This is a genomic window from Streptomyces sp. NPDC001415 (assembly GCF_053597395.1).
Genome location: NZ_JBSFIE010000014.1, coordinates 1 through 56983 on the forward strand (window position 1 = coordinate 1; position 56983 = coordinate 56983).

Sequence of the window (56983 nt, forward strand, 5' to 3'; positions counted from 1 at the left end):
CAGGGGGTACCCCCATCGAGGACCTTCCGGCGCCTTGCGATCGCACGCACCAGACGCCCCGGCCTGATCCGGACGGGGTTCAGACACAGGCTCTCACCGGTTCGTCAAGGAGGTGCTGCGCATGTGGAGCCTGCCGTTGCTGCTGGTACGGCGGTCCAAGTACGCCTTCGATCTCGGCAAGACCCGACTGGAGCCGGGCCAGTGGTATCTGCTGAGCCCGCACATGATCCACCGTGACGAGCGGATCTGGAAACAGCCCGACGTCTTCGACCCCGACCGCTTCCTGCCCGGCGCCCCGCACGGCCCGGCGGACCGCACCTGCTACGTCCCGTTCGGCTGGGCACCCAAGAGGTGCGTCGGCGCCGACTTCGCGACGGTTCAACTCATGGCGCTGTGCCACCTGTTGTGCACGCGCTACCGCCTGACGGTCGCCGACCCGGCTGCCGTCACGATGGCCCTCCGCTTCGCCCCGGTCCCGGAGAACTTCCATGGCCGCCTCACCCTGCGTTAGGCAGGGATTGGCAGGGACCGGATCCGTGGCGTCAGGCGCGGCCGTCGAACGTCGGGCCCAGCAGGATCTGGGCCCAGCGGGCCGGGGCCTCGCCGGAATCGTGGACGCAGAACCACAGGGTGCAGGTGCCGGACGGGTCCTGGAGCGTGGTGAGTTCGCCGGCCCGGCCGTTCCTGGGAAGCTCGGGACCGGGGTTGCGGCCGTCGATGAGGACCGCGCTGGGCGTTGTCGGGCCCGAGGGCCCCGGTGGCCTCGACTCACGTGGGACGAGACGTAGTTGGGCTCCCGCCTCGGATGTGAACAGGCCGCCGTTGGCGGCTCCCGGACCGAGGCCCCAGACGCCCGGGGAGCCCTGCCCCTGGACACCGGCGTCCTGAGCGCTCTCCCCGCGGACGCCGGAGGCCAGGGAACTCTTCCCCTCGACCCCGAAGTTGTTCTCGCTCTCTCCGCGCACGCCGCCGTCGTCGCCCTTGCCACGTACCCCGATGCCGGTGGCCCGCCCGAGCACCGCCGAGGGATCCGCGGCCTCCCAGGCGGTGTCCCGCGCCGCCCCGGACGAATAGCCGACCACCCCCGCCGCTCCGCGTCCGAAGACACCGGGCAGGGCGGCGGTGCCCGAGCCCAGGACGCCCGCCTGAACCTGCTGCTCGTGCGGTTTGTCGCGAGGCGCGGCGTGGACATAGCCGACGACGCCGTTCGCCCCGGTGGCGACCAGGCCGTTGCCGGGCGGCACGGTGCCCGGGGATCCGCCGAGCGGCAAGGCGATGGTGCCCTTCGTGTGGACGGCATCCACGCCCTCGTGCACGAACCGCAGGACCTGATCGTCCTCGATCGCCACCCGCAGTACGTAGTCCTCGCCGTAGCCGCCCTCGGCCCCGCCCTTGGCGACCAGAACCGTCCGCTCCTCGCTCTCGTTGGTCCGGCCCACGACCATGTCGTCACCGGCGTTGTCGGCTCCTGATCCCATGGGCACCTCCGGTACGTCGTCAGGCCGACCGGGGGAGTAGTCCTCAACGGCCGGCACGTTCTGGCCAGGATCCTCCAGCCGGAAGGGAAAGACATCGACCAGGCATACGCAAGGATGCCGGACCGCGTTCCTGCGGTGCCCTTGATGCACCTGTCCGGTTCCTGGAGACACGCCGTGATGGGGCGGAGTCCGGCAAACGGCGTACATCGCCCACCATCTGTGCGGCACCGCACAGTTGGGGTTCATGACCCATGACTCGGGCGTGAACGCGGGATGCGTCATGCCGGACCCGTTCCGACCGAAGAACCAGAGGCGAGCCGGCTTCGCTTCCCGGGTGGACGCGTCATCCTCGTGGCCCACTCCCAACGCACCACGACCGCCCGTTTCACGGACACCCGCCTCGCAGTGATCAACCCTTTTATGGAACCTGAACGTTGAGCCTCAAGCCCGTTGTCGGCCGCAGGCCCGGGTGGGAGACTCTCGCTGCCTGACCGGAGCATTTCGCCGGCGTCTCCAGCGGGCAACCTCAAGACTCGCGGCGCTCGGACTCTTTGCTCGGCACACGCCGGATGTCGTTCGGGCCCTTCGCGTGTCACCTGTGAGAAACCGGGAGAGGACGCATGTCCCTACGACGCAGACTGTTCACGCTCGCCACCGCGGTGTTGGCCATGTTGGCCCTCAGCCTGGCCGCTACGCCTGCGCATGCCTCAGGCTTCAGCCCGATCAACGTCTGGAACTCCAGCCACTGTCTCGACAACGCCACCGAGAACGCCTCGAAGCTCCAGATGTGGTCGTGCAGCGGTGGTTCCGAGCAGAAGTGGCTTGAAGGGTTCAACACCCAGACCGGCCTGTTCACCTTCACCAACCAGCGCACCGGATGGTGCATCACCGCGCCGGCCGCAGGGACGGGCACGGTCACCATGGCGTTCTGCAACGCTGCCAACCCCGCCCAGCAGTGGCGCGTCTACTTCGCCGACAACCCCAACGGACCGCCCTCGGGCTGGTACGACGTGTGGCAGAACGCGTCCAGCGGGTTCTGCCTGTCCACACCCAGCGTGCGCAACGGCACCCTCGTGCAGACCACGCCCTGCGATCCCTCCGACCAGTACGACAGGTGGCACCAACAGTAGGAGCCCACAAGCCAGGATGCGGAACGCGGTGCGGCTTCCGTTCCAGGCAGGTGAAGGCCGTTCCGCTCCCCGTGCTTCTGACCGGCCGTCGCCGCCTTTCCGTGCGGCTATGCAGGGCAGGTCTCGCCTTCGCCCTGCCCGTGACCGCTGTCGTCACCGGCGCCGGCGTCCGCGTACTCGGCGTCGGCATCCATGGCCTGAGGAAGATCAGGGCCGCCGGCTCCGCCCGCTGACTGCCTGCCATTGCCCGGGGCCCGTCGCCCGTGGCGGCACCTCCGTCCTTCATGGTGCCGCCAGGGCTGTCCGGGGTGTGCCGGGGGAGAGCCGGTTCGGGATGACACCCCGCGGGAGCGAAGGTCCGGGCCGGCTGGTCGGCACGGGAGAGAAGATACTCGCCCGCACTTCGTTCCTTCACTCACTGTCTCGTGGACTTGGTGGCGAGGGGAAGGGCCGACATTCCCTGCCCGATGGGGCCCAACAGCCCTATTGTGAGGGCTAGTTGGCCACCCTCTCACCTCAGGGGGAGCGGGTCGGCGAGATCGGCGGGCTGGTTGAGGCCGGACATGCGGATGGGGCGCGAGGTTGTCCGTCGGCTCGGCGTAGGGCAGGTAGCCCCTGGCGTCCGCACCGGCCGCATGCAGACGACCTGTGCCGGGAAGAGCACAGACAGCGCCGTCCGGCGCAGCCAGGATGGCTCGGGGTGCTCGGCCAGTACCGGCCGTACTGCCGCGACCGCTGAGCAGGGCCGGTCTCCCCTCGCTACGGTGGAAGGGGGGCCGCTGCCCTTCCGGCGGATGCGTGCGGAGGCGCTGATGACTGGGGACAGGGAACGGGAGCCCGGGCGGCTGCCGCGGCTGCGGCTGGACGAACTGCTCGAAGAGCTGCAGACCAGGGTCGCCGCCGTGAAGGGGACCCGGGACCGCCTGCACACCCTGCTGGAGGCGGTGCTCTCCGTCGGGCGAGAACTGGATCTGCCGCAGGTGCTGCGACGCGTCGTCGAGACGGCCGTGGTGCTGGTGGATGCCGAGTACGGGGCACTCGGGGTCATCGGACAGGGGAAGAAACTCGCCCAGTTCCTGCCGGTGGGGATCGCCGACGAGCTGCGTGCCAAGGTTGGTGAACTCCCGTCGGGACACGGCCTGTTGGGCGAGCTGATCCGGCATCCGGAAGCGCTGCGCCTGGCCGAGCTGTCGGAGCACCCGGCATCCTCCGGCTTCCCGCCCCACCACCCGCCGATGCACTCCTTCCTCGGGGTTCCCATCCGGGTGCGGGGCGAGGTCTTCGGAAACCTGTATCTGACCGAGAAGCGCGGAGGCGTCCAGTTCGACGAGGAGGACGAATCCGTCCTCACCACGCTCGCGGCCGCGGCCGGCGTAGCCATCGAGAACGCCCGGCTGTACGAGGAGACGCGGCTGCGCGAGGTGTGGCTGGAAGCGAGCGCGGAATTCACCGGCGGCCTGCTCTCCGGGATGCCGGAGGCCCGGGTCCTGGAGGCCATGGTGGAGCGGGCCCGGCAGATCACCTCGGCGGACCTCGGCGTCGTTGACCTGGTGGTGGAGGGCGCGGCAGAGCTGCGCGGCGTGCTGGCGCTGGGGGTCGGCGCCGAGGACCATCGCGGGCGCACCGTGCCTACGGAGGGCACGCTCGCGGGCACGGCGCTGCGCCGGTCCGGTCTGGTGGTGTCCTCCGACGTGGCGAACGATCCGCAGATCACCTTCGAGCCCGAGCGGTGGAAGGGGCTGGGGCCGGCGGTCGCCGTGCCGATGGGTGTGAGGGGTGTGCTGGTGCTGGCCCGGAAGGCGGGGCGGGCGCCGTTCAGCGACGCGGAGACGACACCGCTGCCCGGATTCGCCGGGCAGGCGGCGCTCGCTCTGGAGCTCGCCGACCGGCGGCGGGACGCCGAGCAGGTGAGCCTCCTGGAGGACCGCGACCGCATCGCGCGGGACCTGCACGACCTGGCCATCCAGCGGCTCTTCGCGACGGGGATGACGCTGCAGAGCGCCCAGCGTTTTGTCGAGCATCCGCAGGCTGTCGAGCGCCTGCGGAGGGCCGTGGACGATCTGGACGAGACCATCAAGATCATTCGGTCGAGCATCTTCGGACTCCGCGCCCACGAGGCGGGCGAGCCCGGTTCCGGGCTGCGGGTGCGGGCGGCACGGGCCGTGGAGGAGGCTGTGTCGGGGCTCGGGTTCACCCCGTCGCTGCGTATGGAAGGCCTGCTCGACACGGACGTACCCCGTGCCGTGGTGGACGAGGCGCTGGCCGTGCTGGTGGAGGCGCTCTCGAACGTGGCCCGCCACGCTCAGGCAACGCGCGCCGATGTCGCCCTGACCGTCCGGCGGGGCACGCTCACCGTGGCGGTGGGCGACAACGGGGTGGGTTGCGAAGGGGGCGGACGCCGCAGCGGCCTCGGCAATCTGGAGGAGCGGGCCCTGCGGCTCAAGGGAGAGCTGACCGTCGAGAAGGGCGCCGAGGGCGGCACCCTGCTGGAGTGGCGGGTTCCGCTGAGGAGCCTGTCCTGACCGTGCGGTCAGTCCCCTTCCCGCGGCTCCGGATGAACTTGGACCGCCAGCACCGCCGCCTGGATCCGGCGCTCCACGCCGAGTTTCGCGAGCAGCCGGGAGATGTGGTTCTTCACCGTCTTCTCGGAGAGGTACAGCTCCTTGCCGATCTGCCGGTTGGTCCTGCCCTCGCCGATCAGCGCGAGGATCCCGACCTCGCGCGGGGTCAGGTGGGCCAGCGCGCTCTCTTCCGGCGACATCTCCGGCGTGTCGTCGTGGCGCAGGCTGCTCATCAGCCGACCGGTCGTCGCCGGGTCGAGCATCGACTGGCCCGAGGCCACGGTCCGTACCGCCGTGAGGAGATCGGTTCCCTTGATCTGCTTGAGGACGTAACCCGCTGCCCCAGCCATGATCGCGTCGAGGAGTGCATCGTCGTCGTCGAACGAGGTCAGCATCAGGCACGCCAGGCCGGGCAGGCGCGAGCGCAGTTCACGGCACACGCTGATGCCGTCGCCGTCCGGGAGCCGGACGTCCAGGATCGCAACGTCGGGCCGCAGCGCCGGGACCCTGGCCAAGGCGTGGTCCGCAGTCGCCGCCTCGCCGATCACCACGATGTCGGGCTCGGCGTCCAGCAGGTCGTGCAGACCTCGCCGTACGACCTCGTGGTCGTCCAGCAGGAACACCTTGATCGGTGATTCCTCCGAGAAGGACGGTGTCTCGGTCATGGCTGCCTCTCCAGGCACTGCGATCGGCCCTAACGGTGGCCTCTTGTCAGTGCCGCTTCGTCTCAATCGTCCGCCCCTGGGCAGATGCCTGCCGAAGCATCGCGCGGACCGGTCAGCGTCGACTCGATCCGCACCACGCCCGGTACGGCCTGGATCAGGCGTATCGCCACCGGTACCAGCCTGGGGTCGTTCAGCGTCCCGCCAAGCGTCACGACCCCCTGGCGGACCCGGACGTGCACATCGCCGCCGGACACCGCGGCCAGCCGTTGCACCACGCCCGTGCGGATCTCGGCGGCGAGGTCCTCGTCGGTCCGCAGGAACACCTTCAGCAGATCCGAGCGGCTGACCACGCCGCACACCCGCCCCTCGGCGTCCACGACCGGCAGGCGCTTCACCTTCTCGACCGCCATGATCCGGGCCGCCTGAGGCAGCGTCGCGTCCTCGTGGACCGTGATCGCGGGGCTGGTCATGAGGTCCTCGGCGGCCGAGGCTCCAGCCTTGGCGAGCTCCACCGGACGGCGCACCCGCCCGGAACCCTTCGAGGCCAGGCCGCGGAACTCCTCCTTCAGGAGCAGATCCGCCTCGGACACGACGCCTATGACCCGGCGCTCGGAGTCGAGCACCGGCATGGCGCTGACCCGCCACCGCGCCAGCGCTTCGGCGATCTCTTTGAACGGCGCGTCGCGCACCACCGCGACCACCGGGCGGGACATCACATCACTCACGAAGTACGGCGACTCGTTCACGGCGCATCCCCTCAGGGCAGAGGCAGCGTATTGCCGCTGCCGTACGGACCGTAGAGATCGAGGAGGCGGATCCTGGCGGCGCGCAGGCGGTGTCCCACGACTTCCGCGACGCCGCGTGCGAGGGCCTGGCCCAGCACCGGGTCCTCGTCGCACAGGGCGCGTACCGCGACGGCGTCGAACTCAAGGGCGTGGACGTCGGTGGCCGCTGTGGCACCCAGCTGCCAGGTGTACGGCGGGAAGAGCCATGACCATCCGACCAGGTTGCCGGGGACGAGGGATTCGACCACGGGTGACTTGCGGCCCGGCACGTGGACGTCCAGCTCGACGCGCCCGTTCTGCACCACCCAGAACCGGTCGGCGTGGCTGCCCTCCGAGAAGATGCGGGTGCCGGCCGCGAAGGTGACTTCGCGGGAGAGGGCGAGCAGCCGTTCCCGGGCCTCGGGTGGCAAGGCGTCCAGGAGTTGTCTGGTCCCCTTCATCACTGTCTCCGTTCCCCAGGCCGCGCGTTGTCGCGGGCGGCCTCGTGGTCGCGATTTCAGCTTGCGCTCCCACCTTGTGGCATGGCAGGGCCGAGTGGCCCCGGCTGTGGGCCGAACGGCCGTCGGCAGTCCGCGTCGGCAGTGCTCAGCCGTAGGGGACGACCGCGACCGGCGCCGAAGCGTGGTGGAGGACGGCGTGGGTCACCGGGCCGATGTGCGGTCCGAGGGGCGCGCGGCGGTGCCTGCGGCCGACGACCACCAGGGACGCGTCGCGCGAGGCGTCGAGCAGGCAGGGGCCCGCCCCGCCCATCGGCGTCTGTTCGATCACCTCGACCCCCGGGAACTTCTCGCGCCAGGGACGCAGGGTGTCGCTGAGCGTGTGGCGCACCTGCCCGCCCAGTTCGGTGGCGAGAGTGGGGTCGAGTGCCCCGCCGTAGCCGTAGTAGTAGGGCGGCAGTGTCCAGGTGTGAACCACGCGCAGGGCTGCTCCGCGGCGGGCAGCGGCCTCGAAGGCGAAGTCGGTCACGGTGTCGACCGGATGTTCCAGATCCACTCCGACCACCACGTCACGGAACGGTGAGCCGGTGGAAGGGAGCCCGGCGGCGTCCGTCGGGCGGTGCTCGTCCTCGGCGCGTTCCCCGGCCCGCACCATCACCACCGGGCACTCGGTGCTCGCCACGACCGCGAGTCCCACCGAGCCGACGAGGAAGCCGGTCAGGCCGCTCAGCCCCCGCGATCCAAGGACCAGCAGGTCGGTCTCCGCGGAGGCGGCGAGCAGGGCGGGGACGGGGAGATCCGGGATCCGGTCGGTGGTGATCCGCAGCGTGGGGTGGCGGGCCGACAGGTCGGCTTCGGCCTTGCGCGGGACGGACTCCGCCCACAGGCGCTGCTCCTCGACCACGGGCTCGGGGGCGGAGACTCCCGCCATCGGCGTGTAGCTGTAGGGCGGCTGCCACACCCAGGCGTGCACGAGTCGCAGCGGCACGTCACGCAGCAGCGCTTCACGAGCTGCCCAGTCGGCGGCCGCGAGGCTCTCCGTGGAGCCGTCCAGACCAACGGTCACGGTGTGTGTCATGAGCAGGCCTCCTTCGCGGGGTGTCACTCCAGTCTCGCGCGACCAAGACCCCGGAGGCAGGGGCCGCCCGGCCACGCCCGGGGCCGTTCGGCCCTGGCCCCACACCGCCAGACCATGGCGGCAGCCGCACCCGCCTTCGCCATCGCACCCGGATGCGCGAACACGGCACATACCTTCCCGAGGGCCCGGCAGGGGTGGTGCCTCGCGCGGACCGGCACCACCCCTGTCAGACATCGGACATCAGGTGTCAGACACCGGGGCTCAGACCCAGATGCGTACGGCCTCCAGACGCCGTGACTGACCCGTGGTTCCCACATAGACCGGGTTTCCGCTGACCGAGCTCAGCCAGCCGTAGCCCTCCACATGTGCCTGGGCCCCCACGCTGCCCGTGCCGACCTGGACGCCCAGCGCCTCCATCCGCCGCGACTGGCCGGTGGTGCCCACTGTTACGACATCGCCGTCCCGGCCGCACGCCCAGCCCTGCCAGCCGATGTCGGCCAGGTGGGCGTTGGCGCAGACACCGCCGACGCCACCAGTCGAGATCGCCAGCGCCTCCATGCGGCGGCTCTGGCCGGTCGTTCCCGCCACGCTTCCGTTGCTTGAGGCGGGTGGCCACCGATGGGCCGACCGTGTCCCGGGGAGGCCCGCCCCGGGACACGGCCGGCCCGGTCAGCCGGGGGTCAGACTCGGTCGGCCGCGATCAGGACGTACTGGAACGAGCCGTCCCTGTACGAGTTGATGAACGCCTCCTCGATGCCCGTGACCAGCGACGACGTGGCCCGCAACTCCCAGTACGGCAGGGTGTCGGGGGTGAGGTCGATTACGGTCTGCGGGACGAGGCGGTTGTCGGCCATCGCGCGCAGGTACTCGCGGCGCGAGTGGATGTTGCACTCGAAGTGCGCGTTGATCTGCGAGACCCACTTCGAGGGCTGGCCGTACCGCGGGTTCCAGCAGCCGGTGATGGTCACGTAGCGACCGCCGACCTTGAGGATGCGGGAGTGTTCCGCGAAGAGGTCGTGCAGGTCGACGTACATGCTCGACTCGTTGTTCCAGGAGGCCGCGGCCTGCCCGGTCTCGAACGGTGTGGAGAGCATGTTGCAGACGCGGGCGCGGACATGGTCCTGGATGCGGAGTTCGCCCGCGCGCCGGTTGGCGAACTCGGCCTGCTTGGCCGACAGGGTGACCCCTTCGACCTTGCATCCGAAGCGCTGGTGCGCCATCACCATCGAGCCGCCCCTGCCGCAGCCGGCATCCACCAGGGTGTCCTCGCGCCCGATGTCACCGAGGTGCTCCAGGAGGAGGTCGGCCTGCGCCGACTCCAGCCGGTGGAGCTCGGTGATCAGCTTCTTCTCGCTCTCGCTGTCGTCGGCGTCACCGAGCGCGGCGTGGTCGACCTCGCCGATGCCGTAGTGGTGGTGGTAGAGGCCGTCGACATCGCCGAGCCGCAGGTTCACGGGCCTGGCCTCGCCGTCCCAGTACCGGGCGATGTCCCCCTGATAGGGCGTCGTCGGGCCGGGGATGTAGACGGAGGCTTCGGCGGCGGTGAGTTCGGTGCTGGTCACAGATGAGTCCATTCTTCCTACCAGAAGTCCGGCAGGCTGTAGCGATAGGTGTTCGTTTGGTGCCAGTGGTGATTGCCGTCGACCCATGCGGCCACGCCTCGCAGGAAGCGCTGCACACTGGGTACGGGGCAGTCGGCGGCCAGGGCCGCGGCTTCGGTCTCGAAGTCGTGCATGAGGTCGTTGTGGACCTCGACCGACTTCAGATAGGCGTCCCGGTCGGAGAGGCCCTCACGTTCGGCGATCACGACCGGCAGGTTCAAGTGCCGCCCGGGAGCGTCGAGTTCCTTGGTGTACGAGTACAGGTCGTTCACGATGGTCGTCGCGTTGCCCGCGAGCGCGATGACCTTCTGCATGGCGGGTTGCGCGTGCAGGTCCGCCGGCAGTTCGTAGCCGCCGACGGTGTCGGTGATGGTGGGGCAGGGGCGGAAGTTGTTGAACTGGCGCATCGCCAGGTACTCCCACACCTCGGGTACGTGGTCCTGCTGGGCCCAGGCGGCCTCGGCGAGGTAGCCCATGTGCAGCCGGGCCATGTCGTGCCGGAACCGGTCGGTCTGCGAGGCGGTCGCCGTCTGCGCGAAGTACTCCATGGCCGAGCGGTACGCCCGCCGGGGCGCGTCCGAGTGGAGCGACTTGGCCCATTCCGGCTGGTACTCCCGCGTCGTGTGCAGGGGATCGAGGGCGGTGTGCGCCAGCAGGAGGCGCTCACCGAGGCCGATGGGCGAGCCGCCGTGGTCCTCGCAGTAGCAGTCGTCGACCGCGTTCTCGGCGACCATCAGGCGGGTGGCGACCATCAGGTGGTCGACGGTGGGTGCGTCCGGATGGCAGCCGACCATGTAGCGGCCCACGGAGAAGCCGTCGAACTCCTCCTCCCAGTCGTCGGGGTAGAGGGAAACCTCGTCCAGCGCCCAGGACTTGATCCTGCGGCTGACCTCCTCGACCCGCACCGGGTCGGGCTCGGGCACCGGGTGGTGGTAGAGGCCCGGGATCGGGGTGCCCCGCACCGCCGCCGGCTCCGACGGCCTCGGCGGCTCTTCCGGCAGGGTCAGGCGCAGGCCCGCCGTCCCCAGGCCGGTGGGGCCGCGCAGGATCCGTTCCAGTCCGGCGCTGGGTGCCGGTACGTCGGGTGACGGGGCGGGCGCGGGAGGTGCCCCGGGTGGGCCGCCGGTGGCGGCCGTGATGTCGCGGGCGCGGGCCGCGGCGTCGGCGAGGACGTACGCCCCGAAGTTGGCGGCGGCCTCGGGCAGGCTCGACTGCGGCGGTGTCGGCTCAGGCGCGGGCATCCATGGCTCCTTGGTGGGATGGGCTGCTGTCCCAGGGTGTTCCGGGCATGCGCGACCGACCCGAAAGGGGTGGCGGCATGCCGAGCGGGAGGGTCTGTTACCTGGACCAGCGGGCGATCTGCACGTTTTCGAGGACGCCGACCGCGTCCGGCACGAGGATGGCGGCGGAGTAGTACGTGCTGACGAGGTAGGAGGTGATCGCCTTCTCGTCGAGGCCCATGAAGCGGACCGACAGACCCGGTTCGTACTCGTCCGGCAGACCCGTCTGATGCAGGCCGATGACGCCCTGGTTGTCCTCACCGGTACGCATGATGAGGATCGAGCTGGTCCCCTCCTTCGTGATGGGGATCTTGTTGCAGGGCAGGATCGGGACCCCGCGCCAGGCCTGCACCCGCTGACCGCCGAGGTCGACCTGGTCCGGACAGAGCCCGCGTGCGTTGAACTCCCGCCCGATCGCGGCGATCGCCCTCGGGTGCGCCAGGTAGAACTTGGAGCCGCGGCGGCGGCAGAGCAGCTCGTCCAAGTCGTCCGGGGTCGGCGGTCCCGAGCGCGGCTGGATGCGCTGCTTGAAATCGGCGTTGTGGAGCAGCCCGAACTCCCGGCTGTTGACCAGCTCGTGCTCCTGGCGCTCGCGCAACGCCTCGACGGTGAGCCTGAGTTGCTCCTTGGTCTGGTTCATCGGCCCGTTGAAGAGGTCGGCGACCCTGGTGTGGACCTTCAGAACGGTCTGCGCGGCCGAGAGTTCGTATTCGCGGGGCTTGAGCTCGTAGTCGGCGAACGCGCCGGGCAGGCCGTGTTCGCCGTGGTGGCCGGCGGACATCGCGATCTCCGCCTCGCCGCGATGGTTCTGCCGTTGGCGGGGCAGCGACTTGAACCGTTCGACGTGGTCCCGGAGGCTCGGCGCGCCGGACAGTACGGCCGCGAAGTCGGCGCGGGACAGCGTGAGCAGGGTGCCCGAGGTCTCGGTGGTGGCGGTGTGCTCCCACCGGGCGTCCTCGTCGAGCAGGGCGTTCTCCCCGAACCGGTCGCCGTCGCCGAGCACGTCCAGGGCGAGCTCGTCGCCGTACCCGCCGACGGAGGTCTGGCTGATGCGGCCGTGCGCGACCAGGTGCAGCCGGTCCGCGGGCGCACCGCGCTCGACCAGCGTCTCGCCGACCCCGAAGTCGCGCTGGACGCACCGGTCGGCAATGGCGGTAAGCACCTCCAGGTCGTCGAAGCCGCGCAGCAGGGCCAGTTCACCGAGCTCACGGGGAATCACCCGGACCGTGGCACCGTCCTGGACAAACTCCACGCGCCCGTCGCCGACGGTGTAGGTGAGGCGGCGGTTCACCCGGTAGACCCCGCCCTTGGTCTCCACCCAGGGGAGCATCCGCAGCAGCCAGCGATCGGAGATCTCCTGCATCTGCGGGGCGGACTTGGTCGTGGTGGCGAGGTTGCGGGCGGCCGCCGTGCCCAGGCTGGACTGCCGTGGCGGCTCCAGTTGAGTGTCGGGGCTCGAATCAACAGTCATCGGGCGAGCTCTCCTTGGTCAGGGCGGTGACGGGCGTACGGGGACGCCGCCGGGCAGGAGGAGGGAAAACGGGGTGCACGAACGGAAATCCGTCCGGAGCCAGAAGGACAGTAATGGCCGGTTCGCCCCCTGGACCAAGAGAAGCCGGGCGCATTCGCTCGAAACGATGATCGCGCCCGCGGGATGTTTGCCCGACTACCGGCGAAATCCGGACACGCTCGACGGGGCGACCCGGCGGCTCCCGTTCTGCTTCGAACGCCTGACAGGTCCCCCGGACGTCGTGTCCGGGGGACCTGTCTCATCGCCGGGGCGAGGGGCCTCGCCGGGGAGCCTTGGGGCGTCCCCTCCGAGCTGCGGGTGTCAGGCCGGGTGGGGTATGTAGGCCAGGCCGTGGGCGCCCGACTCACCCAGCGCGGCGTGGTCGAGGCGGGCCAGGGTCTTGAGCGTCTCCAGGTCGATGACCTCGACGGTGGACGAGGTGTGGCAGGCCACATAGGCGAGCCGGCCGTCGGGGGACGAGGTGATGGTCAGCGGGCAGGGCCCCACCTCGATGTCACCCAGCCGCTCGTGGGTGTCGGCCGAGAACACCGTGAGGCGGCCGGGCGCCATGCGACTGCCGCCGGACGTCGGATCGTCCTCCACGCGTACCTCGCCCACGAGCAGCCGTCCCGTCGAGGTGAGGTGCACCGGCATCGCGGTGTCCTCCAGCGGCAGGGTGTCGACGACTGATGCCGTACTGATGTCAATGACCTTGATTCCAGGGGGAGTTGTCCCTCCGGAGGCGAGCGAGCCCAGGAACGGCGCTGCGACGAAGGCTCGCGTTCCGTCGGCGGAGACGGCGAGCCCCTCGCTGCCCGGCACCTCGACCTTCGCGGTGAGTACGCCCCGTTCGAGATCGAGGACCGACACGAAAGGCGCCTCCTTGCTGGTGACGTACCCCGTCTTCCCGGCCGCGTCGATGGCGACCCAGTGCGGGCCCGGTGCGCCGGTGTCGATCCGGCCCAGGGGCCGCCGCGTCTGTGTGTCGATGACCAGGACGCCGCCGGTCCGGTCGTCGGCGCCCTCCACGGTGACATACAGACGACCGCGCGCCCCATCCAACGCGAGCCCGTGCGGGGCCTGTTCGGGCGCGATGTCGACGACCTCGACGATGCGCCGGGTGTCCGGGTCGATGACGGTGAGCTGGGTGCGCCGGCCGCTGTTCGCGCCGTAGAAGCCCGAGTCGTACGTGATCGAGCACCACAGCAGTCGCTGTGCCGGATCGAAGCACAACTCGTGGGGCTGGGCGATGGTTTCGAGCGAGCCGAGGTAGTGGTCGGAGGCGGCGTCGAAGAACGAGACCGAGGGTCCGGTCTGGCTGACCACGGCCAGCACATCGCCTTCTCGACCGGAACGGGGGGACTGTCGCATGGCTGAGCTCCTTCACGCGGTGGGTGGTTGGTCCGCCGTTCTCGCGGACACCTCCACTCTTCGCCCGACAAGGCCCGGCAACAATGCAAGAATTGCTGCCCAATCATTGACTCCAGCGCAAAAACACAGCTCAGGAGCATCTTGTGGATCTCAACCTGCTACGTGTCCTGGACGCCCTGCTCCAGGAGAACAGCGTGAGCCGCGCCGCCGAGCGCCTCGGTACGTCACCCGCGGCGGTCAGCCGCAGCCTGGCCCGGCTCCGTCGCGCGGTGGGCGACCCGCTCCTGGTCCGCGCGGGTCAAGGGATGGTGCCGACGCCCAGGGCCCTCGAACTCCGCGAGGAAGTGAGCGGGTTGCTGCGCGGCTGCGACAACGTCCTGCGGCCCGGGGCCGGTTTCGAGGCCGTGCATCTCCAGCGCACCTTCACCGTGCAGGCGACCGACCTGATCCTGGCGGGCGTCGCCGGGCCGTTGACCGACCGGGTCCGGGCGGCGGCCCCGCACGTGGACGTGGTGTTCCTGCCCGAGGCACTGGAGGGCGGGCCCGCGCTGCGGCAGGGCGCGGTGGACGTCGAACTCGGCGTCCTCGGGCAGCTGGATCCGGAAATCCGCACCCGGCACATCACCCAGAAGACGCTGGTGGGAGTCGCTCGCACCGGTCATCCCCTGTTCGGGAAGCGCATCGACGCCCGCCGGTTCGCCGCCGCCGACCACATAGGCATCTCCCGGCTCGGCAAACGCCTTGGCCCCATCGACCAGGCCCTCGCCGAACACGGGCTGCGGCGCCGCGTAGCGGTCGTCGTCCCCAGTCACACCAGCGCGATGATCCTCGCGCGGGACACCGACCTCGTCGCCCTCACCCTGGCCGACTGGCTCCCCGGCACCACCACCGCGCTCGGGCTGCGCACCTTCCCCATCCCCCTCGACGTGGCGCCCATCGACCTGGGCATCGCCTGGCACCCCCGCAACTCCGCCGACCCCGGCCACAGTTGGTTCCGCGACCACGTGGCGGCCGCAGTCCTCACCCCGCCGGGGCCGGAGGACCAGAACATGCGCGGCTGACCGTTGGAGACCGCGATGTTCGGTGCCCGCCCTGGCAGGGAACGTGCCGGCCGGGCCCGTCCGATGGTTTAAGTGCTGCGCGCGCTGCGCCTGGGGAAGGCCCCGGGTACGCGGCCGTGCACACCCCGGTACCGGCCCCGCTCGACCCCCTCGGAACGACCGCCACCCTTCACGCCGGCTGTGAAGCTCAGCGGCGTACGGCCCAAACAGCGTCGTGAAGTCATGGACATGGCGCTGATTACATCGGGAGGGCCACATAGCATACTGGTCGGGCCCCGATCGCCTACAGAACGACTCCATGGCCAAGAACAGCACCTCCTCGACCACCGTCCCCGACACCGCGTGGCTGGGGCGCGGGCGCCACCTCGGGCCCGAGCCCGAGCGGGACGTCCGACGCAACCTGATCGCCCTCAAGGCGGCCGGGGTGCTCGACGACTTCCTGGACCTCGACCCTGTCGAGGCGGCCCGCTCCACCGTCCTGCACCCGCGGGACGAGGCCGCCGACCCCGGACCCTCGGCCCGCCGTCTCTTCGAAGCCCGCTGGCGCGTGGCCGACGACGTCACGGTGCGCGCCCAGCTGACCACGTACGAACCCGAGACCCGCCGCAAGGGGGACGAGGGCGTCGGCTGGGTCATCGCCGCCGAGGCGGAACGGGCCTGGGACGTGCAATGGCCTTCGCCCGCCACCATGTTCTGGCCCGACAGCGACCAGATCGCCTGGGACCACGACACCCTGCCGAGCCTGCGCCTGCGGAGCACCAACCACCTGCCGAAGGACGACGACGAGCTGCGCCACCTGTTGCGGGACTGCACCCGGCAGAGCTGGTTCATCCACGTCGTGGTGCACGAGGCGATGACGCCGGACGCGATGGGGCAGCGGCCGATCTCGACGTTCCTGCCGCCGAGCCTGCGACACCGGGTGATCGAGCACCGGGGCACCCCCGAGCAGGCGCAGATCGCCGACTTCGCGATGAAGCGGGAGCTGAGCGTGCGGATGCCGCGCGGCGGAGCCGTCGTCCTGCCCACAGTGCCCCGGAGCCCGTGGTACGACGCGGATCGATACACCGTCCGCACCGTCTTCCTGGACGGCACGGAACCGACCGAACTCCTCGACAGGATCAGGGAGTTCGCCGCACTGCCGCAGCCCATGCCGACCGACGCGGAGCCCGCCCTCAGGCGGCTGCGCCTCGGCTGGCACCTGCTCACCCCGGACGAGGAGCTGGTGCACGCCCAGGGCATGGTCGCCAAGTACGCCGAGGCGCTCGATGTCATGACCAACTCCCGCGACCTGTACCGGGAGGCCGCCGAGACGGCGCATGCCGCGCTCGCCGAGGCGACCGGCGGCGACGGTGTACCCCGGCTGCCGGGACCGAGGCCGGTCAAGACGGACGCCTCCCCGCTCGGCGCCATCACGAAGGCGTTCGGCCGCTTCCGGGGGCCCAACAAGTAGGGCACGCCCCCTTCGCCCCCACCCACTCCGCATGTTTCCGGCCAATGACCGCACCGGACGGAACCCTTCCGGGGGATCGCCGTCGGAGAGCGCCCCCGGGGCGCCGAGCGGGCTGGGGAGGCAGGCGGTGGCGCTCTTTCGGATGCGGGGTGTTCGGGGCCCCGGGGTGGTCACCGGTTCGCCGGCGGGAAGGTGCATATGCCGGACGGGGTGCATCAACTGGCCCGTTCGGCCTGGATGTTCGCCTGCGCGAAGTGACCGCGCAGGAGCACGGTCGTGTCCCCGTGCCCGGGACGGGTTTGTTCTTTTTCCCTTTCGCCCGGCCCGAGGCGAACCTTCGGACGGACGCGCGCTCCCGATCAAGCAATCGGTTTCTTTGCCCGGTCCTTACGGAGTTCGATTCCGGCCTCGGTGGCGGAACCCTTGTGAGTCCGGCGGGCGCCTGGTTAGGCTCCCGCTCGTTTCGATTCCTGCACATATTCTTCGCAACTTGACCAACTGTGGGGTGGCTGTGCGTGAACCGGAGTCCCCGGACGCATCGGGGACATCTGCAGCGTTAGTCGGGCGCCGATGAGCCCGGGCTCCACAGCCACCGGCAAGCGGGCGGCCCGGCGCTCCCTGTCCCGTGACGTCCGGCTGTTCTGGTGCGCGAGCGCCTCCGACGCGCTCGGCACGCAGGCATCCGGGGTCGTTCTGCCGCTGCTGCTCCTCGGACTCGGCCACTCGGCGGCCGTGGTCGGACTCGTCGCGGGGGTGTCCACGGCGGCCGGCCTGCTGCTCGCTCCGCTCGCGGCGGTCCCGGCCGACCGGGGCGCACGCAAACCCGTGATGTTCTGGTCCGCGACGGTCTCGGCGCTCGCCATGGCCGGCGTGACGGTGGCCGTGGCCGCGGGCAGCCCGCCGCTCGCCCTGTTGCTCGGCGCGGTCCTGCTGGAGCGGTTCTCCACCGCCGTGTACGAGGCCGCCGCCGCGGGCACCGTGGCCATGATCGTCCCGCCTGCCGACTGCCCCCGCGTGGTGGCCGGGCTGGCGGCGGGCGACCAGGGCGCGCTGATCCTGGGACCGGCGTTGGGCGGTGCGCTCTACCAGGCCGCCCGCGCCCTGCCCTTCCTCGCGGACGCCGTGTCCTACGCCGTCGCCGCCGGATGCGTACGGGCGCTGAGTTCGGATCTGCGACCTCAGGGGCCTAGGGGTGCGGGATCCGGGGTGGATGGCGAGGCGGACCGGGACCACGGCCGCGCGGCAGCTCCGGACCCCCGGTCACACCCCGCCCGCCGCATCCGGGACGAGCTCGGCGCCGGGCTCGCTCTCGTCCGCACCTCACCCTTACTCCGGCTGGTCCTGACGTGGAGCGCCACCGTCAACGGCGTGATCGTCGCGCTCTATTACGGCGCCGTCTTCACCCTCCAGAAGGGCGGCCACGGCGGCGGGCCGATGGGGCTCGTCCTCGCGCTGTCCGGGGCCGCGGGGCTCGTCGGCTCGCTGGCCGCGCCGCGCATCGCGGGCCGGATAGGCGCCGCGCGGCTGCTTGTGACGGTGACCTGGCTGCTCGTTCCGCTCGCGGCCGCGCTCGCCACCGCCGACGGGCCCTGGATGTACGGGGCGCTGTTCGGGGTGTTCTGCCTGCTGATGCCGCTGGTCGGCGTCGTGCTCCAGTCCCGGGCCCTGCAGGAGACCCCGCCCGGGCTGCAGGCCCGTACCGCGGCGGTCCTTACGAGCGCGGTCGGCGGGTCCGCCGCGCTGGCGCCGGTCCTGGCCGGGGTGTGCGCGACCAGGGTCGGGACGGCCGCGCCCGCCGTGGTCTGCGCGGCGGTCCTCGCGGCGCTGGCATGGCGGACGACCGTCGTGCGGTCCCGGCTGGCGGCGGTGACGGCATGACCAGCCGCTACCAGGTCTACCGGGCCGCGCTGCCCGAGGTGTGTGCCGCGGAGCCCACCAGGATGGTGTTCACCGGCGACGCCAACGGCCGCTGCGAGGTGTTCACTTGGGACGCCCGCACGCGCCGGACCCGCCAGGTCACCGACCGCCCGCACGGCACGCTGCACGGCGCGATCGACCGCGACGCCAACGTGTGGTGGTTCGACGAGGACCAGCACGGCACCGGACGCTGGCGGTTCCAGCCGTTCGAGGGCGGCCCCGACCTGCCGGGCCTGACGGGTGTGCCCGAGGGCGAGCCGCGCGGTCTCGCCGTCGGCGACGAGGCGCGCGTCGCCATGGGCGTCGGGGACGGCCGGTCGACCGCCGTCCACGTCGGCCCGCGCGGAGGCGCCGCCCGCGAGGTGACACGCGTCGACGGGCACGCCACCCTGTCCGGCATCACCCCCGACGGCCGCCTCCTCGCGCTCAGCGGCGCGGCCGGCTCGGCGCGGGCCGTGACCGTCCTCGCCGACGACGGCACCACACGCGCGGTACTGGCCGGGGACGGGAACGGGGCCGGACCCGGCGGCCGACTCTGGTCACTGGGCTTCGCCCCAGCCGCCGGACGTGCCGAGTTGCTCCTCGTCCAAGAGGTCAACGACCAGTATCTGCTGGCCAGTTGGAGCCCCGGGACAGGACTCGCCATCCACTCCTGGTGCGCCTTCGACAGCGAGATCACCGCCCGCTGGCACCCCGACGGCCGTTCTCTCCTGGTCCGCCAGGACCGGCACGGCCGCAGCACCCTGCACCGCGTAGGCCTGACGGAGCGCACCGTCGAACCCGTACCCACACCGCGCGGGACCCTGCTCGATGCCGCGCCCCGTACCGGATCCGATGTGCACTACCTCTGGACGGACACGGCGACACCGCCCCGCATGGCCTCCACCGCGGGCACCCCGCTGCCTCCCACGCACGGCATCCCCGGCCAAGTGCCCGGCGAACACCGGGAGTTGTGGACGGCGGGACCGGACGGACCGGTGCACTCGCTGCTCAGCCTGCCTGAAGGACGTAAGGGCGCGGTACCCGCGGTGTTCCTGGTGCACGGCGGGCCCGGCGACCACGACCGGGACGCCTACGACGGGGTGGTGCACTCGCTGGTCGCCTCCGGCTTCGCCGTCGTACGCGTCAACTACCGGGGCTCCACCGGGTACGGGCCGCGCTGGCGGCGCTCGTTCGGCCAGGGCGTCGGGCTCACTCAGGTCGAGGATCTGGTCGCGGTCCGCGCCGACCTCGTCGCACGCGGTGTCCTGCGCGCCGACGCGGTCGGACTCTGGGGCACCTCGTGGGGCGGCTACCTGGTGCTGCTCGCCCTCGGCGTGCACCCCGGGTTGTGGCAGGCGGGCGTCGCCGTCAAGCCCGTCGCGGACTGCGCGGCCGCCTACCGCACCACCACCGAGGCCCTGCGCGCCCTGGACGAGCGGCTGTTCGGCGGCACACCCGACGAGGTGCCCGAACGGTACGAGCGGAGCTCACCCCTCCACTACGCGGACGCCGTCCAGGCACCCCTCCTCGTCGCCGCCGCGACCCGGGACGCCAAGTGCCCGCCCGGCCAGGTGCGCGACTACCTCGCCGCCCTCCGACTCGCGGGCGTACGCCACGAGTCGATGTGGCTCGACACGGGCCACGACGGCTACGAGGCAGACGACCACGTCGCCGTCCTGCGCCGGGCCGTGGTCTTCCTCGACCGCGAACTGCGCGGACGGCCCCGCACCACCCCCAAGACGCCCCGCTCCGACCGGAGCGGGGATTCCGGACGGGCGCGCTCTACGGCGCCCGCCGGAACAGGCACAGGCACCACCCACACAGAGAGGAGTTCCGGCCATGCAGAAGGACATCATCCACAATGACCCGCTCGCGGGTGACGAGGAGAACCGCAAGCCGAGCGTCGGCGTGACCATCAAGGTCCCGTTCCGCAACGCCGAGGACGGCGAAGAGGACTGACCCTCACGGCCGGCCCGGCGGTTCGCCGCCGGGCCGGCCGGCAAGACCCACCCCACTCCGGCCCCCCGGGCCCTACTTCCGTCACGTCTCCGCACCTTCCCGAGGAGCCGACATGCGTGTCCTGCTGGTCAATATGCCCTGGTCGCCGATCGACCTTCCCTCGCTGGCCCTGGGAATCCTGAAACGCAGCGTGGACGAACGCGTGCCGGGCGCCCGCGCCGAGGTCCTGCACGCCAATCTCGAATTCACCGACTGGATCACCGAACGTACGGAATTCACCGCCGACGACTACGAGTACTACGCCCTCTCCTCCTATTTCATGGGCTGCGGCGACTGGGTGTTCTCCTCCGCCCTCTACGACGACCCCACCTGGCGGGACCAGGAGTTCGCGGCCGCGATGAAGGGCAAACTGCGCAAGTCCCGGCTGCATATGTCACAGGAACTGCACCGCCAGGTACCGGAGTTCGTGGAGATGATCGCCCGGCGGATCGTGGACCACGCGCCCGATGTCGTCGGCTTCACCTCCACCTTCCAGCAGAACACCGCGGCCCTCGCCGCCGCCCAACACGTCAAGCGGCTCGCCCCGCACATCGTGACCGTCATGGGCGGCGCCAACTGCGACGGCGAACAGGGCGAGGCCGTCCACCGCAACTTCCCGTTTGTGGACCATGTGATCCGCGGCGAGGGCGAGTCCGCCTTCCCACAGCTCCTGACCGCGATCGGCGAAGGCGCCCGGGGCGAGGCCCTCAACGGGGTGCCGGGCCTGTGCCACCGTGACACCTACGGCAAGAGCGTCGTCAACCCGATGGCCACGAGCCCGCTGCCGCCCGCCACCATCCTGGCCCCCGACTACAGCGGCTACTTCGAACGCCTCGCCGCGTCGGTGGCCCGCAACTGGGTCGAGCCCAAGCTCGTCGTCGAGGGCGCCCGCGGCTGCTGGTGGGGCGAGAAGCACCACTGCACGTTCTGCGGACTCAACGGCTCGTTCATGCAGTTCCGCTCCAAGAGCCCCGACACGTTCTTCGAGGAGATCATGGAGCTCGCCCGGCGGCACCGGGTGCTCGACATGTACCTCGTCGACAACATCCTCGACATGGGCTACCTGACCACGGTGCTGCCGCGCATCATGGAGAGCGGCTACGACCTGCGCATGCACATCGAGATCAAGGCCAACATGCGCCGCAGCCAGCTCCGTACGCTCGCCGAAGCCGGACTCATCTACGTACAGCCGGGCATCGAGAGCCTCAACAACCGGGTGCTCGACCTGATGGACAAGGGCGTCAGCGGCTGCCAGAACGTCCGCATGCTGCGCGACGGTGCCGAGACCGGCCTCTCCGTCGCCTGGAACTACCTGCACGGTTTCCCCGGCGAGACCGCCGAGGACTACGACCCGGTCATCGCCCAGATCCCCGCCCTGGAACACCTCGACCCACCGGTCGACCTCTCCGCACGGATCGCGATCGAGCGCTTCAGCCCGTACTTCAACCGCCCCGAGCTGGGCTTCGACGGACTGCGCCCCGAGGAGCACTACCGCTTCACCTACGACCTGCCCGAGTCCGAGCTCTACGACCTCGCCTACGTCTTCGAGGCCCCGCAGCGCGGCATCACCGAGCCCACCGTCACCGCGCTCAACAACGCGCTCGACGCGTGGAAGAAGCACCACGCGGACGCCCGGCTCACCCACACCGACCTGGGCGACCGCATCGTCCTGGTGAGCAGGCGGCGCGCCTTCGCCTGGCGCGCGATGGAGCTGACCGACCCGTTCGAACGGATCGTCTTCCGCCTCCTCGACCAGCCGCACACGATCAGCGCGCTCACCCGCAAGGCCGCGGCCCGTGCCAAGAGCGCCGCGCGGGACGAGCGCGAGGTGCGGCAACTGCTCGACGCCTGGCTGGAGTTGGGGCTCGTCTTCACCGACGGCGGCCAGTACGTCCACATCGCACCCTCGGCCGTCAACGAGGACCTGCTGCGCCTGGACTTCATGCGGCACGCGCAGGCCGCGATGGACGCGGCCGAACAGCCCACCACGCCCGAGCCCGTGAGCGTCTGAACCCGCTAGTGCCCCGACCCGGCATCAGGAGGAGCAGCACCGATGAGCACCGCCCTCACCAACGCCACCGAGGCCGTCATGGTCGCAGCCTGGCGCGACTACGACCCTGAAGCGTGCGCCCTGCCGGGGATGTACCTCGGCGAGGTGGAACTGACCGGCCCCATGGGCGAGGAGAGCGACCGGCTGTGGGAGCAGGGCGCCCGCCGCGTCCGGCTGCCCGATACGGTCGACCTCGCCGACCCGGCGGCCGCCGAACGCGCGGTACGTTGCCTGAGTCTCGTCCGGGACCTGACAGCACGGGCCCTCCTGGTCGAGTGGAAACTGCGGCTGGACCCGGCGGCGGCCGACGACACCTGGCGCGCCCTCAGCCACCTCCAACCGCCGCGACGCCTGGACGGACCCGCCGACGCCACCGGCGACCTGCGCCGGTGGCGGGACGGCCATTACCTCTGCAAGTGCCTGTGGCGGCAGGGCCCCGGCTTCGTCCAGATCCGCGACCGCCGCTGGGGCGACCTGCGCCGCTTCACCGCCGACGAGCCGGAATACCAGCAGGTCATCGAGACCCTGGCCTACGGCGCCCCGACCGAATCTGTACCTGCCGCCGTACTCGCCGACTTCCGGGAGGAGCGTCTGGTCCTGGAGGTGGGCGGGCTCGCGTGGTGGATGCCGTACCGGGTGAACCGCTGGATCCAGGAGGCGATGGCGATCTGACCGTTGCGACGGGGCGCACGCGAGGTCGGTGAATCAGCGTGACCCGTCCGCTTCCGCGGCGCTCTTCAGGTCGCGCAGCCATCCTTCGAGGCCGTCACGGAGTATGTGGGTCGCGGCGGGGACGTTCGCGTCGACCTGGGGGCCGGTGTGGGTCTCCTCCGTGGTCACGCGGACGCCGCCCTTGACCTTGGTGAAGTTCCATACGTGGACGCCGTCGATGTGCAGCCCTTCACCTGTCGCGGGGCCGGTCCAGCGGATGCAGGAGTTGTGCTTGAGCTGCTGGACGGTCGAGGTGATGTCCAGGCTGGTGGCGGGAGTTGAGGGGTTGGGCGGCACCGGCGTCGTCCAGTGGAAGGCCGAGCCCTTCCGGAGGGGGCCGTGGTCGAGCCGTTCCGAGGTCTTGACCACGGCTTGCCAGGACGGCCACCGCTCCACATCGGTCTGCAGCTTCCAGATGGTGCTCAGTGGCGCGTGGATCACGGTCTCGGTCCGGTAGCGGACCCGGGCATCGGGGTCGACGCCTTCCCCGCGGCAGGTGAGCGACTTGCCCGGGTGAGGGGTCGCGCCGGCGGGCGTCGCCATGGTCCCGAGGACGGCGACGGCGAGTGGAACGGCGACCAGGGCGGCGCGGAAGCCGGCCCTGCGGATGCGCCGGTCCGGCCCGGTGGACGACGTTGCTGCTGAGGCTGACATGACGTTCCCCTTGAGTGAGTAGCCAGGTGTACGGACACGGAAGTGCCCGCCACCCGAAGGAGGTTTATATATGTTGCCGTTCGCTAGAAGTTCTAACACTCTGCCGCGATGGCCGTCAATAACCTTCGTGATAGCCTCTAACTAAATCTGGCGGCCGCGGCCGCGACCGTACGGAGAGGTGGCAGGCGAGTGGCGGAATCGGGCACCAGGACGCCGCGCGAGCGCTATCGCGCGCAGGTCCGGGCGGAGATCAAGCAGCACGCGTGGGAGCAGATCGCCACGGCGGGAGCCTCCGCGCTGTCCCTCAACGCGATCGCCAAGCAGATGGGGCTGAGCGGGCCCGCGCTCTACCGGTACTTCGCCGGCCGCGACGAGCTGATCACCGAGCTCGTCCGCGACGCGTACCGGAGTCTCGCCGACACTCTCCGCGCGGCCGCCGACGCCTCCGATTCCGGCCCCGACATCGACGTCCTGGCCAACGCGCTGCGCGGCTGGGCCCTGGAGGACCCCAACCGCTACTTCCTCGTCTACGGCACGCCCGTCCCCGGCTACCACGCGCCCGACGACATCACCGTCATCGCCGACGAGATCATGCGGATGCTGCTCGACGCGTGCACGGCGCTGCCCTTCGACGGTCCCGCGACGCCCTTCGCCGAACAACTCGAAGAGCACCGGCCGTGGGCGCGGGGCCACCCCGCCCCGCCCGCCGCCCTCCATCGGGCCCTGATCTTCTGGACGAGGCTGCACGGCGTGCTGTCCCTGGAAGCCGCAGGTCATTTCACCGGGATGGGATTCGACGCTGGGCAACTCTTCGCGGCCGAACTGGACGATTTGCGGCGGTCCGACCAGCCGTGAACTCCCTTGCCGTTACGCCGTGTCGGAGGGTGAGGCGACTGCCTGGAGGAGGGCGCTGCGGCAGGCTCGGACGGCCGGGTGACGGCTGCTTCCGCGGCGCACGACGGTGAAGATGCGGCGGGTGCGCTGACCGCGGGGGAGTGGGCGCAGGGGGACCGTCGGGCGTCGCCCGTTCCAGACCAGGTGGGGCAGGAACGCGGCGGCGTGATGGTGCTCGACCAGGCGGAGGTGGAGCAGCAGATCGGGGGACTCGAAGCGTACGTCCGGCTCGAAGCCCGCGTTGCGGCACAGCGTCATGGCCCAGTTCCGCGCGGTCGTACCCTCCGGTTCCATGACCCAGGGGTGGTCGGCGAGTGCGCGCAGCGCCGCCAACGGGGTCTCGGCGCCCGGCATTCGGGCCTGCGGCAGGGCGAGGTGGAGGCGGTCGTCGAGCAGGTCCTCCTCTTCGAGTTCGGCAGGGCGCGGGCTGGGGTTGGCGGGGTATTCCTCGGCGAGGACCAGGTCGAAGTCGCGGGCCAGCAGGGCGGGCAGCGCGCTTTCCGGCTCCATGTGCGTGACGTGCACGCGCAGACGCGGGTGGGCGTCCCGCAGCAGGCTGAGCGCGGTCGGGACCAGAGCCAGGGCGGCCGTCTGGAACGAGGCGATGCGCAACGTGCCGGTCAGATCGGTCAGGGAGGTGGCGATGTCCGCCTCCGCGCGCTCCAGGCGTTCCAGAACCGCTTCGGTGTGGGCGACGAGGATCTCTGCCTGCTCGGTCAACCGCACCCGCCGCCCGACCCGTTCGAGCAGTGGCACGCCGACCTCGGCCTCCAGTTGCGACAGCTGCTGGGACACGGAGGAAGGAGCGTAGGACAGGGCCGAGGCGACCGCCGCGAGGGTGCCACGGTGCTTGAGTTCACGCAGCAGGCGCAGTCGGTGCAGATCGAACATCGCCGGGCCCCCTGCGCCGTCGCCGACCTCCGCCGCGGACAGCTCCTCATGGCGCACGGTCGGATTTTTCGACGAGTATAGGTCGGAAACATTCGCTGGACCGATGGGAGAACGCCGCCGCATCCTGGTCGGGTGCCTGAGAACGCTTCCTCCCTCCATGTCCTGCCGTGGTACGCGCGGCCCGGCGCCCGAGCCTGGCGGTGTGAACCCGCACCCTCAGAGGTACGGGACTTCCACGCCGCGCTGCCCGACTACGGGCTCACCCCGCTGACCGAACTCCCGCCGCTGGCCGAGGAGTTGGGGGTCGGCCGGGTCTTCGTCAAGGACGAGTCGCGCCGTCTGGGGCTGCCGGCCTTCAAAGCGCTGGGCGCGTCCTGGGCGGTCCGCCGCATCCTCGCCGAGCGGGCCGCGAGCGGCGAGGAGCCCGGCCCGGTCACCCTGGTGACCGCCACCGACGGCAACCACGGCCGCGCGGTGGCCCGCATGGCGCGCCTGCTCGGACAGCGAGCCCACGTCTTCGTGCCGCGAGGCGTGCACCCGCGTGCGGTGTCCGCCATCGCCGCCGAGCGGGCGCAGGTCACCGAGGTCGCGGGACCCTACGACGAGGCCGTGCGCCTGGCGGCCGAGGCGAGTGCCGGGGCGGACTCGGTCCTGGTCCAGGACACCGCCTGGCCGGGCTACGAGCGGATCCCGGGCTGGATCGTCGAGGGCTACTCCACCCTCTGCACCGAGATCGACGAGCAATTGACGGCCGAGGGGGTCACCGAGGGGCCCGGCCTCGTCGCCGTGCCCGTGGGTGTGGGGTCGCTGGCGCAAGCCGTGGTCACCCACTACCGCAGCCGTCCGTCCGAGCGCGCCCCTGCGCTGCTGTCGGTGGAACCGGAGGCCGCGTCCTGCGTCCTGGACAGCCTCTCGCTCGGCGCGCCCCTCAGCATCAGCACCGGCGACACCACGATGGCGGGACTGAACTGCGGCACCCCGTCCAGCATCGCCTGGCCCTACCTGCGGGGCGGCCTGGACGCAGCCGTCGCCATCCCCGACGCGGAATCCACCCGCGCGGCCGCCCGCCTCGCGGACCTCGGCGTCTCCTCCGGCCCGTGCGGGGCCGCGTCGCTCGCCGGCCTGCGCGCGGTGCTCATGGGCGCGGGCTCTGACGAACGCCGTGCGACGCTGGGGCTCGGCCCCTGCTCGGTGGTCGTGCTGCTGAGCACCGAGGGCACGGCCGCCAACCCGCGCGCCATCGGCGGTGGGCTTTCGGTAGCCATCGGCTGAGCCGCGCGAGCGTACGTGAGGGGCCCGTAGCGTGGGCAGCTGCGGGCCCGGGCGGGGCGCCGGGCCGTCGGCGCCCCGCCCCACGCTCAGCTCGCGGCCGTGCGTTGCCGCGCGCGCCCGGCGCGGCGTTGCAGGGCGTGCAGATGGCGCTGGTGGTCCTCGGCCGTGACCGGGCGCAGCTCCGGTACGGGACGGGGGCTGCCGTTCTCGCCGATGGCGACGAACGTCAGGCGGGCGGTGGCCACTTCGGCGGTGGGGCCCGAGGCGTTCCACCGCTCGGCGGTCGCCCGCACGCCGACGTCCATCGAGGTGCGGCCCGCGTACTCCACGCACGCCCGCACACTCACCAGATCGCCGGCGTGGACGGGCAGGAGGAACGTCATCCGGTCCACCGAGACGGTCACGGCGGGGCCGCCCGCATGCCGTCCGGCGGCCGCCGCGGCGGCGTCGTCGATGAGTTTCATGATGACGCCGCCGTGGATGGTGCCGTACAGGTTGGTGTCGTGCTCGCTCATGATGTGGGCGAGGGTCACGCCCGAGTCGGCCGGTGCCTTGTGGGCCGGGCCATCGGTGAGGGTGTCCACGTCACAGGGCCTTTCAGTGCGCGGCGGGCAACTGCTGACGGGCCTGCCGGGCCGCCGCCGTCATGCGTTCGAGGGCCGGGCGGACCTCTGCCCAACCGCGGGTCTTCAGACCGCAGTCGGGGTTGATCCACAGCCGTTCGGCCGGTACGGAGCGCAGGGCCCGGGTGATGAGGTGCGCGGTCTCCGCCTCGGGCGGGACGCGGGGGGAGTGGATGTCGTACACCCCGGGACCCACCTCGCGCGGATAGCCCGCCGCGGCCAGCTCGTCCGCGACCCGCATGTGGGAGCGGGCCGCCTCCAGGCTGATCACGTCCGCGTCCAGGTCGTCGATGGCGGCGAGGATCTCGCCGAACTCGGCGTAGCACATGTGGGTGTGGATCTGGGTGTCCGGCCGTACTCCGCCGGTCGTCAGCCGGAACGCCTCCGTCGCCCAGGCAAGGTACGCGGGGCGGTCGGCCGCCCGCAGCGGCAGGGTCTCGCGCAGGGCCGGCTCGTCGACCTGGATGACCGAAGTGCCGCACGTTTCAAGGTCGTCGACCTCGTCGCGCAGGGCCAGGGCGACCTGTCGGGCGGTGTCGGCGAGCGGCTGGTCGTCGCGCACGAAGGACCAGGCGAGCATGGTGACCGGCCCGGTGAGCATGCCCTTGACCGGTCGGTCGGTGAGCGACTGGGCGTACGCCGTCCAGCGGACCGTCATCGGCTCGGGCCGGGAGATGTCGCCGGCCAGGACCGGCGGGCGCACATAGCGAGTGCCGTACGACTGGACCCAGCCGTGCTGCGTGGCCAGGTAGCCGGTGAGCTGTTCGGCGAAGTACTGGACCATGTCATTGCGTTCGGGCTCGCCGTGCACCAGGACGTCGATGCCGGTCTTCTCCTGGAAGGAGACCACCTCGCGGATCTCGGCCTCGATGCGCTCCTCGTACGCGTCCGTACCGATGCGTCCGGCGCGCAGGTCGGCGCGGGCGGTGCGGAGTTCACCGGTCTGCGGGAACGAGCCGATCGTCGTCGTGGGCAGGGGCGGCAGGCGCAGGTGGGCGCGCTGGGCGACGGCACGTTCGGCATACGGCTGGGCGCGGCGGGCGTCGGCCTCGGTGATCGCGGAGGTCCGGGCGCGTACGGCCGGGTCGCGGGTGATGGCCGAACCGGCGCGGGAGGCCAAGTCGGCCCGGTTGGCAGCCAGTTCGGCCGCGATCGCCCCGGTGCCGCGGGACAGGCCGCGGGCCAGCGTGACGACCTCCGCCGTCTTCTGTCGGGCGAAGGCGAGCCAGCGCGCGATCTGCGGCTCGATGCCGTGTTCGGCGGCCGCGTCGAGCGGGACGTGGAGCAGTGAGCAGGAGGCGGCCACGTCGACGCGGTCGGCGAGGCCGAGCAGCGTGGCCAGGGTGGCGAGCGAACTCTCCAGATCGTTGATCCACACGTTGCGCCCGTCCACGACCCCCGCGACGAGCCGCTTGCCGGGCAGCCCGCCGACCGCGGCGAGGTCGTCGAGGTTGGCGGCCGCGGGGCCGGTGAAGTCCAGGGCGAGCCCGTCGACCGGTGCCTTGGCCAGGACGGGCAGGGCTTCTCCGAGCCGGTCGAAGTACGAGGCGACGAGCAACTTCGGGCGACCGGTGAGCGCGCCGAGCTCGCTGTAGGCGCGGGTGACGGCGTTCAGTTCGGCGGGGGTGCGGTCCTGGACGAGCGCGGGCTCGTCCAGCTGTACCCACTCGGCTCCGGCCGCCCGCAGATCGGCCAGCACTCGCGCGTACACCGGCAGCAGCCGGTCGAGCAGGGTGAGCGGCTCGAAGTCGGCGGCCACGCCGGGCGCGGGTTTGGCGAGCAGCAAATAGGTCACAGGCCCCACGAGCACGGGGCGCGCGGTGAGCCCGAGCGCGAGGGCCTCCTTCAACTCGCCGACCTGCTTGGCGGAGTCGGCGGCAAAGGCGGTGTCCGGCCCCAACTCCGGCACCAGATAGTGGTAGTTCGTGTCGAACCATTTCGTCATCTCAAGGGGTGCCACGTCCTGGGTGCCGCGCGCCATGGCGAAGTAGCCGTCCAGCTCGTCGGCCGCGAAGGCCCCGCGGTGGCGTTCGGGGACGGCGCCCACCATGACACTGGTGTCGAGGACGTGGTCGTAGTACGAGAAGTCGCCGGTCGGCACCTCGTGGAGGCCCGTCTCGGCGAGCCGCCGCCAGGTGGCCGCCCGCAGTTCGGCGGCGGTCCGGCGGAGTCCGGGGGCGCTGACACGGCCCTTCCAATAGCCCTCGATCGCCTTCTTCAGTTCCCGGTTCGGGCCTTGGCGGGGGTAGCCGTACAGGGTGGCGCGTGCTGCCGCGGCTGCGGACTTGGTGGTCACGAGACTCTCCTTCGCGAGCTCTTCGGTGGAACGGACCCCGGAACGGGACGAAGGCGCGAAAGGACGACGGACCTGGGCCACGGTGTGTAGGCCGTTGCCGCTGGTGCGTACGCCGACCCGCCCTAGAGGTCGCCGGGATCTCCGCGCGCGATCGGTCGCACGCGGGCAGTGGCAGGTCTTCGGACTCGCGGGCACGCCTCATGCTGTCCGAGGCATCTACTGGCCGTCGCTTCCCAGACCCGGCCGGGCCCAGTGCGTATGACGGCGGTCGTTCCCGCTCACCGCTGCGGGGCAGTCCCGGATTCCCACCGGGTTCCCTCTTACGACGCATCCCGCCTGGCGGACGGGGCGAACCAGCTGCACGGGCAGCCTATGCGCTCGACCCGCGTCCCGGGAACCACGTTCGCGCATACCGCACGGTGAGGTGCGGCACGCCGGACGCCGATCCGGACGGAGTTCACACACAGACTCCGACCGACCGGACGCGGGGCGACCCTCCCAGGCCACCCCGCGCCCACGGCTGCCGGGGCCACTCAGCCCGGCAGCACCCGGAGCCCCTCAACCCCGGTCGTAGGTGTGGAACCCCCGGCCCGTCTTCCGCCCCAGCAGGCCCGCCTCGACCATGCGGTGCAGCAGTGGGGGCGGGGCGTACAGCGGTTCCTTGAACTCTTCGTACAGGGACTCGGCGATGGAGGCGACGGTGTCCAGGCCGATCAGGTCGGCGAGTTTGAGCGGGCCCATCGGGTGGGCGCAGCCCAGCTCCATGCCGGCGTCCACGTCGGCGGCACTGGCGAAGCCGGATTCCGCCATGCGCACCGCGGCCAGCACGTAGGGGATGAGCAGGGCGTTGACCACGAACCCGGCCCGGTCCTTCGAGCGGATCACGGTCTTGCCGAGAGTGAGCCGGGCGAACTCCTCGGCCGTCGCGGCGGTCTGGGCGCTGGTGTGCAGGGACGTGACGATCTCCACCAGCGGCATGACGGGCACGGGGTTGAAGAAGTGCAGCCCGAGCACGCGGTCGGCCCGGTTGGTGGCCCGGCCGAGCCGCATGACGGGAACGGAGGAGGTGTTGGTGGCCAGGACGGCCTCGGAGTCCTCGACGATCTTGTCGAGGGCGGTGAACACCTCCGCCTTGACGACCGGGTCCTCCACGACCGCTTCGACGACGAGTTGCCGGTCGGCGAGGTCGGTGAGGCGCGTGGTGAACGCGAGCCGCCACTGCGCGCTCTCGGCCTCGGAGCGGCCCAACTTGCCGCGCTGCACGGCGTGTTGGAGGGAGTCGGCGATGCGCTCGCGGGCGCGTCGGGCGGCGGGGGCGTCGGCCTCGCACACGACGGTGTCGAGCCCGGCGCGAGCGCACACCTCGGCGATCCCGGCCCCCATCTGGCCACCGCCGACGACGCCCACGCGCTGGATGCTGGTGGTCATGACTGCTCCCTTCCTGGCCGCGGAGGGTTTTGGACGGCGGCCCTGTGGAACTGCGGTGAGGGCCGGAGCGGAGCGGAGTTGCTCGGCCCTCACCTGTCTGTGTGGTTGGCGCACCCGGCGGAGCGCCTAGTGGAACTGCTCCTCCTCGGTGGAGCCGGCCAGCGCCGTCGTCGAGGAGGCCGGGTTGACCGCGGTCGACACCAGGTCGAAGTAGCCCGTGCCGACCTCCCGCTGGTGCTTCACCGCCGTGAAGCCCCGCGCCTGCGACGCGAACTCCCGCTCCTGCAGGTCGACATACGCGGTCATGCCGTGCTCGGCGTAGCCGTGGGCCAGGTCGAACATGCCGTGGTTGAGGGAGTGGAAGCCGGCCAGGGTGATGAACTGGAAGCGGTAGCCCATCGAGCCCAGTTCGCGCTGGAACTTGGCGATCTGGTCGTCGTCCAGGGCCGCCTTCCAGTTGAAGGACGGCGAGCAGTTGTAGGCCAGCATCTGGTCGGGGTGCTCGGCGTGGATCGCCTCCGCGAACTCCCGGGCCTGCGCGAGGTCCGGGGTGCCCGTCTCCATCCAGATGAGGTCCGCGTACGGTGCGTACGCGAGGCCGCGGGCGATGACCGGGGCCATGCCGTTCTCGACCCGGTAGAAGCCCTCGGCGGTGCGCTCGCCGGTGCAGAAACGGGCATCCAGCTCGTCGACGTCGCTGGTCAGCAGGGTCGCGGCGAGGGCGTCGGTACGGGCGACGACCAGCGTGGGGACATCGGCGATGTCGGCGGCGAGGCGGGCCGCGTTGAGGGTACGGATGTGCTGGGCGGTGGGGACGAGCACCTTGCCTCCGAGGTGGCCGCACTTCTTCTCGGAGGCGAGCTGGTCCTCGTAATGGATGCCCGCCGCGCCGGCCGCGATCATCGCCTTGGTCAGCTCGAAGGCGTTGAGCGGTCCGCCGAATCCGGCCTCCGCGTCGGCGACGATCGGGGCGAGCCAATCGGTCGTGTCGCTGCCGCCCTCGGCGGTGGCGATCTGGTCGGCCCGCAGCAGCGCGTTGTTGATCCGACGCACCACCTGGGGAACGGAGTTGGCCGGGTAGAGCGACTGGTCGGGGTAGGTGTGCCCGGCCTGGTTGGCGTCGGCTGCGACCTGCCAGCCGGACAGGTAGATCGCCTGGAGCCCGGCCTTCACCTGCTGGACGGCCTGCCCGCCGGTCAGCGCGCCGAGTGCGTGGATGTAGTCGCGCTCGTGCAGTTGGCGCCACAGCCGCTCGGCGCCGCGCCGGGCGAGGGTGTGCTCCTCACGGACGCTGCCGGAGAGCCGGACCACGTCCTCGGCACTGTAGGTGCGCTCGATCCCCTGCCAGCGAGGGTCCGTCGCCCACCGCTGCGCCAGCTCCGCCGCTGCCGCCGTCGTCTCTGCCGCCGTCGTCTCTGCCTGCGCCATGACCGTCTCCCGGTGTCGCGTCGAACGTGTGAGAAATGCTTCGAATGCCAAGGGTGTGAAGAGGCGATGACTCTCGTCATCGGTGTGCGGCCCGTCGTGCCATCTCGGGTGTGTGAGAGGCGGGGAGGCCCGGCCCGATGGTGCCGAAATCTCCGGTGCCAGACCGTGAACCACTGCTGGTACCCCGTCTGTTCGCCGAAGGATCCGGCGGGCCGCAGGACGACTCTGACAGCGGCACTGAGTGCCATCAACCGTGGCCCGATGCCAACTTCTGCAAATCTTCGCGACGTCGATTGCCAAGGTTGCGAAGGCCACCAACGGACCTGGCTCTCCTAGGATGCGGAGGCCGGGACTCGTCACGAGGAGGGGGAGGCAGTGGTGAGCAAGACCTACGCGGGGGCGCGGCTGCGGCGGCTGCGCGAGGAGCGGCGGATGAGCCAGGCCGAGCTGGCCCGCGTCCTGGCGATCTCTGCGAGCTACCTCAACCAGATGGAACACGACTCCCGGCCGCTGACGGTCCCCGTACTGCTGCGGCTCACCGAGACGTTCGGCGTGGACCCGGGGTTCTTCTCCGAGCGGGACACCAGCCGCCTGGTCGCCGACCTCCGGGAGGCCCTGGCCGACGACATCGCCGACGGCGGCGTCTCCGCCGCCGACCTGCGGGAGCTCGCCCAACGGCTGCCCGCCGTCGGCGATGTGCTGCTGCGGCTCGGGCGGCGCAACCACGAACTCCGGGAGCAATTCGCCCAGTTCGCCGACGGCCGCGATGTCGGCGCCGCTGCGGCTTCGGCCCGTACCCCGCACGAGGAGATCCGCGAGTTCTTCTACCGCCGCCAGAACTACCTGCACGACGCGGACACCGAGGCCGAGGAACTGGCCGGGCGCATCGGCATCCGGCCCGGCGAGGTCCGCCAGGCGCTCGCCGCCCACCTCGCCGAAGCGCACGGTGTACGGATCACCTCCGACGGCGACCGCTCCCACCACTACGACCCGCGGAGCCGTACCCTGCACCTCTCGCCCCGGCTGCGCCCCGGCCAGCAGGCCTTCCGCATGGCGACCCAGCTCGCCCTGCTCGCGTACGGCGACGAACTGTCCCGCCATGCCCGCGAGGACTTCGACGAAGCCTCACCGACCTGGTCCCTGGCGCGCATCGGCGTCGCCAACTACTTCGCCGCCGCGCTGATCCTGCCCTACCGCGCCTTCCACACCGCCGCCGAGGAGGTGCGCTACGACATCGAGCGCCTCACCGACCGCTTCGGCCTCGGCTACGAGACCGTCTGCCACCGCCTCAGCACCCTTCAACGCCCGCGTCTGCGCGGGGTGCCGTTCTCGTTCGTGCGGGTCGACCGCGCGGGCAACCTGTCCAAGCGGCAGTCCGCCACCGGCTTCCACTTCTCCCGCGCGGGCGGCACCTGCCCCCTGTGGAACGTGTACGAGGCGTTCACCGCGCCCGACCGCATCCACGTCCAGATCGCCGCCATGCCCGACGGGCAGCGGTACCTGTGGACCGCCCGCACCGTCACCCGCCACCGCGGCGGCTGGGGCCGCCCCGGCAAGACCTTCGCCATCGGGCTGGGCTGCGAGATCCGGCACGCCTCGCGGCTCGTCTACTCCGACGGGCTCGACCTGGACAACACCTCCGCCGCCACCCCGATCGGCATGGGCTGCCGAGCCTGCGAACGCCTGGACTGCCCCCAGCGTGCGGTCCCGCCACTCGGCCGACGCCTCGCCATCGACGAGAACACCAGCACGTTCGTCCCGTACCCGGTGATCAGAGCCGACCCCTGATCCGCGTCGGGCGGATACCCAGGGGTTCTCGCGGTCCGGACCCGTTAGCCTGGCCGCATGCCAGAGGCTTCAGGAGTGGCCCGCTTCTACGACCGGCTCGCGGCCGACTACCACCGCATCTACGCCGACTGGGACGCCGGAATGGCCCGGCAAGGTCGAGCCCTGGACGCGATGATCCGGGCCGGGCTCGGTCTCGACAGCGCCAGGGTGCTGGACTGCTCGTGCGGGATCGGCACCCAGGCCATCGGGCTCGGCCTGCGCGGCCACCGGGTCACGGGCACCGACATCAGCGCCGGGGCCGTCACCCGCGCGGTCGACGAGGCGGCTCTTCGCGGCGTCGCCCTGCCCGCAGCGACCGCGGACATGCGCCAACTCCCCTTTGCGGACGGCCAGTTCGACGTCGTCGTGAGCGCGGACAACTCCGTGCCCCACCTCCTCACGGAGCAGGATGTGCGGGCCGCCCTCACGGAGATGCGGCGCGCGCTGCGCACCGATGGGCTCCTGATCCTCAGCATCCGCCCGTACGACGAGATCCTGAAGGCACGGCCCTCCTCGACCCCGCCGCAAGTCGCCGCCCCGCCCCACGGCGGGAGCATCACGTTCCAGTTGTGGGACTGGCACGAGGACGGCGAGCGTTACGACCTGGAGCACTTCCAGCTCGTCCCCGACGGCGCGGGGGAGTGGGAGGTACGCGTGCGGCGCACCACCTACTGGGCGCTGACCCAGGGCCGGTTGAGCTCGTACGTGATCGAGTCCGGGTTCGTCGAGCCCCGGTGGCGGACCCCCGAGAGCACCGGCTTCTTCCAGCCCGTACTCACCGCGCGCGCCGCCACTTGAGCGGGAGCCATGGGTGGTGGAGCGGGACCTGCGGAGGGTCGACGGCCTAGGCTTCCTCTGGCATTCGGCCCCGACCTCAGGAGCGCACATCGTGTTCGACCCCGCACCGGAGTACCCGTACCCCGACGGCCAGCGGCCCGACGAGGTGCCCGCCCCGCACCCCCTGCTCGCGCCCGTGACCGGGTTCCTCGGCACCTGGTTCGGCCGGGGCGAGGGCGGATATCCGACGATCGCCGGGAACTTCGCGTACGCGCAGGAAGTCACCTTCAGCCACGACGGCCGGCCCTTCCTGCGGTACGAGGCCCGGGCCTGGCTGCTCGACGAGAACGGCGCGCCCCTGCGTCCCTCGGCGCGCGAGAGCGGCTGGTGGCGGCTCCAGGCCGACGGGCGGGTGGAGGCCCTGATCACCCAGCCCACCGGCATCGCGGAGATCGCGGTCGGCGCCGCGGACGGCAAGACGGCCGACCTCTCCACCGACGACGTGGCCCTCACTCCCACCGCCAAGGAGGTGAACGCGACCCGCCGCCGCTACGAGCTGACCGACGACGACACGCTGACGTTCACCCACGACCTCGCGGCGGTCGGCCAGCCCCTGCAACACCACCTCTCGGCAGTCCTGCGCCGCAAGGCTTAGACACAGGCTCTTAGGCTCGGAGGATCTTGACGGCGACCTCGCAGTTGAGCATCTGGGGATTCGCCGTCTTGGTCAACTCTCCTTGTTCCAGGGCCTGTTGTCCTCCTCCCCGTGGCTGGTCGAGACTGGTTCCGGCCTCGGGTGGGGTTCGTGCTCGTCCTGTGTTCACGGCGGGCGCACCGCATCCCCGTGAACGGGCGGTACAGGCAAAGGGGCGGCATGTCGGATCTCGCTTCGGCGCTCACGGCGCTCAAGGACCGCAGTGGCCTCAGCTACGCGCAGTTGGCCACGCGCTGCTGGCTCAGCGCGTCCACGGTGCACCGGTACTGCCAAGGCAAGGTCGTACCGGCCGAGTTCGGGACCGTCGAGCGGATCGCGCTCGCCTGCGGTGCCGACCGGGCCGAGGTGGACGGCCTCTATGCGCTCTGGTCCCGGGCCAACTCCGGCCCGCCCGCCCCCGATCCCCGCCCCGAGCCGCCGGCCCGGCACCCGGCGCGAGCACCCGGTACGGGAGTCCGCAGGCCGTCCGCGCCGCGCCGCCACCGCAGATGGGCTGCCGTGCTCTGCGCCCTGTTCCTCGTCGCCGCGTTCGCGCCTTCGTCCGCGCCGCTGCATGTCCCGGTCGCGTCCCGGCGCCCCCGCCCGCAGACCGTCGCCGGGCCCGCATGGGAGCAGTACCCGGCGCCGGTGCCCTCCGGCTTCTTCGGCGTGACCATCAACAGCAACACGGGCCTCATGCCCGCCTTCAGGGTCGGCGGGGTGCGGCTCTGGGACAGCGGGACGCGCTGGCAACTCGTCGAACCCGGCCGCGGACGCTACGACTGGAGCGTGCTCGACCGGCTGGTCGACGCCGCAGGACGAGCACATCTGCCCGTGCTCCACACCTTCGGCGGCACCCCCGGCTGGGCCGCTCCCAGCGCCCCGCCGGGCCCGTACGGCGACGGTTCGCGGACCGCGCCGCCCGACGACCTCGCCGACTGGGACCAGTTCGTGCGGGCGGTCGCCACCCGGTACGCGGGCCGGATCGGCGCGTACGAACTGTGGGCCTTCGCGCCCTCGCCCCACTTCTACAGCGGGGACGCGGCCACGCTGGCCCGCATGACCCGGCGGGCCGCGGCCATCGTGCGCCGCGCCGATCCGAAGGCCACGCTAGTCTGCCCGTCGATGGGCGACCTGTGGGCCCCGGCGTCCCGGAGGTTCCTGCTCGACTTCGCCGCGGCCGACGGCTACCGGGACTGCGACGCGGCCGGCGTCAAGCTCTATCCGCAACACGACGGGGACACCCCGGAGAGTCTGGTCGCCCTCGCCGACCTGATCGACCGCACCTTCCACACGGCCGGGGTGCACCCGGCGCTGTGGAACACGGGCAGCGCCTACCGCGTCGCCACCGACCGGCCGCTGGACGCCACGCAGTCCATCGCCTACGCCGTCCGCTTCTACCTGATCGGCATGTACGTGCGCTATGCCCGCACCTACTTCTACAACTGGGGCGGAACCAAAGTGCCGTTGGTACTCCAGGCCGCCGGCGGGCCGCCCACCGAGGCGGCCCGTGCGGTCGCCACCCTGCAGGAGTGGCTCGCCGGCGCCAGGATCACCTCCTGCGGCCACGGGCGGCCGGCGGGAGTCCCCGACACCGTATGGCAGTGCCGTTTTCTGCTGGCCACCCCCGTAGGCCGGCCGCAGGTCCCGGCGGTCATCCGCTGGACCGAGTCGGGCACCGCCTCCATGCCCGGGGGCCCCGGCGACCGCAGCGTCCGCTACCTGGACGGCCGCACGGTCGCCGCCCCCCGGCGGCTCACCATCACCGGGACGCCCCAGCTGGACGTCGAAGCGCCGGGCGGCCCGGTCCTCAGCAGTGGCTCGGGCTCTGTGCGGTGATGTGCGCGACCGAGTTGTTCGCGACCTTCACCCAGACCGCCGACTTTCCGCGCCGGTCGTACGTCCGGGAGTAGTCGGGCTCCCAGCTGTTCACGAAGTGCACCTTGACGCACCAGCCGGGGTCGACCTGAAGGGTGTCCCAGTCCTGGTTCCACGGGGTGTGCGTGTGCGGCGCGAGATAGTAGGACTGCTGCTTCACCTTGTCGGACGTGCAGGTCGGCCGCGTGGTGGTCCAGGAGCCCGAGATGTCTCCCGACCGGCACCAGTTGCGGTAGGCGACCGCATGGAACGAGCTGTCGTTCACCGTCCTGGAGCAGCCGTGGTCGCACTTGGCCCCCGCGTGTGCGGAGGGCGCGAACCCGGCCCCGGCGGCGAGCAACGCCACCACCCCCAGAGCGATCGGCCTGACCCGGCCCAGCCCGTTCCCCCATCGATTGGCCATCACTGTCATTACCTCCGATTCCGGCCCAACTCCCCTTCTTCGGCAGGAAGTTGTGGGTACGCCAGAAGCATCGGCAGGACCCCGCCCGCCGCACAAGCCGCACCGGCGGATCTGGGACGCTGGGACGACGACCCCGCCCTGACCTGCACGGAATCCGCGCCCTGGGACGGTACGGCACGGGACGCCCCCCTCGGTGACACCGCACCGCCAGGGTTTGGCTTTGGCCATGTTGGCTACCCGGCGTGACGAAGCCTCCACGGGCTCCCCTTCGTGAGACGGGACGACTAGAGGACGGGTCAGGCATGAACAATCGGCTGGGATTGGGGCTCGCGGTGGGCGCGGGCTATCTGCTCGGGCGGACGAAGAAGGCGAAGCTCGCCTTCGGCATCGGGACACTGGTCATGGGCAAGCGCCTGCAGCTGAGCCCGCGGGCGATCGCGGACTTCGCGGCCGCCCAACTGGCCGACAATCCGCAGTTCAAGGAGATCGGCGACCAGCTGCGCGAGGACCTGCGCGGCGTCGGCAAGGCCGCGACCGGCGCACTCCTCAACCGGCAGATCGAAGGCATCGCCGACCGGCTGCACGACCGGACGCTGGACGTCCAGGACCGCATCTCGGGCGTGGTGCCCGACGTGTCCGGCTCGGCGGAGCACGAAGACGAAGGCGAAGGCGACGCCGAGGGCCGGGCGGACAAGGAGACGAAATCGACCTCGGGCCCGTCTTCCAGGTCCAGGTCGTCATCGAGCAGGGACTCCGCCAAGCCCCGCTCGACCGGGCGCACGTCCACCAAGTCGTCGTCGTCCAGGGCCGGTTCAGCCAAGAAGACCGCCAAGTCCGTGCAGCGTACGGCCAAGCGCACACCGGCGAAGAAGGCGACGAGCCGGCGGAGCGGCCAGGGCGGTGGCGACCGTGGCTGAGACGAAGAACCCGCTGACGCAGAGTCCCGCCGCCGACCGCCTGAAGCAGGAGCTCCAGGCGTACCTGCTCGCCCAGGGGGAGCGGCTCCTCATGGGCGTGGGTCACAAGCTCGGCGAGACCACGGTCAAACTCAACGACATCGCCGAGGGCCGCAGTCCCGGCTTCGCCAAGCTGGCGCTCGAAGGCGGCCGCAAGGTCGCCGAGGGCAAGGGGCCGGTCCGGGCCGCCGTGGAAATGGGTGCCTCGCACCTCAAGGACAACGCGAAGGACATGCTCAAGGGGCTCGGCGGCAAGCGCAAGAAGGGCGGCGCGGGCCGCCGGCCGACCGTCATCATGGAGTCCGTGGACGTGGGCGTCCCGGTGCGCGAGGCCTACGACCAGTGGACCCAGTTCCAGTCGTTCGCCACCTTCGCCAAGGGCGTGAAGAGCGCGACCGTCGCCGACGACACCACATCGGACTGGAAGGTCAAAGTCTTCTGGTCCAGCCGCAGTTGGAAGGCGCACACCACCGAACAGGTGCCGGACGCGCGCATCGCTTGGACGTCCGAGGGCGCCAAGGGCACGGCCAAGGGAGTCGTCACCTTCCACCCCCTCGGCGAGAACATCACCCGCGTCCTGCTGGTCATGGAGTACTACCCCAAGGGGCTGTTCGAGAAGACCGGCAACATATGGCGCTCCCAGGGCCGTCGCGCCCGGCTCGACCTCAAGAACTTCGCGCGCCACATCGCGCTGCGCGGCGAGGCCGAGGGCGGCTGGCGCGGTGAGATCAGGGACGGCGAGGTCGTCGTCAGCCACGAGGACGCGGTCGCCGAGGAGCAAGCGGAACGCGAGCCGGACCAGCGGACCGAGCAGCAGGGCGTCCCGGACAAGGGCGAGCTCCAGCAGGAAGACGGGCGCGAGCCCGAACAGGACGAAGCCGAAGAGGAGCCGGAGGGCGAACCCGACGAGGAGTATGAGGACGAAGCCGAAGGGGACTACGAAGGCGAATTCGAGGACGACGCGGAGTACGAGGACGAAGCGGAACGAGAAGCCGAAGAAGAGGACCCGGAGGAGGTCTCGTCCGCGCGCAAGCGTCGCGCCTACGCCGGCTCCCGGAGCAACGGCCGGCGGTGATCCGCGCCGCCGGAAGCGCCTGCTGTCGTCAGCCCGCAGCGCTGAGCTGAAGGCTGAAGCTGCCTCAAACTCATCGGTATTCATCCGTACCGTTCAATGGCCGTTCACAGGTGATCTAGGGTCGATCGGAAAACGATCGGAAAGACATGCATGACACCATGCATGGCACCCATGGAGTTCGCTTTGGAATCGACACCCAGGTCCGCCGACCCGCAGCGGCAGGGTTGCATGGTCGGTCTCTTCTGGATCGACGGGGACACCGTCCACCTGGGCACGCCCAGCGCCACGACGGCGTCGAACGTGGTCCTTGCCCCCGGCTCGCTCCAGGTCATCGGACCCGAGCCACGCGAGTGGCCCTGGTCCGATGTGACCGCCCTTGAGGTGATCGCTGTGCCGGTCCGTTCGGTGGGCGTACGGTGGGCCGGCCGCGCGGCATCGGTGGCTGCGGCCGCACTCGACCTGTGGGTCCCGGGCAGCCCCGCGGAGATGACGGTGGTGGTGGGCGCGGAGGGCGGCGGTATCGAGACGACCGTGCTGTCCGGCGCCGCGACCGCGTACAGCCGGCGGGAAGTCGACCTCTCCCGGGCGCTGCTCGCCCGCTTCGTCGAGGGCACGTCCTCGCCCGCCGTCCTGACCGACTGGTGGAGTTCGGCGGAGCCGGGAGCCCTGCGCTCGCGTGACCGGGAGGCCGTACTCGAAGGATGGCTCGCGCGAAGGTGAACGCGGCGGCCCTCGACTCGGCAGTCATCGTCCGAGCGGTCGTCGACGCGGCGTTCATGGTCCTGGCGGTCATTGTCCCGGCGGTCGCCGTGGGCACCAACTGGGCGATGCCCGGCCTGAGTTGACGGCCGGGCATCGCGGAGAGGGAAGACGGGGCGTCACATGTGCGGACGCCCGTAGTAACTGCCGATCTGCTCGTGGTAGCCCGGGTCCCCGAGGTGCTTCTCCTTGTCGAACTCGGGGGAGTCCTTGATCTGTTCCTTGGTGCAGGCGACGTAGATCTTCTTGTCGACCGGGTCGATGCGCGTGAGGACCCCGGCCGGCAGCAGGACGCTCTTGCCGAAGATCCACGGGCCGGTGTCGACGACGATGTACGAGGAGCTGACCTCCTCGGAGTACTTGTCGACCTTGCCGATGCTTCCGTCGGTCGCCTCGACCTTGAACCCGGTCAGGTCGGTACCCGGCTGGTACGCGGCCGCCTGTGGGTAGGTCCAGATGTTCTCCATGGTGAAGGAATCCCTTCCTATGGACGGTGGGTGCGGGGTGCGGACGGCGAGCGCCGCGGGTGCACGGCACCGCGGGTCCGCGCACCGCCCGGGTTCCCGCGGCCCCCGCCCCTACACTCCGGGTGGCCGGGTGGGTCGCTTCTTTCGGCCGATCGGCCGACCCCGGGCGTGCCGCGCCCCGGTTCCTGTGGTCGGCTGGCCGCAGCCCGCGGACGACGAGGGGAAGGGTTGAGCAGCGTGAGCGCCATGCAGGAGTTCCTCGACCGCCTCGACTACCCCATGTATGTCGTGACGGCGGCGGTCGGTGAGGAGCGGGCGGGGTGTCTCGTAGGGTTCGCCTCGCAGTGCTCGATGGTGCCGGTGCGGTTCATGGTGTGGCTGTCCACGGCCAACAGGACGTACCGCGTGGCCTGTTCGGCCGATTTCCTCGCCGTGCACCTGCTGGGCCGCACCCAGTACGGTCTGGCCGCGCATTTCGGCGGGCGTACGGGCGACGAGGTCGACAAGTTCGCCGACGTCGCCTGGAGCGAGGGCCCGGCGGGCACGGTCCTCCTCGACGAGGCCCCGGACTGGTTCGTGGGGCGCGTCGAGCAGCGTACGGACGGCGGAGACCACGTCGGGTTTCTGCTCACCCCGCTGGAGGCCGCTGCCCCGCCACGGCGCTCGCCCGACTGGCAGCCGTTCCGGCTGAGCGACAGCGAAGGCATCGAGGCCGGCCACCCGGTACCGGGCGCATGAGGGTGCGTACGCCTGCCGACGGGCGGAGGAGGACCGTATGACCGCCGGACGCACTCCCGCGCTCATGGGATGAGAACGCCCCGTGACCAGGCCTTTCGGTTTCGGTCGTGACGGGGAGTGAGCTGGACGGGCACGTGCGGGGAAGCGGTCCTAGGCTGTCTCGGGTTGAGCCATATGCCCGGATGGCGCTCGTGTGCGCCGGGATACCGAAGTGGCCCTCACCCGGTCCACGGATACGTGGAGGTCTCATGCGTTTCACCCACCCCTGTGCGACGGCGGCCGCTGCCGTGGTGCTCACCCTCACGGGAAGCGCGACCGCGTTCGGCGCGGCCAGCCCCGCAGCGTCCGCGGACGCGACGTTCCTGCAGACGATCCACCAGGCCAACCTGGCGGAGATCGCAGCGGGCAAGGACGCCGGTAAACACGCGAACAGCTCCTGCGTGAAACGGGTCGCGGACGTCATCGTGCGTGACCACACCGCGCTGGACGCCAAGGGGGGAGCCCTGGCCAAGACCAAGGGCATCTCCATGGCGAAGGAGCCCAGCGCCGCCCAGAAGAAACAGCTCGAAGGGCTGAAGCCGAAGAACGGCACTGCCGCGTACGACACCGCCTGGTTGAAGGACCAGAGCAGCGGCCACCAGCAGGCACTCGCGCTGATCGACAAGGAGCTGAGCTCCGGCAAGGACAGCCAGATCCAAGCGGCGGCCAAGGCAGCGCGCCCCATCGTGGCCGCGCACCTGAAGATGGTGGAAGGCGGCGTGTGCCACGCGCCCATGCAAAGCGGCTCGCCCCAGCGGTGACCCTGCCGACGGCACCTGTGCCCCCTCGTCCGCCCTGAGGCGAGGGGGCACAGGCCACGGGGACCGTCCGCCCCTGCTGGTGCGGAACGTCGACGACGACGCACAGGTGCACATGAAACCACCAGGCGGGGACCCACACAGGACCGTCACGACCGACGCGACCCACCTCCGCGCCGGGCACGTCAGGACTCCGCGTGCCTCCCCTCGGCCGACCGCTCCCAGGCCTGGGCGAACATCTCGTGCAGCGGTGCCGTCGGCAGGATCCGGCCGAACGGCGAACGTATCTCGTTGCCCCACAGCGGCCGCACCGCGTGCGTCGCCAGTTTCACGGTCTCCAACGGCAGGTGCGGGGCCTTGAGTTCGGTCCACTCGCCGGGCAGGAACAGGGTCCGGCCGGCCCGGGCCCGCTTGGCCTCCACCACCACGCCCGCCCCGAGCAGCTCATTCCGAACCTCCGCGTGCCGCTTGGCCGACCAGCCGGTCCACCGCCGCACGTTCCGGTCGGTGGGCGCGGCCAGTGTGGCCAGCTGGAGGTAGAGGGCCGCCGCGTCGGCGCCGACCCCGAGCTTCCGCGCCACTCGTGCGACCAGGTCAGGGCAGGACTGCCGCGGATCCGCCTCGTACGACCCCGCCGGGACCGCTCCCGAACGGGACCGCAGCATCATGCGCTCCAGGCCGCCGCCGGCCAACAGCGGTGCCACCCGGCCGAGTTCCTCGGCCAGATCGGTGACCTCCCCGACCCGACGCCACACCTCGGGGCCGGCTATCGCCGCGGGCCGCAGGAAAGAGGCTCCGCCGGGCGCGCACACCACCAGGGGCCCGGAGTCGTACGCGGTCACCTGGACCGGGCCCTCCTCCTTGCGGGAGTCCGCCGCCACCGGCAGCCGCTCCGGGCCGAACCGCTCCGCGATCCGCGCCGACGTGTCCTGGACCCGCCCGCCGGGCAGCGCCACCAGCAGGTCCGGACGGTCCAGCTCGGCTCGCAGCCGCTCGTACAGGGCCGTGGCGCCGGCCACCGCCGGGTCGCCCACGGGCCGATCCGTCCACGCCCACACCAGCGCGCTCGCGATCTGCCGCAACGCGAGACCCACCGGGGTGCCGTAGCGCAGTTCGGAGCCGGCCGGCGGCACGGGCCGGACCTCAACTCCCGTGCCGTACGGGGTCGTTGCCAGCTCCCATCCCGCCGCCTCCACCGTCGCGTCCGCGGCGGCCTCGTAACCACCCGCCAGTCGCCGGGCCCACACCTCGCAGAGCCCGAGGCTCGCCTCCAGAGCGTCGGCGGCCTCGTCGTGGACGGCGGGCAGCGCCCCGATCAGCTCCCGCCACACCCCGGCCATCCGTTCCGCCGCCGCCTCGACCCCGCCCGGCCGCCACAGCTCGGCCGGGTCATCGGGCAGGGCCGCCGCGAGGACGGCCCTCCGGCCGGCCGCCCCGAGCCGCGCTCGCAGTTGCTCGTACGACTCGGCTGCCATCGGCGTCGCCTTGTAGGGAGCCCTGCGCGCCAGGCTCCGGTCCTCGTCCCGGTCGGGCCGGCCGGCGAGCCCGGCCACCACGAGCCGCGCCACGGCCCGCCGTACGCCCGTGAGTTCGGCGAAGCGCGCGGCCGCCGCCTCCGGCACGGGGACCGGCCCGTGTGCGCCGACCGCCGCCACCAGGGCCCGAAGCCGCACGGCGTCGTCCCGCTCCACCTCGACGAACCGCGCCTGGGGGACCGCCGCCGCAACCGGGTCGGCGTCCCGGGCCCCGGCGGCGGGCGCCACGAACCAGCGCTGCGAGCCTCCGGCCCGTACCGCCGCGGAGGCCACCGCGACCCCGCCCGCCCGCAGCCCGGTCAGGTCCTCGGCATCGGATGTGCGGCCCACCCACCAGAGGCTGCCCGCACGGGCGAAGGGCTGGTCGGCCCAGGTGTCCAGGAGCGCGAGGAGCGCGGCGCGTTCCACGTCCGGGGTCGGTGCCACCGCTGCTCGCCATGCCGCGGCGTCGATCGCGCCGAGCAACTGCGACCAGTCGCACGGCGGCGCCGGGGGCGAGAGCCGCCGCACCTCCTCCGCGATCGTCCCGGCCAGGCAGGCCCCGTCGGCGGCCAGCGCGCTCAGCGTCGCGGGCAGGGCGACGTCCGGCTCCCGCCGCCACGGATCGCGCTCCCCCTCCGAGATCAGCCCGAACAGGGCGGGCATCAGCTCGGTGTCCGGCGCGGAACCGCGCGGCAGCACGGGCGGCGCCTCGGCGAGCAGGACGACGCGCCGGTGCAGGGCGCGTCGCCGCTCCTCGACCCGAGCGGCCCGCGAGGCCACCGCCACCACGGCCTCGGCCAGCACCGGATCGGTGATGTCCGGCAACTCCCGGGCGACGGCATCGCGCAGCGACCCCGCCTCATCGAGAGCAGCCGCCAGCAAGACATCCGCCGTCTGCCCTCCCACGGTCCGCAGTGCCCGGGATCCGGGCGCGTCCCGGGTCCGCAACAGGTACCAGAACGCCGGTGGCAGGGCCACGCCTCCCGACACGGTGGCCTTCCGGGCCGGTGTCACATACGGGTTCCTGGGGGAGCGGTGCCCGTCCAGCTCCCACAGCGGCGTCCCGTCGGCGGCGTACGCCCGCACTCCCGTCCGCGTCCGCGCCTCGGCGAGGACCACGTCCTCCACGGCGCCTTCCGGCGGTGCCCACAACCCCCAGGGCTCCTGTCCCGGCCGGTCGATGTCGAACCGGGCCGTGCGCCCGTCCACGCTCTCCACCAGGAAATGGTCGGGAGCGTGGTCGCGGTGCCGGGTGCGGAACAGCACCCGCGTCCCGACCAGTCCGTCCCGGCTCCCCAAGGGTGACTCCGTCAACTCGGCGGGCAGCGGCGCCAGTTGGAGGGCTTCCACGGCCAGGGTCATGCCGGCCTCGGACGGCTCGGCCGCCGGGTCGGCGCTCGCCGCGCGACCCGGGAAGTCGGGCAGCGCCTCCGCCCCCAGCCGCTCCCCGGTGATCGGATCCACCACTTCCCAGGGCTGCCTTCCGTAGACGGCGTTGGTCCAGATCCGGGAGCCGTCGCCGAGCTGCAGCTCATCCCGGTCGATGCCCTCCCTGCCACCCGGGCGCAGCACCCGGACCCCGCCGTGCCGACCACCACCGTCGGCGGTCTCGAACTGGAAGCCGTACGCCCCGTCCAGGCTGCCGCCGAACGGCACGAGTCCGCCCACCTCGTCGGGCGTGAACGGCTCGTCGGGACGGTCGGCCCAGACGGCGGTGTCGCAGAAGTAGGGGCTCGGTTTGAGGGTCCAGCTCACCAGGAAGGAACCGCCCACATAGTGGACGGCGAACATGGTCGCCTCCGCCGGGACAGTGAACCGGCAGGAGCCCCGCACCCCGTCCGGGGCGACGGCGACCGCCCGTTCGCGGCCGAAGACCGTCAGAACCGGCCAGGTGGAGGTGACCCCGGCCACCCCCGGCAGTGGTGCCTCCGCTTCCTCGGGCCGGGCCTCCGCGGCGAATTGCGCGTACACCGACTCCAGTGCGGGCCAAGCGAGTTCCTCGGGCAGGCCGGCCGCCAGGGAGCGCCGCAGCGCGCCCGCCGCGCCCGCTCCGGCCAGGGCGTCGGCGATCCCGCCGAGCGCCGCGACCGTCGGCCGGTCAAGGAGGATCTCCAGTTCGGCGACCGCCTCCTCGGCCCCCGCCATGCCGCCGCCCGCCACCGTGTCGACGAGTTTGCCGACCCGGGCGGCCACGCCCTGGGCGATGCCCTCGTTCCCCGGCAGCAGCGTCACCGCCGAACCGGCCCGCCGCCGCGCCATCGACCAGTTCGGCAGAAGGTCCGCGTGTACGGTTCCCTCCAGCCGGGGCCCGAACACGGGGTCGGCGGCCAGCGCGGCGAGGTCGCGCCGGGACCGCTCGCCCCAGAACCGCATCCTGATCTCGGGTCCGGGATCGGCGACCGTGACCCCCGCCGCGAGCAGGGCGTCCAGGACGTCCGCGTCGAAGCCCTGGTAGTGGTGCCGGGTGGTGTGGACCGTCACCGGGATGCCCGCCGCCCGCAAACGCGGCCCCAACCGGCCCACCAGGTCGAGGAATTCCGCCGGCAGCGGCTGCCGCCCGACCCCGCCGCCGGGCCGCGCCGCGTACTGGTACATGCGGACGAAGTTGCCGACCCAGTGGTGCAGCCCGCCCTCCGGCACCACCCGCCCGGCCTCCATGGCCTCGGTGGCGCCGCAGCCGATGAGCATCCGCAGCCAGTCCCCGCCGTCGGTCGTCCCATCGGGGAACATCTCCACCAGTCCGGCCGCGACCGCGTCCGTCGGCTGATGGGCCGTCAGAACCGGTCCCGCGGCGGCCAGCAGCGCATCCGGCACCGACTTCTCCCGGGTGACCGACAAGATCGTGCCCACCAGCCGCGCCACCTCCTCGTCACCGTGCCCGGCCGCCCTGGCGGAGGCACGGACCCGACGCACCAGATCGGCCGGGAGGTCCGCCTTCGAGCCCGCCCACGCGGTCAGGAACACCTCCAGAGCCGCGTGCGCGTCGGCCGGCTCCAGCGTCTGGGCGAGGAAGCGCTGATGGGCCCCGAACTCCTTGGACGGCATGGCCCCGCCCTTGGCGAACAGCAACGCGTTGGCCCGGCGGTAGGCCGCATCCACCGGCAGCCCGTGCTCTGCCTCGGCCGCCCGCGCCGCCGCATAGGCCCGCCCGCCCGGCCGGCTCCCGTACCCGATCAAGCGGTGGCCCACGGTGTCCCAGAACCACGGCAGGTGCGCCGGAGGCAGCCGCCGCGCCCGCGCCGCCATCACGTCGACGAACCGACCCGGCTTGGTCCAGGACCGGTTGAGCTCGGAGCCCATGTCCTCGACCAGGTCACGCGCGATCGCGGCCGCACCCGGATCGTGGGCCGCGACCCAGTCGGCGTACGTGGTCGAGACATGCGTACCGGCGGTGGGCAACAGGGCGGCAAACGAGGCGATCATGCTTCGGATGGTCGCACGTGCCACTGACAACGCCGTGGCCGAGCCCGGGCCGAACACTCCGTACCGGCGCGCCCGTCACGCCTGGCCCGGGCAGGGCGGCCCGCGGCGTTACCGTCGGGGCATGGACGGTGATCAGCGAGGATGGCGCCAGTGCCTGCTCAGCGCGGCGGTGTTCACCGTGTGCATGACCGGCACCACGCTGCCGACCCCTCTCTACGGCCTCTACCAGGGGAAGTTCGGCTTCTCCGAGCTGACGGTCACGATCGTGTACGCGGTGTACGCCTTCGGCGTCATCGGCGTGCTGCTCCTCGCGGGCAACGTGTCGGACGTGGTGGGCCGCCGTCCCGTGCTGCTGTGCGGCCTGGGATTCGCGGCGGCGAGCGCGGTCTGCTTCCTGAGCGCGACCGGGCCGGCCTGGCTGTATGCGGGCCGGCTGCTGTCAGGGGTGTGCGTCGGCCTGTTCACCGGGGCCGCCACGGCTTACGTGATGGACCTGGCGCCGCGCGGTGGCACCCACCGGGCCACGTTCGTGGCGACGGCCGCCAACATGGGCGGCCTGGGCTGCGGCCCCCTGCTCGCCGGAGTGCTCGCGCAGTACGCCTCCTGGCCGCTGTACCTGCCGTTCGGCGTGCACCTGGCATTGGTGGTCGGCGCGGCCGCCGTCCTGCTGTGGCTCCCCGAGACCGTGAGGGAGCAGCGGCCGCTGAGTAGCGCACGAACGCAGCGGCCGGGCCTGCCCGCGCAGGTGCGCCCGGTGTTCGTACCCGCGGCGATCGCGTCGTTCGTGGGGTTCGCGCTGTTCGGGGTGTTCACCTCGGTCGCCCCCGCCTTCCTGGCGGAGTCCCTGAACGTCCGCAACCACGCCGAGAGCGGGTTGGTCGTCGCGCTGGCCTTCTTCGCCTCGACCGCCGGGCAGTTGGCCGCCGGGCGGATCGGAATGGGACGCTCACTGCCCCTGGGCTGCGCCGCCCTCCTGGCCGGACTGGCGCTGCTCGCGGGCGCACTCCGCTGGGACTCGCTGCCACTGATCGTGCTGAGCGCCCTGGTCGGCGGCTGCGGACAGGGGCTGGCGTTTCGAGGCGCCCTGTCCGCGGTGGCCGAGGCTTCTCCCGCGGACCGCCGCGCGGCGGTGATCTCCACCCTGTTCGTGGTGGCGTACGCCGGCATCTCGGTGCCGGTGATCGGGGTGGGCGTCCTGGTGACACCGCTCGGCCTGGAAGGAGCGGGCCTTGTGTTCATCGGATGCATGGCCGTCCTGGCCTCGACCGCGGCCGTGTACCTCCTGCTGCGGCAGCCGGTACGGGCGAGGACCTGAGCCCCTCCCCGCCCGGGGCCGTGAGCCCCCCGCTCACTGAGGCCACCCCAAGGCGGCGCCGCTGCCGCTGTTCAGAGCACCGGGCCGCCGTCGCGAGCTCGTCGAGAGGCCCAGGCCGTACAGCACACTCTGCTGCGCCGTGCGGCCGCCCCGGAAGAAATCGCCCAGGCCACGGCGTGGCTCCTCAGCGACCGCGCCTCGTACGTGACCGGCACGGTCCTTCCGGTCGACGGGGGTGCCCGGGCCTGACGCGACCGTGCGCGAGCGAACCCTCCGTCGGCCGAACGTGAACCCTGCCCGTACTCCGGCGGATTGCGGAGCATCGAGTGGCGTTCCAAGGTGGTAAGGACAACCGATCACTCCGAGTGGCCAAGGAGACAGCATGCCTCGCGGATCGAGCTCCAAGCGGGAGCGCCAGTACGAGCACATCAAGGAGAGCGCCGAGGAGCGCGGCGAGAGCACCAAGCGCGCCAAGGAGATCGCGGCCAGGACCGTCAACAAGGAACGGGCCCGCGCCGGCGAGTCCAAGACCGCGAGCAAGAGCTCCACCCAGGACATGTCCTCGTCCAAACGGGGTGGCCAGCGCTCGCACAGCGGGTCGCAGGGCCCGACATACGACCAGCTCTACGCGGAGGCGCAGCGCCGCAACATCCATGGGCGGTCCAGCATGGACAAGGCCCAACTCAAGAAGGCTCTCGGCGGGAGTTGAGGCCGAGGACGGCGGATTCGTCCGGTTCCGTGCGGCGGGGCTGGACGATTCGGCACGCAGGGGGACCCTCAGCAGGCGCGCCCACCCGAGGCCTGCGACTGGTGACCGGTCGGCAGGCGGGGGAGGGCCGAGGCGCCGGGCTGTCGCGCGGCGGCATCGCGGCCGCACCGGCTCGGGTCCATCCATCGTGGCAGGACCGGCCCGCCCGCGCGATCCGTACGACCGCGCACCGTCACCGAGGCGTCCTCACATCGCGCGCCGGCGCAGGTCAGCCGCGCTGCTGTGCCTGCTCGGACGGGTCGTCCGGCACGGCGTACCCGTCCCGCTCGCGCAGGTGGTCCTCGATCGGCGTAGGGGAGCCCAGCAGGCACTCCTCGTACCGGCCGAGCGCCAGTAGCACGCCAAGGAGCAGCGGCGGGATGAGAACAGCCACGATGACCACGACGACTCCTCGAAGGCGGACGGTCTGCGGACCGCGTAGCCCCTGTCGCGCACCGGAAGCGCTTCGGCGAAACCGATGCGGTCGGGAACCCGCAAAAGCGGCCGATGATGTCCATCGGCACAGCACGGTTAGTCGTGAAATATGGTGCAAATCGGCTTCATAATGATGACTGAGCAGACCGATTCGCGCGAGCCCGTGGCGGATCCGGTCGCCGTGGAGCGTGGCGCGGTCGGCAGGACTGTCCTGGGTGCCTGCCGGCCCAACCGCCTACGGTTCGGCTGACCACCGTCCCAGCAGCCGGAGGCACGCTCACACGTCGCGGCGCCTCACGGCGAACACGGCGAGCGCGAGCGTGACCAGCGGCCAGAGCGCGTACACGATCCAGGATCCGGGGACTGTGGCGGTGTAGCCGAGGGAGCCGGGGTCTGGCTCCCAGTTCTGGGCCAACCGCTTCCAGGCGGCCGACACCAGCGCGTGTTTGACGTCCGCCGACCATCGGTTGCTCTCCGAGAACATGGTGGGCAGCATCAGCAGGACGAAGACACTGGTGAGCGTGGTCGCGGCGGCATGCCGGATCAGAACTCCCAGGCCCAGACCGACAGTTGAGCAGACCGGGGCCACTAGCGCGGATGCCGCCAGCGCCCGCAAAACCCCGAGGTGGGTGATCGCGACGTCCGCGTGCCGCCCGTTCAGAATCGCCTGGGAGACCAGGAACGAACCGGTGGAGGCGACGGTGCCGACCGCGGTCCACAGCGCGGCGGTGACGGCCGCCTTGGCCAGTACGACCGAGCCTCGGGCGGGGACGGCCGCGGTCGTGGTGCGGATCAGGCCGCTGCTGTACTCGCTCACCGCGGTCAGCGCGCCCATGCTGCTGGCGACGAGCATCAGCGTCCAGTACCCGGCCGGCGGGTAGGCGTCGAAGGGCAGGAAATCGGCGGGGCCGGATCCCCCGGCGTGGTCCGACAGGGTGGCCACGGCGGCGGATCCGATGACGAACAGGACGGTGAGCGCGACGGTCCACGGAGTGGAGCGAAGGGACCGTATCTTGATCCACTCGGCGGCGAGCAGGTCACGGAAGCGGGCCGGCGGCGCGGCGACGGGGACGGTCCGGGGGAGGGAGGCGAGCGTGGTCATCAGGGCTGTCCTGCCAGGTATTCGGTGCTGTCGGCGGTGAGTTCCATGAAGGCCGCCTCCAACGAGGCGGTGCGGCTGGTGAGTTCCTCCAGCTGGATACGGTTCTGGAAGGCGAGCGCTCCGATCCGTTCCGCCGGGAGCCCGGTCACGGAGAGTTTCTCGGCGCCGGCCGAGCCCTCCGGCTCGACCGTGGCACCCGCCGCGGTCAGCAGGGCTGCCAGCTCGGCGGGCTGCGGCGTCCCGACGACGACGCTGCGGCGGGTGCCACGGGCCGCGAAGTCCCGTACCGACTCGGCGGCGATGAGGCGGCCACGGCCGATGACGACCAGTTGGTCGGCGGTGTTCTCCATCTCCGACATCAGGTGGCTGGAGAGGAAGACCGTACGTCCCTCCGCGGCCAGGCGCCGGAAGAGCCGGCGTACCCAGAGCACACCCTCCGGGTCCATGCCGTTGATCGGCTCGTCGAACATGAGCACAGGTGGGTCGCCGAGCAGGGCGGCGGCGATGCCCAGGCGCTGCTTCATGCCGAGGGAGAACCCGCCGATGCGCCGACTCGCCGCCTCGGCGAGACCCACCTCCTGAAGCACCTCGTCCACCCGGCGCCGCGGGATGCCGTTGCTGCGGGCGAGGGCGGACAGGTGGGCCGTGGCGCTGCGTCCGCCGTGGACCTGGCCGGCGTCGAGGAGGGCGCCGACGTGCCGGAGGCCGCGCGGGTGTTGATGGAAGGGGACGCCGTTGACGGTGGCGGCGCCGGTGGTGGGGGCGTCCAGGCCGAGGATCATCCGCAAAGTGGTGGACTTGCCGGCTCCGTTGGGGCCGAGGAATCCGGTGACCCGGCCCGGCCGGACGGTGAAGGACAGCTGGTCGACGGCCGTCTTGCCGCCGTACCGCTTGGAGAGTTCGCTTACTTCGATCACGCCACCCACACTGCCGAGACCGCCCCCGTACGGTCATGGGGCCGTGGGCGGCAATCGTGCGGCCGGGTTGGCCCCTGGTCGTACGTCCCCGGGCGGATGCCCACGTCGGCGCCGCCCGGTTAGTCTCGCGGCGTGAACCCGATAACGATCATTGCGTTGCCTGCGGGCAGCGCGCACTGCGGCTCTGCTCCGATGAGGAGACGCGGCTGATGACGAGAACGAAGGCTCTGGCCTGGGCGGGGGGTGTTTCCTACCTCCTCATGGTGGGTCTGCTGGTGGGCGGCGCGCCGCGGGCGTCGGGTACGGCCCACGGCGTGGGGGCACTGCTGGCCGTGAGCCTGCTCGTCGGCATGCTGCGACGGAAACCGATGCCGGCCCTGGCCCTGGCACTCCTCGGATCCACCGCTGTGGTGGTGGGCACTCCGAGTTCCGTCCATCAGAGCCTGACGGTCTCGTACCAGGGCCAGTTCCTGTCATATCTGGCGGTGGACCTCGTTCTGGGCTACATCGTCGCCCACTGCGCACGGCGGGCTTCGACCGTCGCCGTGGCCGTGTCCTTCGTGGTGCAGCTCCTGGTGATCGGCGTGTTCGCGCAGGGGGACAGCCTGACGGTCAACGGGGTCATCGCCCTGCTGGCGATGGCGGCGTCCTGCATCGCCGGTCTGCTCATCCGTGAGCGCCGCGAGCACGCGGTGGCGCTGCGATCACAGGAGGTCGCCGAGGCCGTGACCTCCGAACGGCTGCGGATCGCACGGGAGTTGCACGACATGGTCGCGCACAGCATCGGCATCATCGCCATCCAGGCCGGGGTCGGGAGCCGCGTCATCCAGACCCAGCCGGCGCAGGCGCGCGAGGCTCTGCGTGCCATCGAGGCCACCAGCAGAGAGACCCTCTCGGGCCTCCGGCGCACATTGGTGTCGCTCCGTCAGGCCGACCGGAACGAGGCCGCATCGGAGCAGTCGTCGCTCGCACCCGCGCCGGGGCTCGTGGACATCGAACGGCTGGCGGCGGCCGCCACGGACGCGGGCGTACGCGTCGATGTGCGGCGCAGCGGGAGTCAGCGCCCGCTGCCCGCCGACATCGACCTGTCCGCCTACCGCATCGTGCAGGAGGCGCTGACCAATGTGTCCCGCCACGCGGGCACCGGGCGATGCCGGGTGACGCTCGACTACGGGAACGAGGAACTGTCCGTGGAGATCGTCGACGAGGGGCGCGGCACCACCGCGAACGGCCCGGCCCACGGCTTCGGCATCATCGGCATGCGCGAGCGGGTCAGCCTGCTGGGCGGCCACCTCAGCGCAGGGCCGCGCCCCGAGGGCGGCTTCCGGGTCGCGGCCCGGCTGCCGCTGCCCACACCCGTCACCCTTGCGGCGGAGGCCCGATGACCATCCGGATCCTGCTCGCCGACGACCAGCCGCTGGTACGGTCCGGCCTGCGCGTGATCATGGCCGACCACCCCGACCTGGAAGTCGTCGGCGAGGCCGCCACCGGCTCCGAGGCGGTCCGGCTCGTCAGCGAACTCTGCCCCGACATCGTGGTGATGGACATCCGGATGCCCGGCATGGACGGCATCGAGGCCACCCGCCTGATCACGGACGGCCCGGCGACGACCCGCGTCCTCGTCCTGACCACCTTCGACGAGGACGACCACGTCTACGGCGCACTCCGGGCCGGCGCGAGCGGCTTCGTGGTCAAGGACATGGCGCTGGACGACATCCTCGCGGCGATCCGCGTGGTCGCCGCCGGCGACGCACTGATCGCCCCGGGCGTGACACGCCGCCTGATCGCGGACTTCGTCGGGCGCCCCGAAACACCCCCGGAGCGCTCCCCACGGCCGGTCGACAACATCACCGAGAGGGAACAAGAAGTACTGACCCTGGTCGGACACGGCCGGACGAACACCGAGATCGCGCAGGAACTCTTCATCACCGTGGCCACCACCAAGTCGCACGTGTCACGACTGCTCAGCAAACTGGACGCCCGGGATAGGGTCCAACTCGTCATCGCCGCCTACGAGTTGGGGCTTGTCACGCTGCCCTGTGCGGATCGGTGAACCGTCCGCGCGATCCCCGCGGCCATGGACTGTCGAGGACCAGGCGCGCCGCCCGTTCCCGCACTGGCCGGGATCTAAGGTGCCGGGGGCGCCGTCGGGACCGCGGCGTCAGTCGTCGGAGACGATCCGACCGTGCTCGTCGAGCACCGGGTGGAGTCGTACGGGGTCTTGGCTGTTGACGTCCGACGGGCGCGGACCCTCGGGGCCATCGGGCCCCCACCGCAGCAGGCGACGGGTGCGGGCGATCTGGTAGACGGCGCCTTGAAACTCCAGACGGTTGACGCGGCCGGGCAGCAACGCGGTGGCGGCCTCGGCGTATTCGGCCAGCTTCCCGGCTCGCCGGGCGGTTCCGTCGCCCTCGGTTTCGGTGCGGGCATCGACGTCCACGGCGGCGTCCATCGGGATGAGGCCACGCATGCGCGGCCACGTCCAGGTCAGGGCGAAGTACAGGGACCTGCGGGCGGAGTGCGGGGTCGCATGCGGGCCGCTGACCGGCGCCCAACTGTTCGTGGACTGCTCCACGACCGTGAACGACGGCGGCAACAGCAGGACGTCCGGATACAGGTCCAAAGCCCGGCGCGAGTCGGCGCGTACGTCCTCGGGGAACCGGTCGCCCGAGTAGCACAGGTCCCGCAACGCCAGCTGCTCCGCGACCTGAGTCGGGGTGACTGGCGCCTGCGGGTCCACGACCAGGCCGTCATCGACGTCGGGGCCCCTGGACGCGCGGGACCAGTCGGGGACAAGGGGTTCGGGATCGGTCGGGCGCGGCCCTTCCATCCCGCCCACGCCCCCTACGGCCGCGTACTCTTCGGCACGCACGATCCGGAACCGGGTCCCGGCCACGGCGAGTTCGTCGACGCGCTCGGTCTCAAGCCGGGTGACCGCCGCCAGCAGAGCGCGCCGTTCCTCCGGTTCGTGTGCCTCGTCCTTCGCGCGGAACCACAGCCGCGAGTTCAGGCTGTCCCGGGCCTGTTGCGGGCAGCCGAGCGTGACCGCGACGATCACCCGCCACGCCGACCCGTCACCGTCCTCCTGTGCCGCCACCCCGAACAGCGGGCCCCGCACGACCAGATTCTCCATACGCGCCACGGCGTCGACGGCGTCCGCTTCCACGGCGGCCTCCACCGGCTCCACCGGCACCCGCACCGTGATCGGCCGCACCCCGCCTGGTCCTGCATCCCGATGATCCATGGCGTCATCCTGCCGATCGCAGCACGTCGGCGTCCTTGAATCTGCGGATTCGCCCCGCTCTCCACGGAAAGGTGTTATTGCCCGTACCTCGCGATCCGAGCGCGCCGGGACCACCGCCGCCTGGCCGACGCCGTAACAGCCAGCAGCCACCAACAGCCGAATGCCCCTGAGGGGACCTTCAACGCCCGCGCCCACCGCCTACGCCGTAGGCCGGGTCATCACCATGCGCGTGATGTCTACCCGTGACTTGGCGCCCAGCTTGCGGTAGGCGCGGGTGAGGGCCGCTTCCACCGTTTTCACGCTGACCACCAGGCCGGCCGCGATTTCGCGGTTGGTGGCGCCCTGGGCGACGCGGGCGACGACGCTGCGCTCGGTCGGCGTGAGGTGGTCCGACCAGGAGCCGCCTTCCGGCAGGCAGGCCGAACCGTCCTGCGCGCGGTCGCGTTCGGCGCGCGTCATGGCGGCCCAGGGGCGGGCGTCCGCCTTGGTGAAGGTCCGCAGTGCGCCGGAGAACGCGGCGCGGGCGGCGGCTTCGTCGCCGAGCAGGCGCCGCACTCGGCCCAGGGCCACCCTGGTGCGGGCCTCCTCCAGGGGGTATCCGGTGGCCCGCAGCCGTGCTGCGGCGTTCTCCAACCGTCTTGCCGCTCGCGGGAGTTCGCTGCGGGCCACGTCGACCGCCGCTGCCGCCCTGTCGAGCGTGGCCAGCACTCCGGCCCGGCCGAGCCGCTCGGCCTGGCGGCGGGCCAGGGTGATGACCGCCTCCGCCTCGTCCGGTGCGCCGTCGGCGGCCAGGGCCTCCGCGAGGTCGGCGTGCCAGCGTCGGGTCGCCGGGTCCCGCTGGCCCTGCGCGGTCTCCAACTCCGCTGTACGCCTGAGAAGTTGGGCCGCCTGGCCGCTCTGGCCGACGAACAGTCTGATCCTTCCCTCGGCGTGCAGCGCCCGGGGCAGGAAGAGCCGGTCGTCGTCGTCCTCGCTGTGTCGTCTGGCCTTCTCCGCGGCGCTGAGCGCCTGGCTCAGGCTGCCGCCGGCCGTCTCGGCGAGCGAGACCGCGTACCAGGCGGGCCCCTGGCTCAGCCCCGCCTCCTCGACGATGCGCAGGCTCTGGCGGGCGATGGTCAGGGCCGGCCTACAGCGTCCGCGCTGGATCTCGACCTGCGCGAGCCCGATGAGGCACTGGCTCAGACTGTCGGCCGAACCGCGCTGGCGCAGCCGGTACACGAGGGTGCGCAGTTCGGCTCTTGCCTCGTCCAGCTCGTCGCGCACCAGGTGGAACCGGTATTTGAGGTGGACGGGGCCGTTGTGGTGCGTCATCGCGTGCACGTCGTGCGGTGCGGCGAGCGCCGAGGCCAGGGTCGTCTCC

General features: G+C 71.6%; 49 protein-coding genes, 2 pseudogenes and 1 riboswitch (1 of these 52 cut by a window edge). Of the genes and pseudogenes, 26 read left to right on the forward strand and 25 right to left on the reverse strand.

The genetic code is table 11. The features are described 5' to 3' along the window. Nucleotides 1-112 precede the first annotated feature (112 nt). Nucleotides 113-511, forward strand: a complete 399-nt coding sequence (locus ACWC2B_RS19980) for a cytochrome P450 (RefSeq protein WP_450718303.1) — start codon at nt 113-115, stop codon at nt 509-511. Between the two features lie 31 nt (nt 512-542). Here the strand turns inward: ACWC2B_RS19980 and ACWC2B_RS19985 are convergent, their stop codons facing one another. Continuing rightward, nucleotides 543-1478 carry a hypothetical protein gene (locus ACWC2B_RS19985; protein WP_450718305.1) on the reverse strand — a complete coding sequence of 312 codons (936 nt, stop codon included), beginning with the start codon at nt 1476-1478 and terminating at the stop codon, nt 543-545. Nucleotides 1479-2098: 620 nt separating this feature from the next. Here ACWC2B_RS19985 and ACWC2B_RS19990 point away from each other — a divergent pair. Beyond that, entirely contained in the window at nt 2099-2608 is a 510-nt protein-coding gene (locus ACWC2B_RS19990; RefSeq protein WP_450718307.1) for an RICIN domain-containing protein, read from the forward strand. 812 nt (nt 2609-3420) lie between these two features. Further along, nucleotides 3421-5130: a GAF domain-containing protein gene (locus ACWC2B_RS19995; protein WP_450718309.1), complete on the forward strand. Its 1710-nt coding sequence runs from the start codon at nt 3421-3423 to the stop codon at nt 5128-5130. Between the two features lie 8 nt (nt 5131-5138). On the opposite strand, the gene ACWC2B_RS20000 is transcribed toward ACWC2B_RS19995, so the two are convergent. The 10 genes and pseudogenes from ACWC2B_RS20000 to ACWC2B_RS20045 form a co-directional block, all read right to left on the reverse strand. Continuing rightward, entirely contained in the window at nt 5139-5834 is a 696-nt protein-coding gene (locus tag ACWC2B_RS20000) for a response regulator (protein ID WP_450718311.1), read from the reverse strand. A gap of 62 nt (nt 5835-5896) precedes the next feature. Beyond that, on the reverse strand, nt 5897-6580 hold the full coding sequence (locus tag ACWC2B_RS20005) for a CBS domain-containing protein (protein ID WP_450718313.1): 684 nt from the start codon (nt 6578-6580) through the stop codon (nt 5897-5899). An 11-nt stretch (nt 6581-6591) separates the two neighbouring features. Beyond that, complete coding sequence (locus ACWC2B_RS20010) at nt 6592-7059, reverse strand: cyclic nucleotide-binding domain-containing protein (RefSeq protein WP_450718315.1); 468 nt, start codon at nt 7057-7059, stop codon at nt 6592-6594. A gap of 145 nt (nt 7060-7204) precedes the next feature. Beyond that, nucleotides 7205-8134 carry a universal stress protein gene (locus ACWC2B_RS20015; protein WP_450718317.1) on the reverse strand — a complete coding sequence of 310 codons (930 nt, stop codon included), beginning with the start codon at nt 8132-8134 and terminating at the stop codon, nt 7205-7207. A 261-nt stretch (nt 8135-8395) separates the two neighbouring features. Continuing rightward, the gene (locus ACWC2B_RS20020) at nt 8396-8692 is read right to left on the reverse strand and encodes a hypothetical protein (protein WP_450718615.1); all 297 of its coding nucleotides are present in this window, start codon (nt 8690-8692) and stop codon (nt 8396-8398) included. Continuing rightward, nucleotides 8684-8740 (reverse strand): annotated as a pseudogene (locus ACWC2B_RS20025) (hypothetical protein); the annotation flags it as partial. The gene ACWC2B_RS20020 and the pseudogene ACWC2B_RS20025, both read right to left, overlap by 9 nt. A gap of 74 nt (nt 8741-8814) precedes the next feature. Next, entirely contained in the window at nt 8815-9696 is an 882-nt protein-coding gene (locus ACWC2B_RS20030) for a geranyl diphosphate 2-C-methyltransferase (RefSeq protein WP_450718617.1), read from the reverse strand. A gap of 17 nt (nt 9697-9713) precedes the next feature. Continuing rightward, nucleotides 9714-10976 carry a family 2 encapsulin nanocompartment cargo protein terpene cyclase gene (locus tag ACWC2B_RS20035; protein ID WP_450718319.1) on the reverse strand — a complete coding sequence of 421 codons (1263 nt, stop codon included), beginning with the start codon at nt 10974-10976 and terminating at the stop codon, nt 9714-9716. 97 nt (nt 10977-11073) lie between these two features. Continuing rightward, on the reverse strand, nt 11074-12486 hold the full coding sequence (locus ACWC2B_RS20040) for a family 2B encapsulin nanocompartment shell protein (RefSeq protein ID WP_450718321.1): 1413 nt from the start codon (nt 12484-12486) through the stop codon (nt 11074-11076). Between the two features lie 360 nt (nt 12487-12846). Further along, complete coding sequence (locus ACWC2B_RS20045; protein ID WP_450718323.1) at nt 12847-13896, reverse strand: YncE family protein; 1050 nt, start codon at nt 13894-13896, stop codon at nt 12847-12849. Nucleotides 13897-14039: 143 nt separating this feature from the next. Between ACWC2B_RS20045 and ACWC2B_RS20050 the strand changes: the two genes are divergently transcribed. The 6 genes from ACWC2B_RS20050 (at nt 14040) to ACWC2B_RS20075 (ending at nt 23026) form a co-directional block, all read left to right on the forward strand. Beyond that, nucleotides 14040-14957 (forward strand): LysR family transcriptional regulator, encoded by a 918-nt coding sequence (locus ACWC2B_RS20050; RefSeq protein WP_450718325.1) that lies wholly within the window; start codon nt 14040-14042, stop codon nt 14955-14957. A gap of 298 nt (nt 14958-15255) precedes the next feature. Next, nucleotides 15256-16407 (forward strand): hypothetical protein, encoded by a 1152-nt coding sequence (locus tag ACWC2B_RS20055; protein ID WP_450718327.1) that lies wholly within the window; start codon nt 15256-15258, stop codon nt 16405-16407. 570 nt (nt 16408-16977) lie between these two features. Further along, on the forward strand, nt 16978-18285 hold the full coding sequence (locus ACWC2B_RS20060) for an MFS transporter (RefSeq protein WP_450718329.1): 1308 nt from the start codon (nt 16978-16980) through the stop codon (nt 18283-18285). Continuing rightward, nucleotides 18282-20171, forward strand: coding sequence for an alpha/beta fold hydrolase (locus tag ACWC2B_RS20065; RefSeq protein WP_450718331.1), 1890 nt, complete (start codon nt 18282-18284; stop codon nt 20169-20171). The genes ACWC2B_RS20060 and ACWC2B_RS20065 overlap by 4 nt, the downstream gene beginning before the upstream one ends. Nucleotides 20172-20377: 206 nt before the next feature. Then, complete coding sequence (locus ACWC2B_RS20070) at nt 20378-22315, forward strand: RiPP maturation radical SAM C-methyltransferase (protein ID WP_450718333.1); 1938 nt, start codon at nt 20378-20380, stop codon at nt 22313-22315. 42 nt (nt 22316-22357) lie between these two features. Next, nucleotides 22358-23026: a DUF5825 family protein gene (locus tag ACWC2B_RS20075; RefSeq protein WP_450718335.1), complete on the forward strand. Its 669-nt coding sequence runs from the start codon at nt 22358-22360 to the stop codon at nt 23024-23026. A gap of 33 nt (nt 23027-23059) precedes the next feature. Here ACWC2B_RS20075 and ACWC2B_RS20080 read toward each other — a convergent pair whose 3' ends face one another. Next, nucleotides 23060-23608 carry an SRPBCC family protein gene (locus ACWC2B_RS20080; RefSeq protein ID WP_450718619.1) on the reverse strand — a complete coding sequence of 183 codons (549 nt, stop codon included), beginning with the start codon at nt 23606-23608 and terminating at the stop codon, nt 23060-23062. A 300-nt stretch (nt 23609-23908) separates the two neighbouring features. On the opposite strand from ACWC2B_RS20080, the gene ACWC2B_RS20085 reads away from it, so the two are divergent. Then, a complete protein-coding gene (locus ACWC2B_RS20085) occupies nt 23909-24574 on the forward strand; it encodes a TetR/AcrR family transcriptional regulator (protein WP_450718337.1) in 666 nt (221 codons plus the stop codon). Nucleotides 24575-24586: 12 nt separating this feature from the next. Here ACWC2B_RS20085 and ACWC2B_RS20090 read toward each other — a convergent pair whose 3' ends face one another. Beyond that, a complete protein-coding gene (locus tag ACWC2B_RS20090) occupies nt 24587-25504 on the reverse strand; it encodes a LysR substrate-binding domain-containing protein (RefSeq protein ID WP_450718621.1) in 918 nt (305 codons plus the stop codon). Between the two features lie 132 nt (nt 25505-25636). Here ACWC2B_RS20090 and ACWC2B_RS20095 point away from each other — a divergent pair, with 132 nt between their 5' ends. Further along, entirely contained in the window at nt 25637-26776 is a 1140-nt protein-coding gene (locus ACWC2B_RS20095; protein WP_450718339.1) for a diaminopropionate ammonia-lyase, read from the forward strand. An 86-nt stretch (nt 26777-26862) separates the two neighbouring features. On the opposite strand, the gene ACWC2B_RS20100 is transcribed toward ACWC2B_RS20095, so the two are convergent. From ACWC2B_RS20100 to aceA, 4 genes are all read right to left on the reverse strand, one after another. Then, entirely contained in the window at nt 26863-27360 is a 498-nt protein-coding gene (locus ACWC2B_RS20100; RefSeq protein WP_450718341.1) for an acyl-CoA thioesterase, read from the reverse strand. Between the two features lie 13 nt (nt 27361-27373). Then, on the reverse strand, nt 27374-29695 hold the full coding sequence (gene metE / locus ACWC2B_RS20105; protein WP_450718343.1) for a 5-methyltetrahydropteroyltriglutamate--homocysteine S-methyltransferase: 2322 nt from the start codon (nt 29693-29695) through the stop codon (nt 27374-27376). Nucleotides 29696-29848: 153 nt separating this feature from the next. Further along, a riboswitch (cobalamin riboswitch) is annotated at nt 29849-30069 on the reverse strand. Nucleotides 30070-30253: 184 nt separating this feature from the next. Next, nucleotides 30254-31123: a 3-hydroxybutyryl-CoA dehydrogenase gene (locus ACWC2B_RS20110; protein WP_450718345.1), complete on the reverse strand. Its 870-nt coding sequence runs from the start codon at nt 31121-31123 to the stop codon at nt 30254-30256. Between the two features lie 126 nt (nt 31124-31249). Beyond that, complete coding sequence (aceA, locus tag ACWC2B_RS20115) at nt 31250-32551, reverse strand: isocitrate lyase (protein WP_450718347.1); 1302 nt, start codon at nt 32549-32551, stop codon at nt 31250-31252. 378 nt (nt 32552-32929) lie between these two features. Here aceA and ACWC2B_RS20120 point away from each other — a divergent pair, with 378 nt between their 5' ends. The 4 genes from ACWC2B_RS20120 to ACWC2B_RS20135 all read left to right on the forward strand — a co-directional run bounded on the left by ACWC2B_RS20120 (nt 32930) and on the right by ACWC2B_RS20135 (nt 37688). After that, the gene (locus ACWC2B_RS20120; protein WP_450718349.1) at nt 32930-34339 is read left to right on the forward strand and encodes a short-chain fatty acyl-CoA regulator family protein; all 1410 of its coding nucleotides are present in this window, start codon (nt 32930-32932) and stop codon (nt 34337-34339) included. A 57-nt stretch (nt 34340-34396) separates the two neighbouring features. Further along, nucleotides 34397-35176: a class I SAM-dependent methyltransferase gene (locus ACWC2B_RS20125; RefSeq protein ID WP_450718351.1), complete on the forward strand. Its 780-nt coding sequence runs from the start codon at nt 34397-34399 to the stop codon at nt 35174-35176. Between the two features lie 91 nt (nt 35177-35267). Next, nucleotides 35268-35810, forward strand: a complete 543-nt coding sequence (locus ACWC2B_RS20130) for an FABP family protein (protein WP_450718353.1) — start codon at nt 35268-35270, stop codon at nt 35808-35810. 219 nt (nt 35811-36029) lie between these two features. Then, nucleotides 36030-37688 (forward strand): helix-turn-helix domain-containing protein, encoded by a 1659-nt coding sequence (locus tag ACWC2B_RS20135; protein ID WP_450718355.1) that lies wholly within the window; start codon nt 36030-36032, stop codon nt 37686-37688. Here ACWC2B_RS20135 and ACWC2B_RS20140 read toward each other — a convergent pair. After that, nucleotides 37660-38130, reverse strand: coding sequence for a hypothetical protein (locus tag ACWC2B_RS20140; protein ID WP_450718357.1), 471 nt, complete (start codon nt 38128-38130; stop codon nt 37660-37662). The genes ACWC2B_RS20135 and ACWC2B_RS20140 overlap by 29 nt on opposite strands. A 302-nt stretch (nt 38131-38432) precedes the next feature. Here ACWC2B_RS20140 and ACWC2B_RS20145 point away from each other — a divergent pair, with 302 nt between their 5' ends. From ACWC2B_RS20145 to ACWC2B_RS20160, 4 genes are all read left to right on the forward strand, one after another. After that, nucleotides 38433-39047, forward strand: coding sequence for a DNA primase (locus tag ACWC2B_RS20145; protein WP_450718359.1), 615 nt, complete (start codon nt 38433-38435; stop codon nt 39045-39047). After that, complete coding sequence (locus ACWC2B_RS20150) at nt 39040-40161, forward strand: SRPBCC family protein (protein WP_450718361.1); 1122 nt, start codon at nt 39040-39042, stop codon at nt 40159-40161. Before ACWC2B_RS20145 ends, ACWC2B_RS20150 begins: the two co-directional genes overlap by 8 nt. 183 nt (nt 40162-40344) lie before the next feature. Further along, nucleotides 40345-40881, forward strand: a complete 537-nt coding sequence (locus ACWC2B_RS20155) for a hypothetical protein (protein WP_450718363.1) — start codon at nt 40345-40347, stop codon at nt 40879-40881. Continuing rightward, complete coding sequence (locus ACWC2B_RS20160) at nt 40863-41006, forward strand: hypothetical protein (protein ID WP_450718365.1); 144 nt, start codon at nt 40863-40865, stop codon at nt 41004-41006. The genes ACWC2B_RS20155 and ACWC2B_RS20160 overlap by 19 nt, the downstream gene beginning before the upstream one ends. A 33-nt stretch (nt 41007-41039) precedes the next feature. On the opposite strand, the gene ACWC2B_RS20165 is transcribed toward ACWC2B_RS20160, so the two are convergent. Continuing rightward, the gene (locus ACWC2B_RS20165; RefSeq protein WP_450718367.1) at nt 41040-41387 is read right to left on the reverse strand and encodes a PRC-barrel domain-containing protein; all 348 of its coding nucleotides are present in this window, start codon (nt 41385-41387) and stop codon (nt 41040-41042) included. Nucleotides 41388-41624: 237 nt separating this feature from the next. Here ACWC2B_RS20165 and ACWC2B_RS20170 point away from each other — a divergent pair, with 237 nt between their 5' ends. Then, nucleotides 41625-42125, forward strand: coding sequence for a flavin reductase family protein (locus ACWC2B_RS20170; protein ID WP_450718369.1), 501 nt, complete (start codon nt 41625-41627; stop codon nt 42123-42125). A 248-nt stretch (nt 42126-42373) separates the two neighbouring features. Next, nucleotides 42374-42925: a DUF4142 domain-containing protein gene (locus ACWC2B_RS20175; RefSeq protein ID WP_450718371.1), complete on the forward strand. Its 552-nt coding sequence runs from the start codon at nt 42374-42376 to the stop codon at nt 42923-42925. A gap of 182 nt (nt 42926-43107) precedes the next feature. On the opposite strand, the gene ACWC2B_RS20180 is transcribed toward ACWC2B_RS20175, so the two are convergent. After that, nucleotides 43108-47862, reverse strand: coding sequence for a hypothetical protein (locus tag ACWC2B_RS20180; protein ID WP_450718373.1), 4755 nt, complete (start codon nt 47860-47862; stop codon nt 43108-43110). A 121-nt stretch (nt 47863-47983) separates the two neighbouring features. On the opposite strand from ACWC2B_RS20180, the gene ACWC2B_RS20185 reads away from it, so the two are divergent. The 3 genes and pseudogenes from ACWC2B_RS20185 (at nt 47984) to ACWC2B_RS20195 (ending at nt 49886) form a co-directional block, all read left to right on the forward strand. Beyond that, on the forward strand, nt 47984-49177 hold the full coding sequence (locus ACWC2B_RS20185; protein ID WP_450718375.1) for an MFS transporter: 1194 nt from the start codon (nt 47984-47986) through the stop codon (nt 49175-49177). Nucleotides 49178-49243: 66 nt separating this feature from the next. Beyond that, nucleotides 49244-49426, forward strand: a pseudogene (locus tag ACWC2B_RS20190) (SDR family oxidoreductase); the annotation flags it as partial. Between the two features lie 133 nt (nt 49427-49559). Next, on the forward strand, nt 49560-49886 hold the full coding sequence (locus ACWC2B_RS20195) for a plasmid stabilization protein (protein WP_450718377.1): 327 nt from the start codon (nt 49560-49562) through the stop codon (nt 49884-49886). 268 nt (nt 49887-50154) lie between these two features. Here ACWC2B_RS20195 and ACWC2B_RS20200 read toward each other — a convergent pair whose 3' ends face one another. The 3 genes from ACWC2B_RS20200 to ACWC2B_RS20210 all read right to left on the reverse strand — a co-directional run bounded on the left by ACWC2B_RS20200 (nt 50155) and on the right by ACWC2B_RS20210 (nt 52379). Further along, on the reverse strand, nt 50155-50319 hold the full coding sequence (locus ACWC2B_RS20200) for a hypothetical protein (RefSeq protein ID WP_450718379.1): 165 nt from the start codon (nt 50317-50319) through the stop codon (nt 50155-50157). A 318-nt stretch (nt 50320-50637) separates the two neighbouring features. Further along, complete coding sequence (locus ACWC2B_RS20205; RefSeq protein ID WP_450718381.1) at nt 50638-51462, reverse strand: ABC transporter permease; 825 nt, start codon at nt 51460-51462, stop codon at nt 50638-50640. Further along, nucleotides 51462-52379: an ABC transporter ATP-binding protein gene (locus ACWC2B_RS20210; RefSeq protein ID WP_450718383.1), complete on the reverse strand. Its 918-nt coding sequence runs from the start codon at nt 52377-52379 to the stop codon at nt 51462-51464. Before ACWC2B_RS20210 ends, ACWC2B_RS20205 begins: the two co-directional genes overlap by 1 nt. A 209-nt stretch (nt 52380-52588) precedes the next feature. Between ACWC2B_RS20210 and ACWC2B_RS20215 the strand changes: the two genes are divergently transcribed. Beyond that, nucleotides 52589-53764 carry a histidine kinase gene (locus ACWC2B_RS20215; RefSeq protein ID WP_450718385.1) on the forward strand — a complete coding sequence of 392 codons (1176 nt, stop codon included), beginning with the start codon at nt 52589-52591 and terminating at the stop codon, nt 53762-53764. Then, nucleotides 53761-54432 carry a response regulator gene (locus tag ACWC2B_RS20220; RefSeq protein WP_450718387.1) on the forward strand — a complete coding sequence of 224 codons (672 nt, stop codon included), beginning with the start codon at nt 53761-53763 and terminating at the stop codon, nt 54430-54432. The genes ACWC2B_RS20215 and ACWC2B_RS20220 overlap by 4 nt, the downstream gene beginning before the upstream one ends. Before the next feature lie 108 nt (nt 54433-54540). Here the strand turns inward: ACWC2B_RS20220 and ACWC2B_RS20225 are convergent, their stop codons facing one another. Together ACWC2B_RS20225 and ACWC2B_RS20230 are read right to left on the reverse strand one after the other, a co-directional pair. Then, complete coding sequence (locus ACWC2B_RS20225; protein ID WP_450718389.1) at nt 54541-55623, reverse strand: DUF5954 family protein; 1083 nt, start codon at nt 55621-55623, stop codon at nt 54541-54543. A 198-nt stretch (nt 55624-55821) separates the two neighbouring features. Then, nucleotides 55822-56983 carry the end of an AAA family ATPase gene (locus ACWC2B_RS20230; RefSeq protein WP_450718391.1) on the reverse strand. 1670 nt of this gene lie beyond the right edge of the window, so the window shows 1162 of its 2832 coding nt (coding positions 1671-2832); the start codon falls outside the window, past its right edge; its stop codon occupies nt 55822-55824.

Coding starts and splice junctions, on each gene's coding strand:
- ACWC2B_RS19985 (WP_450718305.1), bottom strand. CDS start 1,478: ATGGGATCAGGAGCCGACAACGCCGGTGACGACATGGTCGTGGGCCGG.
- ACWC2B_RS19990 (WP_450718307.1), top strand. CDS start 2,099: ATGTCCCTACGACGCAGACTGTTCACGCTCGCCACCGCGGTGTTGGCC.
- ACWC2B_RS19995 (WP_450718309.1), top strand. CDS start 3,421: ATGACTGGGGACAGGGAACGGGAGCCCGGGCGGCTGCCGCGGCTGCGG.
- ACWC2B_RS20000 (WP_450718311.1), bottom strand. CDS start 5,834: ATGACCGAGACACCGTCCTTCTCGGAGGAATCACCGATCAAGGTGTTC.
- ACWC2B_RS20010 (WP_450718315.1), bottom strand. CDS start 7,059: ATGAAGGGGACCAGACAACTCCTGGACGCCTTGCCACCCGAGGCCCGG.
- ACWC2B_RS20015 (WP_450718317.1), bottom strand. CDS start 8,134: ATGACACACACCGTGACCGTTGGTCTGGACGGCTCCACGGAGAGCCTC.
- ACWC2B_RS20020 (WP_450718615.1), bottom strand. CDS start 8,692: ATGGAGGCGCTGGCGATCTCGACTGGTGGCGTCGGCGGTGTCTGCGCC.
- ACWC2B_RS20035 (WP_450718319.1), bottom strand. CDS start 10,976: ATGCCCGCGCCTGAGCCGACACCGCCGCAGTCGAGCCTGCCCGAGGCC.
- ACWC2B_RS20040 (WP_450718321.1), bottom strand. CDS start 12,486: ATGACTGTTGATTCGAGCCCCGACACTCAACTGGAGCCGCCACGGCAG.
- ACWC2B_RS20045 (WP_450718323.1), bottom strand. CDS start 13,896: ATGCGACAGTCCCCCCGTTCCGGTCGAGAAGGCGATGTGCTGGCCGTG.
- ACWC2B_RS20055 (WP_450718327.1), top strand. CDS start 15,256: ATGGCCAAGAACAGCACCTCCTCGACCACCGTCCCCGACACCGCGTGG.
- ACWC2B_RS20060 (WP_450718329.1), top strand. CDS start 16,978: ATGAGCCCGGGCTCCACAGCCACCGGCAAGCGGGCGGCCCGGCGCTCC.
- ACWC2B_RS20065 (WP_450718331.1), top strand. CDS start 18,282: ATGACCAGCCGCTACCAGGTCTACCGGGCCGCGCTGCCCGAGGTGTGT.
- ACWC2B_RS20070 (WP_450718333.1), top strand. CDS start 20,378: ATGCGTGTCCTGCTGGTCAATATGCCCTGGTCGCCGATCGACCTTCCC.
- ACWC2B_RS20075 (WP_450718335.1), top strand. CDS start 22,358: ATGAGCACCGCCCTCACCAACGCCACCGAGGCCGTCATGGTCGCAGCC.
- ACWC2B_RS20080 (WP_450718619.1), bottom strand. CDS start 23,608: ATGGCGACGCCCGCCGGCGCGACCCCTCACCCGGGCAAGTCGCTCACC.
- ACWC2B_RS20090 (WP_450718621.1), bottom strand. CDS start 25,504: ATGTTCGATCTGCACCGACTGCGCCTGCTGCGTGAACTCAAGCACCGT.
- ACWC2B_RS20110 (WP_450718345.1), bottom strand. CDS start 31,123: ATGACCACCAGCATCCAGCGCGTGGGCGTCGTCGGCGGTGGCCAGATG.
- aceA (WP_450718347.1), bottom strand. CDS start 32,551: ATGGCGCAGGCAGAGACGACGGCGGCAGAGACGACGGCGGCAGCGGCG.
- ACWC2B_RS20125 (WP_450718351.1), top strand. CDS start 34,397: ATGCCAGAGGCTTCAGGAGTGGCCCGCTTCTACGACCGGCTCGCGGCC.
- ACWC2B_RS20135 (WP_450718355.1), top strand. CDS start 36,030: ATGTCGGATCTCGCTTCGGCGCTCACGGCGCTCAAGGACCGCAGTGGC.
- ACWC2B_RS20140 (WP_450718357.1), bottom strand. CDS start 38,130: ATGGCCAATCGATGGGGGAACGGGCTGGGCCGGGTCAGGCCGATCGCT.
- ACWC2B_RS20145 (WP_450718359.1), top strand. CDS start 38,433: ATGAACAATCGGCTGGGATTGGGGCTCGCGGTGGGCGCGGGCTATCTG.
- ACWC2B_RS20160 (WP_450718365.1), top strand. CDS start 40,863: ATGGCTCGCGCGAAGGTGAACGCGGCGGCCCTCGACTCGGCAGTCATC.
- ACWC2B_RS20165 (WP_450718367.1), bottom strand. CDS start 41,387: ATGGAGAACATCTGGACCTACCCACAGGCGGCCGCGTACCAGCCGGGT.
- ACWC2B_RS20175 (WP_450718371.1), top strand. CDS start 42,374: ATGCGTTTCACCCACCCCTGTGCGACGGCGGCCGCTGCCGTGGTGCTC.
- ACWC2B_RS20180 (WP_450718373.1), bottom strand. CDS start 47,862: ATGATCGCCTCGTTTGCCGCCCTGTTGCCCACCGCCGGTACGCATGTC.
- ACWC2B_RS20185 (WP_450718375.1), top strand. CDS start 47,984: ATGGACGGTGATCAGCGAGGATGGCGCCAGTGCCTGCTCAGCGCGGCG.
- ACWC2B_RS20195 (WP_450718377.1), top strand. CDS start 49,560: ATGCCTCGCGGATCGAGCTCCAAGCGGGAGCGCCAGTACGAGCACATC.
- ACWC2B_RS20205 (WP_450718381.1), bottom strand. CDS start 51,462: ATGACCACGCTCGCCTCCCTCCCCCGGACCGTCCCCGTCGCCGCGCCG.
- ACWC2B_RS20215 (WP_450718385.1), top strand. CDS start 52,589: ATGACGAGAACGAAGGCTCTGGCCTGGGCGGGGGGTGTTTCCTACCTC.
- ACWC2B_RS20220 (WP_450718387.1), top strand. CDS start 53,761: ATGACCATCCGGATCCTGCTCGCCGACGACCAGCCGCTGGTACGGTCC.
- ACWC2B_RS20225 (WP_450718389.1), bottom strand. CDS start 55,623: ATGGATCATCGGGATGCAGGACCAGGCGGGGTGCGGCCGATCACGGTG.